Annotated in this window: 59 protein-coding genes and 4 pseudogenes (2 of these 63 running past the window's edge); 38 read left to right on the top strand and 25 right to left on the bottom strand. The window is 30.5% G+C overall.

Going from position 1 to position 57,671, the window contains the following annotated elements:
• From MOV50_RS12045 to dnaE, 9 genes and pseudogenes are all read right to left on the bottom strand, one after another.
• A protein-coding gene (locus MOV50_RS12045) for a DUF2249 domain-containing protein (RefSeq protein ID WP_321778145.1) crosses the window boundary here: on the bottom strand, positions 1-126 show its beginning. The gene continues 162 nt to the left of window position 1, outside the view; only the first 126 of its 288 coding nucleotides appear in the window; it begins with the start codon at positions 124-126; its stop codon lies off the left edge, out of view.
• Positions 107-463 carry a hypothetical protein gene (locus MOV50_RS12040; protein WP_321778144.1) on the bottom strand — a complete coding sequence of 119 codons (357 nt, stop codon included), beginning with the start codon at positions 461-463 and terminating at the stop codon, positions 107-109. The genes MOV50_RS12045 and MOV50_RS12040 overlap by 20 nt, the downstream gene beginning before the upstream one ends.
• A gap of 64 nt (positions 464-527) precedes the next feature.
• Positions 528-917: an ATP-binding protein gene (locus MOV50_RS12035; protein ID WP_321778143.1), complete on the bottom strand. Its 390-nt coding sequence runs from the start codon at positions 915-917 to the stop codon at positions 528-530.
• A complete protein-coding gene (locus MOV50_RS12030) occupies positions 848-1,516 on the bottom strand; it encodes a histidine kinase dimerization/phospho-acceptor domain-containing protein (protein ID WP_321778142.1) in 669 nt (222 codons plus the stop codon). The genes MOV50_RS12035 and MOV50_RS12030 overlap by 70 nt, the downstream gene beginning before the upstream one ends.
• Positions 1,517-1,522: 6 nt before the next feature.
• The gene (locus MOV50_RS12025; RefSeq protein ID WP_321779674.1) at positions 1,523-2,596 is read right to left on the bottom strand and encodes a M18 family aminopeptidase; all 1,074 of its coding nucleotides are present in this window, start codon (positions 2,594-2,596) and stop codon (positions 1,523-1,525) included.
• A 20-nt stretch (positions 2,597-2,616) separates the two neighbouring features.
• Positions 2,617-2,781 (bottom strand): hypothetical protein, encoded by a 165-nt coding sequence (locus MOV50_RS12020; protein WP_321778141.1) that lies wholly within the window; start codon positions 2,779-2,781, stop codon positions 2,617-2,619.
• Between the two features lie 86 nt (positions 2,782-2,867).
• A pseudogene (locus MOV50_RS12015) lies at positions 2,868-4,152 on the bottom strand (NCS2 family permease).
• A 2-nt stretch (positions 4,153-4,154) separates the two neighbouring features.
• Positions 4,155-5,783 carry an adenine deaminase gene (gene ade / locus MOV50_RS12010; RefSeq protein ID WP_321778140.1) on the bottom strand — a complete coding sequence of 543 codons (1,629 nt, stop codon included), beginning with the start codon at positions 5,781-5,783 and terminating at the stop codon, positions 4,155-4,157.
• Positions 5,784-5,839: 56 nt separating this feature from the next.
• Positions 5,840-9,445, bottom strand: coding sequence for a DNA polymerase III subunit alpha (gene dnaE, locus MOV50_RS12005; protein ID WP_321778139.1), 3,606 nt, complete (start codon positions 9,443-9,445; stop codon positions 5,840-5,842).
• Positions 9,446-10,138: 693 nt separating this feature from the next.
• On the opposite strand from dnaE, the gene MOV50_RS12000 reads away from it, so the two are divergent.
• From MOV50_RS12000 to MOV50_RS11950, 11 genes and pseudogenes are all read left to right on the top strand, one after another.
• Positions 10,139-10,309, top strand: a complete 171-nt coding sequence (locus MOV50_RS12000) for a symporter small accessory protein (RefSeq protein ID WP_321778138.1) — start codon at positions 10,139-10,141, stop codon at positions 10,307-10,309.
• The gene (locus MOV50_RS11995; protein ID WP_321778137.1) at positions 10,309-11,949 is read left to right on the top strand and encodes a sodium:solute symporter family protein; all 1,641 of its coding nucleotides are present in this window, start codon (positions 10,309-10,311) and stop codon (positions 11,947-11,949) included. The genes MOV50_RS12000 and MOV50_RS11995 overlap by 1 nt, the downstream gene beginning before the upstream one ends.
• A 14-nt stretch (positions 11,950-11,963) precedes the next feature.
• Entirely contained in the window at positions 11,964-13,361 is a 1,398-nt protein-coding gene (locus MOV50_RS11990) for an OprD family outer membrane porin (RefSeq protein ID WP_321778136.1), read from the top strand.
• A 120-nt stretch (positions 13,362-13,481) separates the two neighbouring features.
• On the top strand, positions 13,482-15,293 hold the full coding sequence (locus MOV50_RS11985; RefSeq protein WP_321778135.1) for a thiamine pyrophosphate-dependent enzyme: 1,812 nt from the start codon (positions 13,482-13,484) through the stop codon (positions 15,291-15,293).
• A gap of 15 nt (positions 15,294-15,308) precedes the next feature.
• Entirely contained in the window at positions 15,309-15,848 is a 540-nt protein-coding gene (locus tag MOV50_RS11980) for a 2-oxoacid:acceptor oxidoreductase family protein (protein WP_321778134.1), read from the top strand.
• Positions 15,848-17,143, top strand: a complete 1,296-nt coding sequence (locus MOV50_RS11975; RefSeq protein ID WP_321778133.1) for a phenylacetate--CoA ligase — start codon at positions 15,848-15,850, stop codon at positions 17,141-17,143. The genes MOV50_RS11980 and MOV50_RS11975 overlap by 1 nt, the downstream gene beginning before the upstream one ends.
• A 92-nt stretch (positions 17,144-17,235) precedes the next feature.
• A complete protein-coding gene (locus tag MOV50_RS11970) occupies positions 17,236-17,568 on the top strand; it encodes an amino acid-binding protein (RefSeq protein ID WP_321779673.1) in 333 nt (110 codons plus the stop codon).
• On the top strand, positions 17,568-17,966 hold the full coding sequence (locus MOV50_RS11965; RefSeq protein WP_321778132.1) for a PaaI family thioesterase: 399 nt from the start codon (positions 17,568-17,570) through the stop codon (positions 17,964-17,966). Before MOV50_RS11970 ends, MOV50_RS11965 begins: the two co-directional genes overlap by 1 nt.
• Positions 17,967-18,416 (top strand): hypothetical protein, encoded by a 450-nt coding sequence (locus tag MOV50_RS11960; RefSeq protein WP_321778131.1) that lies wholly within the window; start codon positions 17,967-17,969, stop codon positions 18,414-18,416.
• A gap of 54 nt (positions 18,417-18,470) precedes the next feature.
• Positions 18,471-19,365: pseudogene (gene dapA / locus MOV50_RS11955) on the top strand (4-hydroxy-tetrahydrodipicolinate synthase).
• Between the two features lie 2 nt (positions 19,366-19,367).
• Positions 19,368-20,154 (top strand): annotated as a pseudogene (locus MOV50_RS11950) (enoyl-ACP reductase).
• Between the two features lie 49 nt (positions 20,155-20,203).
• Here MOV50_RS11950 and MOV50_RS11945 read toward each other — a convergent pair.
• Positions 20,204-20,488: a c-type cytochrome gene (locus MOV50_RS11945; RefSeq protein WP_321778130.1), complete on the bottom strand. Its 285-nt coding sequence runs from the start codon at positions 20,486-20,488 to the stop codon at positions 20,204-20,206.
• A 308-nt stretch (positions 20,489-20,796) separates the two neighbouring features.
• On the opposite strand from MOV50_RS11945, the gene MOV50_RS11940 reads away from it, so the two are divergent.
• From MOV50_RS11940 to MOV50_RS11925, 4 genes are read left to right on the top strand one after another with little or no spacing between them, the layout of a single operon-like run.
• Positions 20,797-21,534 carry a hypothetical protein gene (locus tag MOV50_RS11940; protein ID WP_321778129.1) on the top strand — a complete coding sequence of 246 codons (738 nt, stop codon included), beginning with the start codon at positions 20,797-20,799 and terminating at the stop codon, positions 21,532-21,534.
• Position 21,535: 1 nt separating this feature from the next.
• A complete protein-coding gene (locus MOV50_RS11935; RefSeq protein ID WP_321778128.1) occupies positions 21,536-21,736 on the top strand; it encodes a hypothetical protein in 201 nt (66 codons plus the stop codon).
• Positions 21,737-21,883 (top strand): hypothetical protein, encoded by a 147-nt coding sequence (locus MOV50_RS11930; RefSeq protein WP_321778127.1) that lies wholly within the window; start codon positions 21,737-21,739, stop codon positions 21,881-21,883. It begins immediately after the preceding gene.
• Positions 21,884-22,024 carry a hypothetical protein gene (locus tag MOV50_RS11925; protein ID WP_321778126.1) on the top strand — a complete coding sequence of 47 codons (141 nt, stop codon included), beginning with the start codon at positions 21,884-21,886 and terminating at the stop codon, positions 22,022-22,024.
• A gap of 22 nt (positions 22,025-22,046) precedes the next feature.
• Here MOV50_RS11925 and MOV50_RS11920 read toward each other — a convergent pair whose 3' ends face one another.
• The gene (locus MOV50_RS11920; protein ID WP_321778125.1) at positions 22,047-22,880 is read right to left on the bottom strand and encodes a hypothetical protein; all 834 of its coding nucleotides are present in this window, start codon (positions 22,878-22,880) and stop codon (positions 22,047-22,049) included.
• A gap of 188 nt (positions 22,881-23,068) precedes the next feature.
• Here MOV50_RS11920 and MOV50_RS11915 point away from each other — a divergent pair, with 188 nt between their 5' ends.
• Positions 23,069-23,692, top strand: coding sequence for a recombinase family protein (locus MOV50_RS11915; RefSeq protein WP_321778124.1), 624 nt, complete (start codon positions 23,069-23,071; stop codon positions 23,690-23,692).
• Here the strand turns inward: MOV50_RS11915 and MOV50_RS11910 are convergent.
• The 4 genes from MOV50_RS11910 to MOV50_RS11895 all read right to left on the bottom strand — a co-directional run bounded on the left by MOV50_RS11910 (position 23,689) and on the right by MOV50_RS11895 (position 26,992).
• Positions 23,689-24,552 carry a hypothetical protein gene (locus MOV50_RS11910; RefSeq protein ID WP_321778123.1) on the bottom strand — a complete coding sequence of 288 codons (864 nt, stop codon included), beginning with the start codon at positions 24,550-24,552 and terminating at the stop codon, positions 23,689-23,691. The genes MOV50_RS11915 and MOV50_RS11910 overlap by 4 nt on opposite strands.
• A gap of 2 nt (positions 24,553-24,554) precedes the next feature.
• Positions 24,555-24,926, bottom strand: a complete 372-nt coding sequence (locus tag MOV50_RS11905) for a hypothetical protein (protein ID WP_321778122.1) — start codon at positions 24,924-24,926, stop codon at positions 24,555-24,557.
• Between the two features lie 596 nt (positions 24,927-25,522).
• Positions 25,523-26,419, bottom strand: coding sequence for a hypothetical protein (locus MOV50_RS11900; RefSeq protein WP_321778121.1), 897 nt, complete (start codon positions 26,417-26,419; stop codon positions 25,523-25,525).
• 15 nt (positions 26,420-26,434) lie between these two features.
• Positions 26,435-26,992: an outer membrane beta-barrel protein gene (locus MOV50_RS11895; protein WP_321778120.1), complete on the bottom strand. Its 558-nt coding sequence runs from the start codon at positions 26,990-26,992 to the stop codon at positions 26,435-26,437.
• 115 nt (positions 26,993-27,107) lie between these two features.
• Between MOV50_RS11895 and MOV50_RS11890 the strand changes: the two genes are divergently transcribed.
• Together MOV50_RS11890 and MOV50_RS11885 are read left to right on the top strand one after the other, a co-directional pair.
• Positions 27,108-27,368 carry an XRE family transcriptional regulator gene (locus tag MOV50_RS11890; RefSeq protein ID WP_321778119.1) on the top strand — a complete coding sequence of 87 codons (261 nt, stop codon included), beginning with the start codon at positions 27,108-27,110 and terminating at the stop codon, positions 27,366-27,368.
• A 42-nt stretch (positions 27,369-27,410) separates the two neighbouring features.
• Entirely contained in the window at positions 27,411-28,610 is a 1,200-nt protein-coding gene (locus MOV50_RS11885) for a hypothetical protein (protein ID WP_321778118.1), read from the top strand.
• A 4-nt stretch (positions 28,611-28,614) separates the two neighbouring features.
• Here the strand turns inward: MOV50_RS11885 and MOV50_RS11880 are convergent, their stop codons facing one another.
• Positions 28,615-30,321, bottom strand: a complete 1,707-nt coding sequence (locus MOV50_RS11880; RefSeq protein ID WP_321778117.1) for a hypothetical protein — start codon at positions 30,319-30,321, stop codon at positions 28,615-28,617.
• Positions 30,322-30,408: 87 nt separating this feature from the next.
• Here MOV50_RS11880 and MOV50_RS11875 point away from each other — a divergent pair, with 87 nt between their 5' ends.
• The 11 genes from MOV50_RS11875 to MOV50_RS11825 all read left to right on the top strand — a co-directional run bounded on the left by MOV50_RS11875 (position 30,409) and on the right by MOV50_RS11825 (position 41,241).
• Entirely contained in the window at positions 30,409-30,735 is a 327-nt protein-coding gene (locus MOV50_RS11875; RefSeq protein ID WP_321778116.1) for an MTH1187 family thiamine-binding protein, read from the top strand.
• 49 nt (positions 30,736-30,784) lie between these two features.
• Complete coding sequence (gene pgsA, locus MOV50_RS11870; RefSeq protein WP_321778115.1) at positions 30,785-31,339, top strand: CDP-diacylglycerol--glycerol-3-phosphate 3-phosphatidyltransferase; 555 nt, start codon at positions 30,785-30,787, stop codon at positions 31,337-31,339.
• Complete coding sequence (rseP, locus tag MOV50_RS11865) at positions 31,336-32,388, top strand: RIP metalloprotease RseP (protein ID WP_321778114.1); 1,053 nt, start codon at positions 31,336-31,338, stop codon at positions 32,386-32,388. Before pgsA ends, rseP begins: the two co-directional genes overlap by 4 nt.
• Positions 32,389-32,539: 151 nt before the next feature.
• Positions 32,540-34,924, top strand: coding sequence for a sensor histidine kinase (locus MOV50_RS11860; RefSeq protein WP_321778113.1), 2,385 nt, complete (start codon positions 32,540-32,542; stop codon positions 34,922-34,924).
• Positions 34,925-34,934: 10 nt separating this feature from the next.
• A complete protein-coding gene (locus MOV50_RS11855) occupies positions 34,935-35,603 on the top strand; it encodes a hypothetical protein (protein WP_321778112.1) in 669 nt (222 codons plus the stop codon).
• Positions 35,603-36,175, top strand: a complete 573-nt coding sequence (locus tag MOV50_RS11850; RefSeq protein WP_321778111.1) for an HNH endonuclease signature motif containing protein — start codon at positions 35,603-35,605, stop codon at positions 36,173-36,175. The genes MOV50_RS11855 and MOV50_RS11850 overlap by 1 nt, the downstream gene beginning before the upstream one ends.
• Positions 36,176-38,020 carry a class I SAM-dependent DNA methyltransferase gene (locus tag MOV50_RS11845; RefSeq protein WP_321778110.1) on the top strand — a complete coding sequence of 615 codons (1,845 nt, stop codon included), beginning with the start codon at positions 36,176-36,178 and terminating at the stop codon, positions 38,018-38,020.
• 104 nt (positions 38,021-38,124) lie between these two features.
• Positions 38,125-38,589, top strand: a complete 465-nt coding sequence (locus tag MOV50_RS11840; RefSeq protein ID WP_321778109.1) for a Spy/CpxP family protein refolding chaperone — start codon at positions 38,125-38,127, stop codon at positions 38,587-38,589.
• Positions 38,590-38,620: 31 nt separating this feature from the next.
• On the top strand, positions 38,621-39,295 hold the full coding sequence (locus tag MOV50_RS11835) for a response regulator transcription factor (protein ID WP_321778108.1): 675 nt from the start codon (positions 38,621-38,623) through the stop codon (positions 39,293-39,295).
• Positions 39,292-40,506 (top strand): ArsS family sensor histidine kinase, encoded by a 1,215-nt coding sequence (locus MOV50_RS11830; protein ID WP_321778107.1) that lies wholly within the window; start codon positions 39,292-39,294, stop codon positions 40,504-40,506. The genes MOV50_RS11835 and MOV50_RS11830 overlap by 4 nt, the downstream gene beginning before the upstream one ends.
• 60 nt (positions 40,507-40,566) lie before the next feature.
• On the top strand, positions 40,567-41,241 hold the full coding sequence (locus MOV50_RS11825; protein WP_321778106.1) for a YggS family pyridoxal phosphate-dependent enzyme: 675 nt from the start codon (positions 40,567-40,569) through the stop codon (positions 41,239-41,241).
• Positions 41,242-41,246: 5 nt separating this feature from the next.
• Here the strand turns inward: MOV50_RS11825 and MOV50_RS11820 are convergent, their stop codons facing one another.
• The 3 genes from MOV50_RS11820 to MOV50_RS11810 form a co-directional block, all read right to left on the bottom strand.
• The gene (locus MOV50_RS11820) at positions 41,247-41,630 is read right to left on the bottom strand and encodes a cytochrome C (RefSeq protein WP_321778105.1); all 384 of its coding nucleotides are present in this window, start codon (positions 41,628-41,630) and stop codon (positions 41,247-41,249) included.
• Positions 41,631-41,711: 81 nt separating this feature from the next.
• Positions 41,712-42,374, bottom strand: coding sequence for a tRNA-uridine aminocarboxypropyltransferase (locus MOV50_RS11815; RefSeq protein ID WP_321778104.1), 663 nt, complete (start codon positions 42,372-42,374; stop codon positions 41,712-41,714).
• On the bottom strand, positions 42,371-42,979 hold the full coding sequence (locus tag MOV50_RS11810) for a hypothetical protein (protein ID WP_321778103.1): 609 nt from the start codon (positions 42,977-42,979) through the stop codon (positions 42,371-42,373). Before MOV50_RS11810 ends, MOV50_RS11815 begins: the two co-directional genes overlap by 4 nt.
• A gap of 36 nt (positions 42,980-43,015) precedes the next feature.
• Here MOV50_RS11810 and MOV50_RS11805 point away from each other — a divergent pair, with 36 nt between their 5' ends.
• On the top strand, positions 43,016-44,254 hold the full coding sequence (locus MOV50_RS11805; RefSeq protein WP_321778102.1) for an NAD(P)/FAD-dependent oxidoreductase: 1,239 nt from the start codon (positions 43,016-43,018) through the stop codon (positions 44,252-44,254).
• Between the two features lie 268 nt (positions 44,255-44,522).
• On the opposite strand, the gene MOV50_RS11800 is transcribed toward MOV50_RS11805, so the two are convergent.
• Together MOV50_RS11800 and MOV50_RS11795 are read right to left on the bottom strand one after the other, a co-directional pair.
• Positions 44,523-45,074 carry a thiamine phosphate synthase gene (locus tag MOV50_RS11800; RefSeq protein WP_321778101.1) on the bottom strand — a complete coding sequence of 184 codons (552 nt, stop codon included), beginning with the start codon at positions 45,072-45,074 and terminating at the stop codon, positions 44,523-44,525.
• A gap of 1 nt (position 45,075) precedes the next feature.
• Complete coding sequence (locus MOV50_RS11795) at positions 45,076-45,522, bottom strand: hypothetical protein (protein WP_321778100.1); 447 nt, start codon at positions 45,520-45,522, stop codon at positions 45,076-45,078.
• A gap of 179 nt (positions 45,523-45,701) precedes the next feature.
• On the opposite strand from MOV50_RS11795, the pseudogene MOV50_RS11790 reads away from it, so the two are divergent.
• The 3 genes and pseudogenes from MOV50_RS11790 (at position 45,702) to MOV50_RS11780 (ending at position 48,622) form a co-directional block, all read left to right on the top strand.
• Positions 45,702-47,809 (top strand): annotated as a pseudogene (locus MOV50_RS11790) (ribonucleoside triphosphate reductase).
• On the top strand, positions 47,806-47,958 hold the full coding sequence (nrdD, locus tag MOV50_RS11785; RefSeq protein ID WP_321778099.1) for an anaerobic ribonucleoside-triphosphate reductase: 153 nt from the start codon (positions 47,806-47,808) through the stop codon (positions 47,956-47,958). The pseudogene MOV50_RS11790 and the gene nrdD overlap by 4 nt, the downstream one beginning before the upstream one ends.
• Positions 47,921-48,622, top strand: a complete 702-nt coding sequence (locus tag MOV50_RS11780) for an anaerobic ribonucleoside-triphosphate reductase activating protein (protein WP_321778098.1) — start codon at positions 47,921-47,923, stop codon at positions 48,620-48,622. Before nrdD ends, MOV50_RS11780 begins: the two co-directional genes overlap by 38 nt.
• A gap of 2 nt (positions 48,623-48,624) precedes the next feature.
• Here MOV50_RS11780 and MOV50_RS11775 read toward each other — a convergent pair whose 3' ends face one another.
• Complete coding sequence (locus MOV50_RS11775; protein WP_321778097.1) at positions 48,625-49,749, bottom strand: glycosyltransferase; 1,125 nt, start codon at positions 49,747-49,749, stop codon at positions 48,625-48,627.
• The gene (locus MOV50_RS11770; RefSeq protein WP_321778096.1) at positions 49,749-51,110 is read right to left on the bottom strand and encodes an FAD-dependent oxidoreductase; all 1,362 of its coding nucleotides are present in this window, start codon (positions 51,108-51,110) and stop codon (positions 49,749-49,751) included. The genes MOV50_RS11775 and MOV50_RS11770 overlap by 1 nt, the downstream gene beginning before the upstream one ends.
• A 159-nt stretch (positions 51,111-51,269) precedes the next feature.
• On the opposite strand from MOV50_RS11770, the gene MOV50_RS11765 reads away from it, so the two are divergent.
• A complete protein-coding gene (locus tag MOV50_RS11765; RefSeq protein WP_321778095.1) occupies positions 51,270-52,109 on the top strand; it encodes a hypothetical protein in 840 nt (279 codons plus the stop codon).
• Between the two features lie 115 nt (positions 52,110-52,224).
• Positions 52,225-52,983, top strand: a complete 759-nt coding sequence (locus MOV50_RS11760; RefSeq protein WP_321778094.1) for a hypothetical protein — start codon at positions 52,225-52,227, stop codon at positions 52,981-52,983.
• 20 nt (positions 52,984-53,003) lie between these two features.
• On the opposite strand, the gene adk is transcribed toward MOV50_RS11760, so the two are convergent.
• Entirely contained in the window at positions 53,004-53,651 is a 648-nt protein-coding gene (adk, locus tag MOV50_RS11755; protein ID WP_321778093.1) for an adenylate kinase, read from the bottom strand.
• A 395-nt stretch (positions 53,652-54,046) separates the two neighbouring features.
• Here adk and MOV50_RS11750 point away from each other — a divergent pair, with 395 nt between their 5' ends.
• The 3 genes from MOV50_RS11750 (at position 54,047) to MOV50_RS11740 (ending at position 57,194) form a co-directional block, all read left to right on the top strand.
• Complete coding sequence (locus MOV50_RS11750) at positions 54,047-54,292, top strand: AbrB/MazE/SpoVT family DNA-binding domain-containing protein (protein ID WP_321778092.1); 246 nt, start codon at positions 54,047-54,049, stop codon at positions 54,290-54,292.
• Entirely contained in the window at positions 54,286-54,585 is a 300-nt protein-coding gene (locus tag MOV50_RS11745; protein ID WP_321778091.1) for a type II toxin-antitoxin system PemK/MazF family toxin, read from the top strand. The genes MOV50_RS11750 and MOV50_RS11745 overlap by 7 nt, the downstream gene beginning before the upstream one ends.
• A gap of 242 nt (positions 54,586-54,827) precedes the next feature.
• On the top strand, positions 54,828-57,194 hold the full coding sequence (locus tag MOV50_RS11740) for an N-6 DNA methylase (protein WP_321778090.1): 2,367 nt from the start codon (positions 54,828-54,830) through the stop codon (positions 57,192-57,194).
• Between the two features lie 32 nt (positions 57,195-57,226).
• Here the strand turns inward: MOV50_RS11740 and MOV50_RS11735 are convergent, their stop codons facing one another.
• Positions 57,227-57,671: the 3' portion of a response regulator transcription factor gene (locus MOV50_RS11735; protein WP_321778089.1), read on the bottom strand. The gene runs 242 nt beyond the window's last position; only the last 445 of its 687 coding nucleotides appear in the window; its start codon lies off the right edge, out of view — the gene reads right to left on this strand; its stop codon occupies positions 57,227-57,229.

Below are 57,671 nucleotides of genomic sequence, written 5' to 3'. Positions count from 1 at the left end.
GGTATTTACCATAGGTTCTGGTGGCTGACACTCTCTTGCATCAAACTCATAAATAGTAAGTCCATCTTCTTCATAAGATTTAAAGGGCAATGTCACTCCTTCTACTTCAACTAACTTTTTGCTCATAACTTAACCCTTTTTTTGCTGTATATACATAACTATTGTAACTATGGCTCCATTCAAAATATTTTGAAATTTTTTCAAAAGCTTTTAGGACAATAGTATCATGACTATCATGATTATAAATGGTTATAGGAGTGTGATAGTACCTGTTATATGAGTCAATGGGATGCATTAAAACATCTTGCCAAGAGATTTCTATCTTTCCATCGTATGGCTCAAATGGAACAGTAGAAATAATAGTTTTATTTGTAACCTTGCATCTAAAGTGGCAAACGACATAGAACCTATCTATTTTTACAAACTCTAAAAGAGATGTTATATCTTTATGGTTTATTGACATTCATAAAACCCTTAAATAAATTATATTGAACAAAAGCAATTTTTATACCAACCTTAATCAAATATTATATAGAGATTTTTATCTCAAAACATTTTCTTTGGCTTTTTAAAATATTTACAGAGCCATTATGTGCCTCAGCAATCTGCCTACAAAGTGTCAAACCTAAACCATTGCCTTTTACTTTTGTACTTTTAAAAGCTTCAAATAAATCTTGTTCACTCTCTATATCGACGCCTGTGTCATAAATATGAAAAACATGATACTTCTTATCACATTTATAAATAATCTCAATAACACCATCTTCATTATCATCAAGTTCAATAGCATCTATGGCATTTGCGATAAAGTTAGAAAACAGCATCTCTAAAAGGTCTTTATCGGCACTTATTTTAAAATCATCTTGAGGAAAAATAAAAGAGATTTCTTTAGAATAGCCATAATAGCCAATGGACATATCAATAGAATTTTTAAATCACTCCACATAAATGATGACTTTGCAACTTCTACACCCTTACTAAACATAAGCGTTGCTTTTATAATTCTGTCTATGCGATAAACGGACTTTTGTATCTCTTCTACTATTGGGATATTTTCAGGAATAACACGCTTTTTAAGAGTTGAACTAAGCAAAGAAATAGAACCTATAGGATTTCTTATCTCATGGGAAAGATGCGCTGCCATCTGTCCCATTGTCGCAAGGTTTTCTTTTCGTTTTTGTTCAGTTATATCGATAACACTGAACATCATTTTTTCTTTATAATTTGAACTTTTTACAAGATAAGACAAGGAGTTAAACTTTATCTCATAATCATCATCTTTAAACTCTAAAAGTTTTAACAACTCCCACAAATCTCTAGCTTTTGAGTTTTGTAAAAATACAGTATTGTCATGATTTACAATCCAGATTGCATTTGGCAAGAACTCAACAACTTTTTCAACAGTATCTTGTAAATGAGCATAAGAAGCTTTTAGTTCATTAAACTCTTTTTCAACCTTGTAAGTTTGTTCTATTAAAAGGTTTAACTCTTGTGGTGTTACTGCTTGATTTGACATAATTGTCTATACTCCAAAATTAACTAAAATTTTATAAAGAGAATGAGCGTCATCGCTTCCCGCTAACTCTCTTATAGAATGCATCGCAAAAGTAGGAAGCCCAACATCAAGAGTATCAATACCGAGTCTAGTTGCAGTTATTGGACCTATGGTAGAACCACAACCCATATCACTACGAGTTACAAACTCTTGTAAAGGTTCGTCGATAGAGTTTGCCACTTTCATAAACTTTGAAATAGTTTTAGAGTTAGATGCGTATCTTTGATTTGCATTTACTTTTATAACTACACCTTTGTTAATTTTTGGAGCATGATTTGAGTCATGTTTAGATGCATAATTTGGGTGAATAGCATGGGCATTATCACACGAAATCATCAATGAAGTTCTTAACATTTTCATATATTCATCATAGTCGCCAAACATTCGCTTTAGAGTATTTTCTAAAAAACTACCCCCTGCTCCACTTGTAGATTCGCTGCCAACTTCTTCATGGTCACTTGCAATAAAAAGCATAGGTTCAGTTGCATCTACACTACAAATACTTAACATTCCAACATAACAACTAAGAAGATTATCTAATCTTGCACTAGCTATAAAATCATTGTTTAAACCCACATAAGAAGCTTTTTGAGTATCATAAAAACTAAGTTCATTTGCGTAAAGTTCTTTTACATCTAAAATATCCAACTTTGAGAGTTGCCATTTTAAAAACTCCTCAAACTCAAAATCATCATTTGTACTTAAGATAGGACAAATATCTGTTTGTTTATTTACAGTTCTTTCTTTGTTAGCTTTATCATCAAGATGAATCGCTAAAGACGGGATAATTGCGATAGCTTTTTTCACATCGATAAGTGCATCTTTTATTTCATCTTTTGAGTTCAAATATGAAACACGCCCTGCAATAGACAAATCTCTATCAAACCAAGGATTTAAAAGTAAACCTCCATAAGACTCCACTCCAAACTTCACAACTCCATGCTCTTTTATCACAGGATTTGGTTTTAGTTTTACATTCGGTGAATCCGTATGAGTTCCAACCATAGTATAATCACTGGCATCTGGATATGTAAAAGCAATAATACTAGAATCATTACGAGTTACAAAATACTTTTCACCTTTTTAAGTTCCCACTTTTTCTCTTCTAAAAGTTTTATAAACCCAGCATTTTCAAACATCTGTGACATGTTTTTCGTTGCATGAAAAGGAGTAGGAGATGCATCTAAAAATCCTAAAAGTCCTTCGTTAAAATCTTCTTTGTTCATTCTTATACCAATCCTAATTAATTTTCAAGTTGATTTTATCATAATTGGCGGTGCTTTTTTCTGATATAAAAATGCAACTATTGCATCTACAATACAAAAAATACAAAGATACCAACTATAGCCAATATACCCATAGCAGGAGAAATCTCTTTAATTTTACCCTCTATTATGGTTACAAAAGCATATACTAAAGCACCAAGTAGTAAACCATCTGTTATGGAGTATGTTAGTGGCATTCCCATAACTATGAAAAATGTACTATATTTTATGGCTTTATTTTTGTAGTCTATGTTTTTAAGTTCTTCAAACATCATAATACCGATAACAATCAAGATAGGATATATCGCATTTGATGGAATAGATTGAAAAAATGGAAGTAAAAACAAAGGCAGTATAAACAACAAACCTACAAACAATGGCACTAAGTCCAGTTCGTCCACCTTCTTCAACGCCTACAGCACTCTCTATAAATGAAGTTGTGCTAGTTACTCCAGCAAGACCACTAATCATTGTTGAAATTGCATCTGCTTCTATAGTTTTTTGTAGAGGAACTGATTTTTTACCCTCAAAAAGATTTGCTCTCATACCGACACCTACAAGTGTACCAAGAGTATCAAATAAATCAGATACTAAAAATATTAGGATTATTGGGACCATTGATAGTGTCAATGCAGACATGATATCTAACTCAAAAGCGATAGGTGCCATAGATGCTGGCATTGAGAATATCTCTTTTGGAAGTTCTTGTATGCCTAGCATCCAAGCAACAGCAGTTGTTAAAACGATAGAGAGCATAAAAGCACCCTTAAACTTTTTAACTGTAAAAAAGATAGCTAGGACTAAACCAAGTAGAGCAAGTAAAACTTGAGCATCGTAAAGATTTCCAAGTGTTACAAGCGTTGCTGTAGAATCTACAATAATTTTAGTTTGTTCAAGCCCAATAAAAGCAATAAAAGCACCAATACCAGCTATTACAGCCCTTTTTATATCCATAGGTATAGTCTCTATTAGCCACCTACGAATAGGTGTGACACTTATGATAATATATAAAATACCTGAGATAAAGACTACACCTAAAGCACTCTGCCATGGGATACCCATACCTTGTACAAGTCCAAAACTAAAGTAAGCATTCAAACCCATTCCCACACTCATCGCTATTGGTGTATTTGAGTAAAAACCATTTAATATAGACGCAAAGATAGTCATAAATATAGTTGCTGTTACGAGAGCATCATAAGGCATACCTGAAGCACTAAGTATAGAAGCATTTACTGGTATGATATATAACATTGCCATAAAAGTAGTTGTTCCTGCTGTTATCTCTGTTTTAATATCAGTATTATTCTCTTTTAGTTTAAATAGGTTCATAATTATGCTCCTTTTGAACAAGTTGGTATAAAGTGAAATTCTCTACCATCAAAAAGTCCTTTATCGCTTAGTTTAATTTCTGGAATAACTAAAAGTGCCATAAATGAAAGTGTCATAAATGGTGCAGATAGAGTTGAACCAAGAGAGTTTTTTACAAATGAATCAAGTTCTTCATACTTTTTAGCAACTTCAAATGCATCATGATTGCTCATAATTCCAGCTATTTCAAGTCCAAGATGCATACTTTCATCACCATTAACAATACTAATCCCACCCTTTGATGCCACAAGTAAATTAACTGCTTTAGACATCTCTTCCTCACTACACCCAACAACTATGATATTATGAGAATCATGGGCAACAGATGAAGCAATGGCACCTTTTTTAAAATCAAATCCATTCACAAAGCCAATAGCTGGTGTGCTCACTTCATAACGATTTATGACTGCTATCTTTAATATATCTTCATCAATATCTACATTAAAATTTCCATATTCATGCGTATGATACTTTTTCTCTTTTGTAAATAGTTCATGGTCTATAACTTGAATAACCTCTATCTCATCACACCCAGATTCAAATATGAAATCTGTAGCTTTAGATTTTTGTGCATGAAAATTATTTATAGGTTCGACTCTAATGGAATCTATAAGAGTTTTTGAGTTTTCATATACAACTTCACCATTAATATAAGTTCGCACAACTTCAAAACTCTCCAAATCCTTTACCTCTATAAAATCAGCATTTTTTCCAATTTCCAAGCCTCCAATATCTAGCTTATAATGTTCTTTTGGGTTAATACAAGCAATTTTTAAAACATCGAAGAGGTCATAACCATGTGCTATGCTTCGCACGACTAATGAGTTTATATGCCCATCTAAGAGATCATTTGGATGTTTATCATCTGAACAAAACATCAGTCTATTAGAGTAAGATTTTATAAGTGGAGATAAAGCCTCATAATTTTTTGCAGCAGAACCCTCTCGTATAAGTATTTTCATTCCAAGCGAGAGTTTTTCTTTAGCTTCATCATAACTACTAGCTTCATGATCTGTAGATATACCAGCATCTATATACTTTTTCAAATCATCACCACTTAAAAAAGGAGCATGACCATCTATAGGAATATTCAACTCTTTTGCTGCTTTGATTTTTGCCATTATCTCTGGCTCATTCTTTACAACACTTGGGAATGCCATAACCTCTGCTAAATGATTTAATTTTGGATTTTTAAGTAATTGCTTAACTGAAGTTATATCGAGTGTAGCACCACTAGTTTCAAAAAGAGTAGCAGGCACGCATGGAGATACACCAAAATTGAAGTGAAAGTTTACATTATTAGCATTTTGGAGCATAAACTCAACACCCTCAATACCCAATACATTTGCAATCTCATGTGGATCTGAGACAGTTCCAACAGTTCCATGTCTAACAGCAAGTCTTGCGAATTCAGATGGAATTAGCATTGAACTTTCTATATGAATATGAGCGTCAATAAATCCAGGGAGTATAAAAGTTGAAAAGGATTCTTTGACTTTAGTGACTGAAACAATTTTTGTATTTTCTATCTCAACACAAGCCGGAAAAATAATTCGACTATTTATATCTATATAATTAGCTTTTATTATCATTTTTGTTTTATCCTAATCATATGTAAAGTATTTTTATTAGCTTGCATCAACTATAGTTACCTTAAAATATCCACAGCCTCATTACCCTCTAAAGCCATTATAATATTAGTATCTACTCTTATGGCTGATTCTATTACAACATTTTGAAGTTTTGAGATTATTGTTAGTTTGAGAGGTCTTCTACCTGGATTTTGTCTTATGAGTCTATATAAATCATCTAAAACATTTGTATCACTGTCTAACTTTACAGCCAAGTTTATTGCTTCAGGAGGGGCTTCTCTTACCTCTGTTTTTACTTTTTTACACTCTTTTTTTGCATCTCTGAGTGTCATAATTTTAGTAACACCTATGCGTGTAAACATCTCGGTATGAGTGATTTTAACTTTAAAAGCAACAGGTTCATCAAGGTTCATCTCTCTTAGTTGTTCCAACTTATCGCTAAAAAGCATTATCTCTATGTTCCCATGAAAGTCCATCAGGTTTACTATGCCAAACTGATTTCCTTTTTTAGAAATCTTATTTTGAATATCTTCAACTTTCCCTATAAATATAGCAAAAGAGCCATCTTTAATGGTTTCTAGTTCTGAAGAAAGAGAGTAGTTTAGCTCATCAAGTTTTTCTCTATACTCATCAAGAGGATGTCCTGAAACATAAAATCCTAAAGTGTCTTTTTCAAACTCTAAAATTTCTTTTAACTCATACTCATCTGAGTTAACAAGAGAGAGTTTTACAGTAGTTATTTCCTCATCATCTCCAAACAAACTTCCAACTGCATTCTTTTTAGCAGTAGATGCGTCTTTAGCTGTATCTACTATGAGTTCTAATTGGTCAAGAAGTGCTTTTCTCGAAAATCCGAATCTATCAAAGCCACCTGATTTTATACTTGATTCTATAAAGCGCTTATTTACTTTTGATGGGTCTATTCTATTTACAAAGTTCTCCATTGAAGTGAACTCTCCATCTTCTTCTCGAGTTTGAATAATGGACTCAACAGCCGAACCACCGACTCCTTTAATCGCGCCCAAACCAAATAAAATAATCTCTTTATCATTTTTTGTAATAGCTGAAAACTCTAAATAAGAATCATTAACATCAGGAGGAGAAAGTTCTATGCCCATTCTCTTAACTTCATCAATATAGCGAACTACTTTGTCCATATTATCTTTATCAGATGTCAAAAGTGCTGCCATAAACTCATTTGGATAGTAAGTTTTTAACCATGCCGTTTGAAAAGTAACCATAGCATAAGCTGCTGAGTGAGATTTATTAAAACCATATCCTGCAAACTTTTCAATAAGGTCAAAAAGCTTAGATGCCTCATCGTAGGGGTGTCCTTGTTTTGCAGCACCTTCACTAAACTCTGCATTATATGTTGCCATATCTTTTTTCTTACCCATAGCACGACGGATAATATCTGAATATCCAAGGCTAAATCCACCAACATTTTGAACAATTTGCATAACTTGTTCTTGGTAAACAATGACCCCATAAGTATTTTTAAGAATGGGTTCCATAATATCAAAAGTATATTCAATTTTCTCACGACCATGTTTACGCTCAACAAAACTATCAAGCATCCCAGACTCCATAGGACCAGGTCTATAAAGTGCAAGTACGGCAATTAAATCCTCAAAACTATCAGGTTTAAGTCGTTTGTTCAAATCTTGCATACCAGAAGACTCTATTTGAAACATTCCTACTGTATCTCCACCACGAATAACTTCATATACTTTTTCATCATTTTCATCTATTTTATGCCAGTCTACCGTTTTGTCATATCTTCTTTTTATAAGTTTTTTTGCATTGTCTATTACATCAAGAGTTTTTAAACCAAGAAAGTCAAACTTGATTAAATCAACATCTTCAAGATAATTTAGTGAATACTGAGTAACAAAAGTATCTTCTCCTGAAGGTTTATAAATAGGTGTTTTTTTCCATAATTCTTCATTTGAAATAACAACACCAGCAGCATGAATTCCTGCATTTCTTTTTAAACCTTCAAGCTTTTTAGCAAACTCCCAAACTCTCGCGGCATTTGCATCTTCTTTTAAGAGTTCTTGTATCTTAGGCTCTTTTTGAAAAGCTCCATCTATAAACTCACCTTTTTTCATCTTTCCATTTAAAGTTATTCCAAGCTCATCAGGAATAAGTTTTGCCATTTTATCGGCTTGAGAAAGTGGCATATCTAAAACTCTTGCAACATCTCGTAAAACCCCTTTTGCTAAGAGTGAACCAAAGGTTATGATTTGAGCTACTTGATTTCTACCATATTTTTGTACAACATAATCTATTACTTCCCCTCGTCTAGCCTGCATAAAGTCCATGTCAATATCTGGCATCGATACTCGTTCAGGATTTAAAAAACGCTCAAAAAGTAAGTCATACTTCATAGGGTCTATATCAGTTATGTCTAATGAATATGCTACTAAACTACCAGCCGCTGAACCACGCCCTGGACCAACAGCGATGCCTTTTTCTTTTGCCACCTTTACAAAATCCCAAACAATAAGCATATAGCCAGGGAATTTCATAGAGTTTATAATCTCCATTTCAAACTCTAAGCGTTCTCTATACTCTTCGTGTTTTTCCTCTGCTACATGCTTTAGTCGTTCTTCTAACCCAACCTTGCATCTATAAGTAAAATACTCCGCGTCATTTTTATCTATGGCACTAAACCAAAGCTTTTTTTCTTCTTGTGAGGCATCTGGACTTAACGGTTCATCATCTGTGTGATTTATTTCTAAGCCATCCTTCGTAGCATACTCTGGAGTAAATTTAAAATTTGGAGGAATCGGGTCACCTAACTTTAGCTCTAAGTTACATTTTTCAACTATCTCCTGAGTGTTTGCTATGGCTTCAGGAATATCTGCAAAAATTCTAGCCATTTGCTCAGGTGATTTTAAGTAAAACTCATGAACAGAATGACGCATACGATTTGGGTCATCATATAGTTTATTCATACCTATACACATAAATGCTTCATGATACTGTGCATCGCCTGGAAAAGTGTAATGCGTATCATTTGTAGCTATTATTTTAATATTTGTTTCTTGTGCGATTTTCAAAATATTGTTATCAATAAAAAGTTGGTCACCAATACCATGACGCATAAGTTCAAGGTAAAAATCATCTCCAAAAATCTCTTTATATTCTAATGCAACAGCTTTTGCTCCATCATAACCTAAGGCTCCATTTCTTACATTTTTTTCATTTGCAAGGTTTAGATGCCAGTTTACCTCACCTTGAAGACAAGCAGAAGTACAAATCAAACCCTCACTGTGAAGTGCTAACTCTTTTTTATTTATACGAGGAAAGTAGTACATTCCTTCTATATAAGCCTTTGAAGAGAGATACATAAGGTTTTCATAACCCTTTTGATTTTTAGCAAAAAGACAAATATGAAAACGCTGTCTTGTACTTTTGTCGTTTAGAGTTTCCCCGTTATGTATGTAACCTTCCATGCCTATGATAGGCTTTATTCCAGCTGCTTTCATCTGCTGATAAAAGTCTATGGCACCAAACATATTTCCATGGTCAGTCATAGCAACAGAAGTCATTCCAAGCTCTTTTAGGCGTGGTACTAAGTTTGAAAGTTTGTTCGCTCCATCAAGAAGAGAATACTCTGTGTGTAGATGCAAATGTGTGAAAGGTTGTACGCTCATAATAAAAGCCTAATGTATGTGAATTATTAAAAAGATTATAGTGGATTTGTCTTAATATGGAATGAGTTTTAAAATTAGCTACAACTTACCTCTAAATGTTTGGTCTAAAATTGAGGCTTTTAAAGCTACTAAATTTTTCATCTTTTCTTTTTGAGATAGCATCTAGTTATGTTAGGCTTAATGAAAATACAGGGGTCTAAATAATCATTTTTTCTTACAACTGACTAGATAATCATCAACCATTTTCAACTTCAAACTTTTAGTAAATCCATTATGTATTTTAAGTAGCTTTTTCATCGGAGAAAATACTCTACCATCTATAGCATTTGTTGTAAGGTAAATTTGTTCTCAAACTTTTATAAGCTGATACAAGTTTTTGATGAGTAAATGATTCTTTTATAGCATACTTTCAAGTACTTTTTAGACCCCTGTATTTTTCATTAAGCCGTTTTTTTTTGTTAAGAGCTAATTTGCTTGGGTTTTTAGAGGTGCCCTCAAAAGTAGCAATTCATTACTTTAAGAACAGTTTAAAAAAAAATTATAACTTTTTATATTACTTTAATATTAATTTATGCTTAACTTTGTAATAATTGAAATAACTTAAATGTCAATATATATTTATTACAATAATTAGAATATTAATATTTAAAAATACATTATTTGTGAAATATCACCAATAGTTAAAGGTAAAGTATGGAATATTTTGATTTTGGAATCAATCTGGCTTTTTTACTTATAATAGTTAGTACTTTGGCAAGTGTTATCTATGGAGTAATAAATTGGAATAAAGATGGATATGTAAAACCACCTGCTCATGTTAAAGAGTGGAACAAGACTGAAAAAAACATAGAGGATGAACTGTAATGGGTGCTTTTGAAAATATAATTATCATTCTATACTTAGCAGTTTTGGGTTACTTAGGCTTTAAAGGTTATAAAGATACTAAAAATTCTACTGATTATCTTATAGCTGGACGAGATACACATCCTTTTATTATGGCTCTTAGTTATGGAGCTACTTTTATCTCAACGGCAGCTATTGTTGGTTTTGGTGGAGTTGCAGCTTGGCTTGGTAACTCACTACTTTGGCTTACTGTTTTTAATATCTTTGTAGGTATTTTTATCGCTTTTGTATTTTTAGGAAATCCTACTAGAAAAATGGGGTATCGTTTAAATGCACACACTTTTCCAGAGTTACTTGCAAAAAGATTTGACTCTAAATTTATCCAAATCTTTGGAGCCGTAATCATTTTACTTTTTATGCCTCTTTACGCAACAGCGGTTCTTATTGGTGGAACACAATTTATAGCACTTTATTTTGGAGCAGATTATCATCTATCTCTTTTAGTATTTTCTGTAATCATAACAGCTTATGTAATTGCAGGTGGTCTTAAAGGAGTTATGCTCACAGATGCTCTTCAAGGAACCATAATGTTTGTAGCGATGGTAATTTTAATGGTCGTTACTTTTGACTCACTTGGTGGAGTAACTGCTGCTTTTACAAAACTAGAGCATGTTTGGCAAGCAACAGTTATAGACCCTCTCGCACAAATTAGTATAAAAACTTTAAAACCTGGTTCACCTGATTTTATGATGAAATTATCCCTTCTTTGGGGATTTGAAGGTTGGAATTCTATGCCTGTGTTTATGAGTAAGGGTTGGTTATTTGTTATCACAACTATTACTATGGGTGTTGGTATTGGTGTTCTTGCTCAGCCACAACTTATTGTAAGATTTATGACTGTTAAGAGTAAACAAGAGCTAAATCGTGCAGTTCTTATTGGCTCGTTATTTATAGTTGCTATGACTGGAATTATTTTTATTGTTGGTGCGCTTTCAAATGCTTGGTATTATGAGTTTAACGAAGGTAAAAATGCACTTCAAAGTGCTGGTTCTATTGGTAAGGTTATACCTCACTTTATAAACACTGCGATGCCAAAATGGTTCGCTTTTATCTTTTTGTTTGCTCTTGTATCTGCAGCTATGAGTACACTTTCTTCTCAGTTTCACACCATGGGAACAGCAGTCGGTCGTGACCTTTTTGAACAACTAAGCTCTAAAAATCACAACTCCATAACTGTTACAAGATTAGGCGTAGTTGTGATGATTATCTTCTCGGTAAGTCTTGCTTATGCCTTTGATGATCAACCAGCAATTATTGCCCGTTCTACTGCTATATTTTTTGCTCTTTGTGCTAGTGTATTTTTACCTAGTTTTGTCGGTGGCTTATTTTGGAGAGGAATGACAAAAGCAGGAGCTATTAGCTCTATGTTAGTTGGTTTATCAGTTTCAAGTTTTTGGCTTCTGTTTGTTCACTTTAAAGAAGCAAAATCTCTAGGAGTTAGTAAAGCTATTTTTGGTAAAGATTCACTCTTAAGCGGAGATATTATCTTTGTAGATGCTTTAATAATTGCCTTACCTCTATCTATATTAACCGCAATTATAGTGTCATTAATGACTAAAAAATTAAATAAAGCACATCTAGAGAAGTGCTTTAACGACTAAAAAAAGGAAAATAGATGAAAAAAATTAGTTTGGTATTAGCAACTCTTTTAACTGCTAGTGTAAGTTTGTCAGCAGATACAATAAAAGAAGCTTTTGAAAATGGAAAAGCAAGTGGTGAGTTAAAAGCTTTTTATATAAACCGTTCGTATGATTGGGGAAGTGGTTTTGGTAAAAACCCTTCTCAATATACTAGAGATGGACTATCAGTTGGTGGGCATCTAGGCTACAAAACTGGTAAATATTATGGTTTTGATGCCGGTGCTACTTTTTATACTACAAACAAAGTAGATAAGAAGTCTGAAAATGCTTATGAAAATGACAATACTCTCTTTGGTCAAGATGGTGGAGGTTATAGTGTACTAGGTGAAGCTTACATCGGTTACACAGCAGGAAAAACTTCTGTAAAGTTTGGACAGTTAAGTATCAACACTCCCTTTGCTGCTCCAAATAACTTTAGAATGTTACCAAATACTTTTGAAGGTCTAGTTATCAAAAACAATGACATTAAATCTCTTGGTTTTGAGTTAGGTCACATAAATAAAATCCAAACAAATGGATTTGCTAATTCTGTTCCTGTTGCAAACGGTGTACTAAATCCGAATAGTTCACTTACAAGATTAAGCCTTATTTACGGTTTTGGTCCAGGGTACAAAGTAGGAGAATTTGCAAAAATTAGTGATGTTTATTTAGGAACTACTAGTACAAAAAGCACTATGGGTATGACTTATGCAAACATAAACTACACAGGTGTTAAAGGTTTAACTATCTCTATTTGGGATCAATATATTCATGATATTATGAATATAGTAATGGCAAAAGTTACTTATAAAACTAAACTTGGAAGTGTAAAAACTTTTGCATCTGCTTTTTACACAAAACAAAATAGCGCTGGAGACAACCTTTTAGGAAAATCTTTTGCTGTTGGTGGAGTTGATAAAGATGTAGATTCAACACAATACGGAGCGATGTTTAAAGCTGGTCTTTCAAATGGTTTAGGTATTGATTTAAGATATGTAAACACTCCTGCAAATGAAGGTAAAGTTTTAGATGGAGCAATCATAAATGCTCTAGGTGGGGCAAATCCTTTCATTATTTCTCAAGGGGCTTTACATGCCAACTTAGGAGATACAGCTTCTTATATGATAGGAGTTGATTATCAGCTAAAACAACTTACAGGTTTAGACTTATTAGCAATGGTAAAGTATTTTCAATATGACATCGGCAAATATAATGGTTATCAAAGTGGATATTCTTGGCAAACTAAAGAAGTAGATTTAGACTTTATATATAAAGTAACTAAAAACTTCAAACTAAGAGCAAGAGCAAACTTTCCAAAAAGTTGGGTAGATACAGGTGCATCAAAAACAATGAACTTTACTGAATATCGTTTAATTGCATATTACAGCTTCTAATATTAACATTTTACAATAATTGTATAAATTTACTTTAATTTAAGCATAATTTATACAATTATTATGTAAATTAACACAAATATATCTTTTATAGATAAATAATTATAAATGGGAAGATTTATGAAACAAACATTAATGGGAAATGATGCAATTGCTTGGGGAATTGTTCATGCAAATATTGATATGGTTAGTGGCTATCCAGGAACTCCATCTAGTGAGATTCTAACTGAAGTACAAAAAATCAAACACAAACTCAACTTAGACATATATGCAGAGTGGGGAACAAATGAAAAAGTTGGTTTTGAAGTAGCTTACGCAGGTGCAATAGCTGGAAAAAGAACCTGTGCCACAATGAAGCAAGTTGGGCTAAATGTAGCTAGTGATCCACTTATGAGTGCTTCATACATTGGAAATCTTGGTGGTTTTTTACTTATTGCTGCTGATGACCCAGGTTTTCACTCTTCACAAACAGAACAAGATTCTCGTGTATTTGCAAAATTTGCACGCATACCTGTTTTAGACCCAGCAACTCCGCAAGATGCTTATGACTTAACAAAATATGGTATTGAACTATCAGAAAAATTTCAAATTCCTGTTATGCTTCGCCCTGTTATGCGTGTATGTCATGCTCGTGAAATTATAGAAATGGATGATGAAACAAACTTTAAACCAAACAAGGGTGAATTTAAACGAAATATTCCTCGTTGGGGTGCGGTACCTAGAAAAGACAGATTTCCACAAGGTAAAGAACAATTAAATCGCATCGAAGTTATCAAAGAGTATAACTGGGACCATCTTTTAAAATCTGAATTTGATAAATGTGAAGATAAAAAAACTTTAATTATCACAAGTGGAACTGGTTACGGTTTTGTACTAGAAACACTAAGCGACCTTAATCTAGAAGCTGATGTTGTAAAAGTTCTTATGCCATATCCTCTTCCTGTTGAGCAAATGAGAGATAGATTTAAGTCTTATGATAAAGTTTTAGTTGTTGAAGAGCCTTATCCATGTGTTGAAGAACAAATTGCTTCACCTAATGTATATGGTAAAAATACAAACTCGATTCACCAAATAGATGAAATGACTAAAGAAGGAATTTTAAAAGCATTCCAAAATATTGGTTTTTATGATGGTGACAATATCTATGCTACTCCACCTTCACTAGATTTTGAAGTAGAAGCAAGACCTCCAGCACTGTGTCCCGGCTGTCCACATCGTGATGTTTACTATGCAATTACCAAAGTTTTTAAAAAGAAAAAGTCAATCTATCCATCTGATATAGGCTGTTATACACTAGCCCTTGCTCAAGGTGCAATAGATAGTATTCTTTGTATGGGTGCCAGTATTTCTATGGCAAGTGGTTTTTCTATTAGTGACCCAGAAAAAACTGTTGTTGCAACCATAGGAGATGGAACATTCTTTCATTCAGGAATACCTCCACTTATAAATGCTGTATATCAAAACCACAAATTTGTTCTTGTCATACTCGATAACTCAACCATCGCAATGACAGGTCGTCAAACTACACCAGCAAGAGCCAACAAAGAAATCGACATTAAAAAAATCGTTGAAGGTATGGGAATAGATTGTCTTGAACATCATTACTCTTATGAGATGAATGATAATATTGAGTTTTTTAGAAAAGTTAAAGAAGTTCATAAAGACGCTACTGGTCCTACTGTTGTAATAGTAAGAGAGTTCTGTGTATTAGATAGAGAAAGAGTTAATGATTTTATACCAAATATTTTTGCTAAAGTAGATGCTGACCTTTGTGTAGCATGTGACCAATGTACAACTGTATATAAATGTCCTCCTATGAAATACAATGATGATGGTGTTATAGAGATAGACCCTTTCCTGTGTGCAGGTTGTGGTGGTTGTTTGGATATCGTATGTCCAACAGATGCCTTTGTTCAAGATTTTGACTATTAAAAAGAGGTAACTAAGATGAAGTATCAAGTTGTAATAGCAGGTTTTGGTGGTCAAGGCGTTGTATTTTTAGTAAAAGTTTTAGCTATCTGTGCTAGTAATCGTGGAGAAGCATTTTTAGGAACTGAAAACCATGGAATGAGTCAAAGAGGCGGTGCTGTTTCTTGTGACATTAAAATAGGTGGTTTTACTAACCCTGTTATTGATAAAAATCAAGCTGATTTAATGATATCTTTAGAGAAAAATGAAGGTCTTAGAAATGTAGCATTTTTAAAACTAACTGGAACAATGGTTACAAATGCAAGAGTTAAAGATGAGTACCCTACTCTTCCTTTTGCTGGATTTGCAAAGGTAGATGCATTTGATAAGGCTGAAAAAGGAGAGTTCCCTATTCAAGGTTTAAATGTTTATATGCTAGGTATTGCACTAATGACAGATAAAACTTTCCCCTTTAGCATCCAAGAAGTAAAAGATGCTATAACTCAAATGAATGCTAAAGTAGCCGAGCAAAATATAAAAATATTAAATCAAGCGATGGAAGATGCAAAGGAGCTTTAATGCTATGGAATGAAATTGAAGGTGCTCCAAGAGAAAAAATTGAAGAAGTTCAACTTGCAAGACTTCAAGAAACTCTCAAAAGAGTTTATGAACTAACCTCTTTTTATAAAGAAAAATTTGATGAACTTGAACTTACACCTAGTGATATTACAAGCCTAAAAGATATAGAAAAATTACCATTTACAAAAAAACAAGATTTACGAAATCACTACCCATTTGGGCTTTTCACAGTTCCAATGAGTGAAGTAGTAAGAATTCATAGTTCAAGTGGAACAACAGGTAAACCAACTGTTGTAGGTTATACAAAACATGATATGGATGTTTGGAATGAAGTAATGGCAAGAGTTTTTACAATGGCTGGAGCAACTGCTGATGATGTTGTTCATAATGCTTATGGGTATGGACTCTTTACCGGTGGATTAGGTTTTCATAATGGTGCTGAAACTATCGGGGCTACAACTGTTCCTGTAAGTAGTGGTTTTACGGATAGACAAATTTTACTTATGAAAGATTTTAATGCGACTATATTAGCTGCAACTCCATCTTTTGCACTTCATATGTATGAAGCGGCTAAAAAAACAGGTAATGATTATCTTAAAGACTTCAAACTAAAAGCTGGAGTCTTTGGAGCTGAGCCTACAAGTGATGGACTTAAAGAAGAAGTGAGTCGCGTTTGGGGGATTGACTATCACGAAGTTTATGGACTAAGTGAGATAATCGGACCAGGGGTTAGTTCAAGCTGTAAACATTCTAAACTTTTACATATAAATGAAGACCATTTTTATCCTGAGATTGTTGATCATAAAACAGGCGAAGTTTTAGCCGATGGAGAAAGAGGTGAGTTAGTTATAACTTCTCTTACAAAACAAGCTCTTCCTATCATTAGATATCGTACTGGGGACATAACTTCTCTTCATCGCTCCCCATGTGAATGTGGAAGAACTTTGGTGCGTATGGAGTCTATCGTTGGTCGTGTAGATGATATGATAATTGTAAATGGTGTAAATGTTTACCCTTCTCAAGTTGAACATGTCATAGCAAATGCAGAAGGTGTAACTCTAAACTATCAAATCATTGCCGATAAAAAAGGGCATCTTGATAAGATAGATATTTTAGTAGAAGTTAGTGAGGATGTTATGAGTGACTCAATCCCTGAAATGGAAAAAATAAAAAAAGATATTCAACAATCACTTGCAAACAACTTATATATAAACGCAAATGTCAAACTTGTAGAGCCTCGAACTATCGAGAGAAGCATGGGTAAAGCCGTTAGAGTCATAGATAAAAGGGTATAAAATGTCAAACATCATAAAACAACTATCTATCTTTGTAGAAAATAAAAAAGGTGAGTTAAGTGATATAAACTACACTCTTAGCATCCAATAATATATCAATTCATTCGATTAACCTTTCAGATGCCAGTGATTTTGGTATACTTAGGCTAATCGTAGATGACAATGAAAAAGCAAAAACAGTTTTAGAAAAAGAAGGATTTTCTTCTCGATTTACTGATGTTTTTGCAGTTGAAATAAGTGACCATGTTGGTAGTTTCAATAGTGTTATAAAGGCACTTGCAAAAGAAAACATAAACATAGAATATACTTACACTTTGTCAAATGCCAAAATCGGTGCGTTTATCTTTAAAGTTATAGACAAAGAGCTAAAACACGCGATAAAAACACTTCAAAACAATGGTGTAAATCTACTTAGCGAGGTATAATGGATACTAAAGAAATTGATAAAGAAGAGATAGACTTTTTAAAGTATATTGGTGGTGAAGTCCTTGATTTAGGTGATGGTTACGCTCAACTTGGTTTTGATGTAAAACAACATCATAAACAGCACTTTGGTGTAGTTCATGGTGGTGCTATCGCTACTTTAGCTGACCACTGTGGTTGGTATGCTGCTGTTTCTGCTTTAGAAAAAGAACAAACGGCTGTTACTATTGAACTTAAAATAAACTACTTGAAACCTGCAAGAGAACAAGTTCTAACTGCTGAGGCAAGAGTTGTAAACAAGAGTAAGAGAACTGTTTTTACAACTATCGAACTCTTTGCTAAAGATACAATGGTAGCGTACTGTACTGCTACTTATCATATCTTAGTAAAGAAAGACTAGATGCTAAATAACAGAGAGATAAGCCAAAGGTTTGAAGTTCAAGTAAACACTCTTTATAATTGGCAAAAAAGTAAACCAGATCTTTACTCCTACCTAAAACATGCAGACTACAACAAAGAGAGAAACCAAGAGATAAACTTACTTCTTGATTATTATGCTAAAACTATGTCAAAAAATTTTAGTGTTGAAGAAATTCACTACATTATAAACTCAGACATTAACCCTCACACAATCAAAGAAATAGATGATTTTCATAAAATTTTCATAACTCTTGAATCAAAAAATTTATCTATAAAAAGTGACTTTTTACTTAGCATCTATGATAAATTTCATACGATGAATATTATAGAAAAATATATCTTTTATAAAAAAGTTTACCGCATTAGAGAAAAAGAGAGTTCTTACTCAAAAGATAAAATAGAACTCTATTTTGATAAATTTCTAGCATAAAATTAGCACTTTTTTGATATAATTGCGAATAAATAATCATAAGGAGCTAAACAGATGAATATAGTAACAGGTTCTTCAACGGCACTAATTACTCCGTTTAAAAATGGAAAACTAGATGAGCAGTCTTATGCTGCTTTAATTACAAGACAAATAAACAACGGTATGGATGCAGTATGTCCAGTTGGAACGACGGGTGAGAGTGCAACTCTTACAAGTGATGAAGATATCAGATGTATGGAAATTGCAGTTGAAGTTTGTAAAGGTACAAATACTAAAGTATTAGCAGGTGCTGGTAGTAACTCAACAGCAGAAGCAGTAACTATGGCAAAGCGTGCTCAAAAATGTGGTGTAGATGCTATATTTTCAGTGAGTCCTTACTATGTTAAACCATCTCAAGAAGGTCTTTACCAACACTATAAAACCATAGCAGATTCAGTTTCTGACTTACCTTTTATGCTTTATAATGTACCAGGAAGAACAAGTATAGATATATCAGCAGATACAACTATCCGTCTTTTTAATGATGTGAAAAATATCTATGGTGTAAAAGAAGCAACAGGTTCACTAGAGCGTACAGTTGAGCTTCTTTCTCGTTGTCCTGAGCTTAAAGTATTTTCTGGAGATGATGCTATTGACTTTCCTATTTTAGCAAATGGTGGAGCTGGAATCACTTCGGTAACATCAAATCTTATGCCTGATTTAAAAAGTGAGTTAGTAAGACTTGCACTGGCTGGAGATTTTGCAGGAGCAAAAGCGATTAACGATAAACTATATCCTCTTAACTCTGTAATGTTTTGTGAATCAAACCCTGTTCCTATAAAAGCAGCTATGTATATAGCAGGTCTAATAGATACACTAGAATACAGACTTCCTCTTGTACCTCCAAGTGTACAAAATATGAAAAAAAATAGAAGAAGTTATGAAAAATTATGACATCAAAGGACTTTAAGAATGGCTGAAAAAACAATGACTGGAAAAGTTTTATTTATTAGTGGTGGAACTCGTGGTATCGGTAAAGCTATGGTTTATGCCTTTGCAGCAAAAGGCTGTGATGTTGCGTTTACTTACGCTTCAAACGCAGAGATAGCAAGTGAAATAATTGAAGATATCCAGAGTAAATATGGCATAAAATCAAAAGCATATAAGCTAGATATTTTAGAACCTTTAACTTATAAAGATGTTTACAAAGAATTTGATGAAGATTTTGATAGATTAGACTTTTTCATTTCAAATGCTATTATTTCTGGTCGTTCTGTTGTTGGTGGTTTTGCTCCATTTATGCGTCTTAAACCAAAAGGTTTGACAAATATCTATACAGCAACTGTTAGTGCCTTTGTTGTTGGCGCACAAGAAGCTGCAAAAAGAATGGAGTTAACTGGTGGTGGTTCTATAATCTCTATGAGTTCAACTGGTAACCTTGTTTATACTCCAAACTATTCTGGTCATGCAACAAACAAAGCAGCCATAGAAACAATGATAAAATATGCTGCCACTGAACTTGGTGAAAAAGGAATTCGTGTAAATGCTGTAAGTGGTGGTCCAATCGATACAGATGCTCTAAAAGCATTTCCAAATTATGAAGAAGTAAAATCAGAAGTTGTAAAAACGCTCTCCACTTAGTCGTATGGGTAACCCAACGGACTTAACAGGTGCTTGTCTTTTTCTATGTAACAACGAAGCATCTTCTTGGTTAACAGGACAAATCATCGTCGTAGATGGTGGAACTTCTTTTAAATAAACTATAAATGATTTCCACCTTACTTGAGGTGGAAATTTTTCTTTACAAATTATTTTCCAATTTTCTCAGCAATTGCATTTATATCAGCTTCTGATAAATTTTTTGAATGTTCAACCATCATTGCTTTCATAGCTCCTCCATATGTACCATCTTGGTAACCTTTCATAGATGCAACGATATCTGCTTTAGTCATATCTTTAATTACCTTACTTTTACCACCAAGAGCTGCTCTCTCTCCAGCTTTACCATGACAAACTACACAGCCTTTATAAGCATCTGCCATAAGTACTGAACTTAAAGATAATGCCATTAAAAGTAAACTTAATTTTTTCATTTTTTTTCCTAGTATTAATTTATATATTTATTATACAAAAACAAAACTTTATTAATTAAATTTTTGTATAATCTCTAAAAAAAAGAGATAAAAATGAGTGTATTACTAGAATTTGCAATGTTTCTGAAATCTAATTTTTAAAACTTAACTACCTTGCAGTAGGACTTTACAAAGTGAATCCGTTGGAAACCTTGTATTGTTTTTGTGTATCAATAGTGTATCAAAATCTTTCTTAATTCATTTCTTTTTTAAAAACCATGACAATTTGACATATTTTTTTAAGCTTTTAATAAATTTTAGTATAATATATGAAAATCTTAGATTTAAAATTGGATAAAGAATTGGAAGATAAATTTATTAAACTTTTAGAAGCGAATATTAAATCAGAAGAACAATTTCGTGCAGAAGAACTGCATAAAGTTGTATTATCTGCCTTTATTGAAAATAATGCAGAACTTGACAAAAGGTTGTTAAGTCTATCTGTTGGAAGTATTGGATTTCTTTTAGCTTTTTTAATAAATGATTATTCCTTTAAAAATGATTTCTTCTATGGTTTTACATTTTTAGCTTTTTTATTAGCTGTAAGTGGATTTTCATATACAATATATCTTTTATTAGAAATATTGAAATTGAACACTGATTACTATAAATCAATTATTTCGTTCAATATAAAAGGTAATGTTGAACAAAATAAATTAGAATTAAAATTATCTTTGCTAGACACTAAAATGAAGAAATTTGATAAATGTGCGAAAAAGATATTTTTTATTTCAATTTTAATATCTGCATTTTTTATTGTTATGATTACAGCTAATAAAAATATTTTAGAGTATAAAAAAGATAGTGTAATCAACACTCCAAACAAGGAAAACAATATGTCAAATAAAAAAACAGAAGATACTATTAGCATAACTGATAATTTATCCTATGGTATTGAAAGTGCAAGTGGATTAGTTCCAGCTTCTAAAGTGACTAAAACTGTTACAGTCAATAAAGCCACTAAGAGTAAACAAGATTCTAATAATTCAAATAAAAAAGGAAGTTAAAATGTCAAATCAATCTAAAGGTAATACACAGAGTAATAGTCAGATTGCTGTTGCTCAAGATAGTGTCAGTGGCTTATTAAAGTCTTCTCAAACAGTAAGTAGTTCAAAGGGCAACAATGAAAGAAGTGCTTCGGGTTTATTTAGTAGTAGCCAATCTTCAAGCACAAATACTCAAACAAATACTAGTTCAAAAGGAAAATAAATGTCAGAGAAAACAACACTTATTCATACAAAGGTTCCAGGTAAACATATTGCTAACAGTGCAAGTGGTTTAGTAAGATCTTCACAAGGTAATCAAAAAACAAAAGCAGTAAGCTCAAATATAAAAAGTGACTCAAAAGGAAAATAAATGTCAAAAAAAATAACGACAATTCATGTCCCTGATAGCAAGCCTCAGAGTAGTTCAAGTGGTTTGTTTAAATCTTCAAATGGCAATCAAAAAACAAAAGGAACAAGTTCAAGTTCCAAAAGTGGTTCAAAAGGAAAATAAATAGTTTATTTCTAAGCTACCTTTAAGTAAACCCATAATTAGTATAAAAAGCCATGTAAAATGAGCTAAATGCACCTTTCTTATTACTCTTGTTATTATATTCTATCTTTTGTCGTATTTGTACATTTTCAGAGGGTAAGAATAGATAGAGTAAAACCTCTAGTATAGGCTTAATAGTCCATTGAATTTTAAAGCCTTTAGTGTTCTTACTTTTTTTCACATTCAAATAATTTTCATGATAAAAAAAGTCAGCCTTAGAGTAGTTGATATTTTTCTTGTGATACAGATACTTATAAACGGTATGAGGGAGTAAATTATGAGAGTGAGAGATAAATTGCATATTTCTATTTTCTTCAACTCTGAGCCTCTTTCTTGCCATGTCTAAGTCCATAAGTTCGTTATCGGATAACTGCATTCCAAACTCTTTTAAAATATATGAGAAGTATTTAATATGTGTTTTAGTTTTATCTGTTGTTGTAAATGCACATAGTTTTTCATGTAGATTAAATTTAACAAGTGTTTTAATATATGCTTTTTGAATTCTTTTTAAATCTTTGTCATTGTAAAACAGTTGTACATGTAAGTGAGGATTGTTCATACTTTGACCTAATTCGATTACTGCAAATTTATCTATATCTATTTTTAAATTGCTTAATAGCTTTGAAAAGTATCTCTTTATCTCTTGAATGTGTAATAGCTTGTAATAGGCTTCTTTTTTTGGAGTAGTGAATGTAATAAGTGCTTTTTCATTATCCTTGTTTCTATCGCACATAAACAAGTAATTAGACCATACTCTCTTATTTTTAATTCTAATCCGATTGATATATGATTTATACCATTGTGAGAGTTCAGCCATTTCAGAAACCTTAAATTTATTTTAATTTAAGAAAAGTTTAATATATAAAATGGAAAAAATCCTGTGAGCTAATTTAGACGACCGTCAAAGTCCGTCTATTCTGCAATAAGAAGACCTATGGAATAAATAACATTAAATGATTTAATTAAGATAAAATTAAGGTATTAAATTAAAACGAGGTAATTATCATGCAAAAAATCAAATATTATGGCTACTGTAGAGTAAGCACACAATCACAAGAAGTATCTAAACAAACACATTTTTTATTAGAATATGCTCACACTAATAAATTCCAATTTGAAGAAATTTACGAGGTTGTATCTTCAACTCGTAAAACTAAAAAAGAACGAGACATAGACAAACTTTTAGAAAAGTTAAATCATGGAGATTATTTATATATAAGCAAGTTGGATAGACTTGGAAGAAATACTAAAGAGGTTTTAGGAATTATCGAAACATTAAAAGAAAAATCTGTAACACTCAATATATTACGAGATAAGATTATAATTGACCCCAACAAATCAGACCCTCTCACGACTATGTATTTAACTCTGTTGAGTGCATTCGCACAAATGGAGAGAGATTTTATTTCTGAGAGAACAAAGGCAGGGTTAGAGAAAGCAAGAGCCGAGGGTAGATTACTTGGAAAGAAAAAAGGCTCAATAAGTAAGAATACTCAATTTGAGCCACACAAAGCTAAAATATATGAACTTTTAGAACTTGGATTAAGCTATCAAAAAATTGTGAATAATATCGGAGTAGGTTCTAAATCTGCACTTTATAGTTTTGTAAAGCTTAGAAAGAGTGCTTAGGCTCTCTTTAAGTAGAACTGGCTCATGCTAGGTCTAGAATGTCCGAGATTTTCTGTGATAGTCTTCATAAGTTGCTTATATGGTGTATTGTCTTTTACACCTTGTTTATAAGTATCTAAGGTGTGGGTAAACCTCAAACTATGGGGAGTGTACTCTCTATTTGTAACTTTTGAAATATGATTTCGATAGGTGTTTGCATGAGGAATATTTTGTACTGCTTCAATTTTGGCTACTAAGCTATTAGAAATTTCTTTAGGTGCATATAAGCGATTGGCTTTTCCTCTTAAATCTTCAACTAAATTATTCGTTATATATTTGTTTGGCTCTTGAATGATTTTATAAGCTTCTGCAACCCTTAGACCTAGTTTATATTGTACTTCGGCTAAGACTCCAGAGGTGTAATTTTTTTCATATAATTTCTCTATCACTGCATTTACATTTTTTATAGCTCTATTCGTTCTTATAGCAGGTGCAGGAACTAAAGATTTAATCTCTTGTACTTTTGTATCAAAGTAGCTTTTATCAACTCCTAGAGTGATATTCGCTTCACTGAGTCCTTGAACCATTGAAGACCAGCCTCTTACATAATTAATTTGAGATTTCAAGGAAAGACCCTCAATTCTTGAGTTTAAATAACTATTTATATTTTGAGGTGTCATAGTTTTATTGAGTTTATCTGTGAAGCCCATATTTTCAGCGAAAGACTTATACGAACTTAAAAACTCCTCTCTCTTTTTTGCTAAACCTCCACTATGTGTTTTATGGCTATCTTTACCATGCCGACCAACCCCGAAAGCCTCAATTTTTAAAAAGGCACTTTTAATTTGTTTGCTATAATTTCCACCTCGTAAATTAGCCATAATTAAGACCTCTTTATATTGTTACTAGAAATAAATATATCTAATGAAGACCTTGAGATTTTCACCCTATGAGTGATATATAAATAAGAGGATAGTTTAATCGTTCCCATGCCTTGCTTATAGAGTTCTATTATCTCGTCCATATATTTATGAATAATTAAGTTCTTACTCTTATAAGTCTTTTTATTTGCTTCTTCTGCCCACTTGTCAGTAGTAATTTCCTCTAATATGAAGAGACCATTTATAAGTACATTTTTTGTAATTTCTTCTTTTGAGAGAAGATAGTTTTTATATCTCTTCATAAAAGAGTTTAACTCTTCGACGGTTAGACCTAGCAAATTCGCATAAGTGATTAATTTTTGTTCCGTAAACATTGTAATACCTCTTTCATTTTTATTTGAAAATTAATCTAAAAGATTGAACACTTATAGTGTTACTAACACTTTTTATATTCCCGTCTCACATAAATAATCAACTTAGCAAAAATTAATTATTGTGTCCCGACTGAATTTTTAAAACTTACGATTTTTTTAAGATAATCGGCGAAAACTTTTAAGGCTAAGTAAATCTAGGAATTGGAGGAAGTCCACCAGTATATGCACTACAAAAAAGGTTAATAAATAATAAGTGGGTGTAGTTTGTGCATAGGAGTTCGTCAGACTCCAACGGGATTTTAAAAGTGTAGAAAAATAGTTAAATGATAATTGAACATACTCACACCGTAAAAAAACTTAGTTATGTTATATAAAGATAATTCAATTAAATAGTACTAAATGAAAATTTAAAGAGAAAAAATAAGCTTGTATTATTTTGAGAGTATTTTGAGGTGAAAATGATTTTTTTGGGGAGGAGGATAAAGTGCATAAAATAGGGAAATTTTTGTGAATTGTGTCGAAAAAATGTACTTATTCGTGTGACACGGTCTCTCTACATGTTGCACATGAGTAGAGAGACCGTGTCATATAGCTACTTAGTCATTAATGATTTTTGAAATCATAGTTTTCATTGCTTCAATATCTTGAGTATTCAAGCTAGAAGTGCCATTAGGATTTAAAAGGTAATTTACTCCTATTGTATATGTGACTTTTGAACCATTTTTATAAGGATATACTTTTACAGTTAGTGGGTATCTTTTATCTTTGTATTCTAAAGCAAATGCATTTTTCTTAACGATTGTAGAGTTCTCATTTTTATAGCCATTATTCCAAGTGTATTTATTTAGTTTTCTTTCAAAATTGGCATAAATTGAAGAGTCAGAATACTTTGTATTAATATCGCCGTTTACTTCCATATAGCTTGAAAATGTTAAAGGCTTAGATATTTTACTAAACATTTTTTTAGTATCAGCTAATAATGAGCTAGGAGAAGCTACGGGTTTTTGCTTTTTGATACCTAACATAGTTGCTTGTCTATATGTGTAATTTTTAGGAAAAGTAGCAACTAAATCGTAGTTGTTATTAGCTCCAGTTATTTTTATAGGTACTGTAAGTGTAAAATAAGTTACTATTCCATTTTCGTCTTTAAAGCCTTTCTCATATCTACAGCTTCGCCCACGATAATAATTAATTTCTATATTATTATTGATTATTTTCATATCCTTACCGTAGTAATCACTACAATCTGAGTTAAATCTTTTTTTAGTTAAATCTCTAAAAGAGCTACTGTCGTGCATATTTCTGTATATAGAAGAGATAATATCCTCTTTACTTATTTGTGTATCTTGTAAGTTGTCAACATAGTTATATTTCTGTTGAATTGACTGAGTATCATTCGTTTGTATAAGTTGTGGTTTTGGAGAAGCACCACACCCAGTTAAAGCAACAAGTGTTGCAACCATTATTGAACTTTTTAGTAATATGTTTTTCATTTTTTTCCTTTAAATTTAAAATGTATATCCAACACCAAACAGTGCTTTGTTATAATCAAAATTAGCACCACTATCGTGTGTCATATTTGTCGTTGTATATGAAGCACTTAATAACCAATCGTTGCTAAAACGATACTCTATAGCACCACCAAAGCCAATGCCTTGTGCAGAGCTTGTTTTATCCTTTAAGTGAGAGTCCAAACGGTTATACATGAGATATGAAAAATCAGTTAAGCCATATAAAGCTAAACCTCTTGCCATTTTTCCAAATGAGTAGCCAAGTTTGAATTTACCGTTGAGTTCAAAGATATTTTTATTATCTATCAAGCTATTAGGATTTTCTGTATAGCCTAAACCAAAAGTAGCACCTAGTAGAATTCCGTTATCGTAATAGTAATTTCCTCCAAAGTCTAAGCTATATAAAGGGTTTGTTTCACTCTCTATAGTTACTTGACCTACTGATAAAGAAACACTACCTACCTTTTTATCGGGCTTTAAAGCACCTATCCAATTTGCATGTGCTACTGTAAAAGATATACTTAGTATTGCAATAGATATTATTATTTTATACATATACATTCCTATTAATTGTGATTTACCTTTAGGAGCCGCACCTATAGGTGTTTCACTATGAGAGTGTATATTAAATATTATTAAACTTAAATAAAACCTATAGGTGGAACACCAAATGGCAAAATATTTTAGTAATATTACAGAAGAAGAGATAGAAGAGTTTCATGCAGTAATTGCAAAAAATGTAAAAAGATTACGACTAGCTAATAATCAGAGTCTTATGGATTTGAGTTTAGATTTAGGGTTTCGTTCAGGCTCTTTTTTAGGAAGTGCAGAAGCTTGTAAAAATAAAAAGCATTTTAGTATAGAACATTTATACAAGTTATCAAAAGTATTTAATGTCCCTATTGAAGAGTTTTGTAAAGTTGAAAAGTAAGAAAAAACTAAAATATAATTATTAATAAAGGTGCATGTAGACATGACTACAGAAGATTTAGAAAAGAAGTTAAATAGGTACCAAACTTTTAAAATAAGTCTCTCAATAGAAGAACTTAGACACATAGCCAAAGAGGATAATAATGAAGAATTATTATTAAAAAAGTTAAAAATAGATACAACAAATAATTACCATATTTTTTCTTATGTTAGAAATAAGAATAAAGAAATTATTCTAGTAGGAGAAGATAAAGTATTTTTTAATTTTAAACACAATCCAATTGACTATATAATAAAGAAGTTTTCAACCTATAATATCCTTGAAAGAATCAATAAACAACTGGTTCACTTCAATTTATATTATAACCATAACATAGATTTCTTTGTAATAGAAACAAAACATTATGCACTTAAGAACTCTACAGAAATATTTTTACTTATTCAATATAATTTAAACAAATCATTAGAAACTAATGTTGAAAATATTTTTACTAAAGGATTTTTTTCTAGAATTTTTGATTTAATTTATGACTCATATGCTTTTCTTAAAAATAATTTTTATAAAATCATTATATTTTTGGTTTTATATTTGGTTGTTTACTACACATTAGTATTAAGAACTATGGGTATTCCTCTTGATAGTATTTCTGAATATAACTTGCTTGTTTCAATTAAAAATTACACTACAGTAGGTGGAACAATATTAATTATTCCATTATTGGCAATATTAGCTTTAGTACCTTTAATGGCTCCAAAGCATTCATATAAAAATGACAATACCAAAGTATTAAAGGTGTATCTTTCATTAATTGGTTACGGTTTAATATTTACATTTTTATCTTCTTATAGTTTATTTAAATTGAATGCAAAAAGTATTCAATTTAACGACCCAGTTATTATAGACTATTTTCAAAGTACATTTTATCCAAGAGTAGTTACCACAGATAAAAATAATACAGTACTTGCTATAAATGAATCAAAAGGGGGATATTATTACTATTATTCTATAGATAATTTATATGATAAAATTGATAATACATATTGTAAGGAAGTAAATAAAGAGAAAATTAAATTAGAAGAGTTTATGATAGCTATATTGAAAAATGCAGATTATACAAGTGCTAAAAATATTACTAAAAACAGGTTAAACAACCATAGCTTTTATAATAAAGAAAAATCAAGAAATTATTTTATTACTAAAACTAGAGAAATTTGTAACTCTACCAAAAATACAAAGAACTGAGCTATTAATATAGTGTATTAATAGACTTTCTCAGTCCTGAAAAATCCAAATCATAAACTAAACACTCATTTATAGTATTTCTTAAAATCTCATTTGGCATAAACTCGTCTCCATAAACTGAAATATCTTTATTTCCATATCCGTCACTATGTCCAGTTATATCATTGATAATATAGATATGTACTAATTTATTCTTTAATGTTTGGTTGACTAGGTGTCTAAGTGAGTAAAATGTTTTATCTTTCTCTTTACTAACAAATTCTCTATTATATATAGTATAGTCATTTGTAAAGTTAGTTCCACCTCCTTTATACATTTTGATAGCTGGAAATAGTTGTTTGTGTTTGAGCTTTTTTTGGTATTTTACAAAGTTTAAAAAGCCTATATCTAAGAGGGTTTTAGAAAGGGGAGTAAATCTTAGGTTATAGTGATTTTTTACATGGTCGTTAAACTCTATCCCTATAACTCCCTCTTTAGTTTTTATATCAGATACTTGAAGCATTGCAAGTTCTGTAGGTTTTGCACCAGTGAAGAGACATAGGAGAGGGATAAAAACATGTTCGGGATTATTCTTTAAAGTCTTACTTATTTCTGTTGTGTACCATGGGCTTTGCTCAAAAAGTAGTTTTAGCTCTTCATTAGTATAGGGGATTTTAGCCGTTTTTTGTTTTTTGGCTTTTTTAGACTCTTTAAATGATAAATCTTTAGTTAGGTTTTTATTTATATAATCATTATTGTAAGCCCACTCAAAAACTTGGTGTATTCTTCTTAGGTGCTTGTTTATTGTGACTTTTCCTAAAGTTTCTAGTTGCTTATTCTTTACTATTAGAATAATCTCTTTTGTAGATTTACCTCTTAAAATCAATAAAGTTGAAGTGCTTGGTAAAAACCTTAAAACTTTTTCCCTAAATTGAACAAAATCTTCTCTGCTTAATTTTTTAATGTCTCTATCGTCAAAATAACTAGATAAATGACCTAGTACATAGATAATATCTCTTTTGTTTTTATCACTCCAATCATTAACATTATTTTTTTCACTAATATACTTGTCTACAAGTTCCGATATTCTAATTATATTAACTTCGTTTACTTGCTTCTCATAATTTTTTTGCATTTGTTGATATTGGAGTATCATACCTATATCTTGAGTGGGAAGAGGATTATCAGTTGTTTGTACAACCTCTTTTTGAGACTCATAAGATTGGTGCAATAAATCCCACTCAGCTTTAAATAACTCCCAGTGAAAAATAGTTTTATCTTTATCTGTTAATAACTTTTCTAAATCCTCTTGTAGATTACTTCTTTTTAAAATCTTATCTGTCTCTTGTTTGACAAGTTCGAGATTATTTTGTTCATGTATCGTTTTGTAACGATTGATAGCATAATCAAGTGCTTCACGAGTATGACCACCGTAAAACTTGTCATTAAGAGTTATGGATAGGTCTTTATCTCTCATATCTTCAAAATCGTTATACTCTTCTTCAATCATGTAAGTTTTGTATTTTGCTATTATCTGTCTAATTTCTAAAACTGTCATAGTGCTAAAGCTTCCTTTATATATAAGTTGATTAATTTTGTAATCAATGTATGAGTGCCGAAGTAGGGCTATATCATGGTTTTTAGTCTTTAGGGAAAAAACTATCTCGCCATGATTATTAATTTTTCGTCTGTACCAGTAAGTAGTATTTTTTCTTAGTAAGTATTTTACCATGATAAGATATAATCCTTGTATCATTTTTGTGTATCAAAAACAACAAAAGAAAAATAAATTGACTTTTAAAGTCCCAAGGATAGGCATATGTTAAGTGTTTTACTAGAGTTCAGTATGTTTCCAACTTCAGATGAATGTAGAGATGGTTCTTCTGTTTCTGCACAAGTTAGCAAAATAATAGATGCCATAGACAAATCAGGTGTATCTTACCAATTAACGCCTATGGGAACTGTTGTTGAGACTGACACAATGAAAGAAGCATTATCTATAATAGAGCTTGCTTATGAGCAACTAAGTGACTGCGAAAGAGTGTATTCTTCACTAAAGTTTGATATTCGTAAAAACACAAAAAATAGACTAAAAACTAAAATAGCATCTGTTGAAAAAGCTTTAAATAGAAAAATAAACCATTGATAAGCTAAAAAAAGATAAAATCACATAATTATAAATTTAAGGACTTTTTTTGCTAAACCTCCCAAACGCTCTAGCATCGCTTCGCATACTTTTAGCACCGTTGATGTTCTGGGTAATTTTAAATCCACAAATTTTTACAGATAATGGATTTCATATCTCATGGAACTACTACTTTGCAACTCTTTTGTTTGTTCTTGCATCTGCAACTGACTTTTTCGATGGTTTCATAGCACGAGAATGGAATCAAATGACAATGATGGGTGCAATACTTGACCCACTTGCAGACAAGATGCTAACTCTTGCAGCTTTTTTAGGTCTTATGATGACAGGTGCTGCCTCTGCTTGGGCAATATATATCATTATAGTTAGAGAATTATTTATAACAGGGATAAGAACAGTAGCAGTAAGCGAAGGTCTAGAAGTAAAAGCTTCATGGGCTGGAAAAGTTAAAACCGTTGCACAAATGATTGCCATAGGATTTTTACTAATGCATTGGCCATTTGCTAGTGAACTTCTTTGGTTTGCTGTATTTTTAACTCTTTATTCTGGATTTGAGTATCTTTGGGGATTTAAAAAAGCTATCTTAAAAGATGAGAACAAATGAGTATCTTAGTATCTATTTTAGTCCTTTCAGGACTTATATTTTTTCACGAATTAGGTCACTATGCAGCGGCAAAATTTATGGGTGTTACTGTTGAAGTTTTTAGTATAGGCTTTGGAAAAAGACTATTTACATTTAGAAAGTGGGATACAGAGTGGAGCATCTCTGCTGTTCCACTTGGTGGGTATGTTCGCATGAAAGGTCAAGATGATTCTGACCCAACCAAAAAAAGCCTAGATGCTGATAGTTACAATGTAAAAACACCTATGCAAAAAATATTTATACTTTTAGCGGGTCCTGCTGCTAACTTTGTTTTAGCATTTTTCTTATACTTCGGTATCGCTCTTGGTGGTCCAAATATTTTATCTCCTGTAATTGGTGAAGTTGTTAAAGACTCCCCTGCTTTTAAAGCTGGCTTGCAAACAGATGACATCATAAAGTCCATAGATGGAGTAAAAATTATTGCATGGAAAGAGATGGCAAAAATCATCAGTGATTCGGATGGAAGTTTAAACATAGAAATACAAAGAGGTGGCTATATAGAGTTTAAAACACTTACTCCTAGCATACGAGAAACTACAAATATGTTTAATGAAGTTATACAAAAGAAGATGATTGGCATCGCTAGTGCAGGAGTATTTCATAAGCTTGAACTATCTCCATCTGACACACTATCTTACGCAACAGAGCAAACTATTTTTGCATCTACTATGATATTTACAGGACTTAAAAAACTCATAGTTGGAGAAGTTCCAGCAAAAGAGTTAGGCGGTGTCATAAGCATAGTAAAACTTACCTCAGATGCTACTGCACAAGGATGGATGAGTGTTCTGTTTTTCGCAGCTTTAATATCTGTAAACTTAGGTGTATTAAACCTGCTACCTATCCCCGCACTAGATGGCGGGCACATAATGTTTAATCTTTATGAATTTATCTTTAGACGAGAAGCAAGTGAATCAGTCATCATAAAACTAACAATAGCAGGCTGGGTAATACTTTTTTCACTAATGGGCTTAGGTCTTTTTAATGATATTAATAGATTGATGGGTTAATATATTTACATTATTAAGACCAATTTTCACATATAATCAGCAAAACATACAAGTAATAATTGATAAATGATAAATGAATATTTTTAGTTACAAAAGTAAATTTATAAATTAAGTTAGATATAATCTAAATAATTAAAACAAAGAAGCATAGATGGCAAAAATACCTTTTAAAGTATCAGCAAGAACAGCACGACTAATAGGTCGTGAAAATATAGCATCATCTAAAGGTGCTATAATTGAACTTGTTAAAAATTCTTATGATGCTGATAGTCCTATCTCACTAATATACTTCAACAAAGAAAAAGATGAATTATTTATTATTGATTCTGGTGAAGGGATGACAGAACAAATAATAATAGACCATTGGATGACTATCGGTACAGATAATAAAGCAAATGATATATTTACAGAAACTGGTAGGGTAAAAGCTGGAGCAAAAGGTATAGGTCGCTTTGCACTAGATAAACTTGGTGATAAATGTGAAATGCTAACTAAGTTTAATCCTTCTGTTCATAAAGATATTTATGAAGATGGAAAAGTAAGTGAAAATATAGCTTATTTCTGGGAAGTTGATTGGAGAGATTTTGAAGGTGCTTTTAAAACAATAGGTGAAGTTGAAGCGAATCTTATTGGAGAAAAAGAAGTAGACCTAAAAAAATATATTCTAGATGAAATTGATAATAAAAGTGTTGAAAAAATACTAAATGAGTTTTCTTTTGAATATGGGACAGTATTAAAAATTTCAGGTCTTAGAGATAATTGGGATGATTTTTATGTGGAACAAGTTTTTAATGATTTAGAAGTTCTCATTCCACCAAAAGAGAATAGTACTTTTAGACTATTTTTGTTTAATGAAAGTGAAAAAAATAAATATGGTGAAATCATAGGTTCAATTTGTGATGATTACGACTATAAAATAGTTGCAAAAGCAGATAAAAATCAAAATGTAAATATTAAAATATATAGAAACGAATATGATATTGCTAGAATAAACCCAGATTTTTTTAATAGTATAAATTCAACTTTACCTCAATATGAAAAAGAAATTTTTGAAAAAGGGTATTGGGAGATAGAAAAAACTTACAGTCAACTTATTAAAGGTTTTGCTAAAAAAGACACAGATAATACTTTTTCTAAAATAGGCAGTTTTGAAGTTACTTTTTACTTCATGAAAAGAGGATATGAAAAAAAAGATGTTGAAACATTTTATTATAAAACATTTACTATTCATAACAGAAAATATTGGTTAAATAAATTTGGTGGAATTAAACTTTTTAGAGATGACTTTAGAGTTCGACCTTATGGTGAAATTAATGATAGTTCTTTTGATTGGCTTGGTTTAGGAAATAGACAAGCCAAAAGTCCTGCACCAGTTGCACATACAAGTGGTAGCTGGAAAGTAAAAGCAAATAATATTGCAGGAGCAATTAGCATTACAAGACTAGGTAATGTAGATTTTCAAGATAAATCAAGTAGAGAAGGATTGCAGGATAATAAGACTTTTCAAGTTTTTCAAAAAATAATTTTAAAAATATTATCTATATTTGAAGAGGATAGAGCTTATATTGCTAAAGAGATGAGATCATTTCATGAACGAACAAATACTAATGAAAAAGAAAAAAAATATGCTGATGAATTAGCAAAAAAAATTCTAGAAGAAAATAGAAAAAATAAACAATATAATAAAGCCCTTTTAAATGAGGGAAATATTGGAGATTCTGATAAGGTTGTTTTGTCGAAAAGACTAGAAGACAAAGAAGAAGAAATTGAGAACTTAAAAGATGAGCAAAAGCTTTTACGCGGTATGGCAAGTAGTGGTATAGTTATAGCCTCTTTTAGTCATGATTTGAGTAAAATATCACAAAATTTAAATTCGAGAATAGATAAGTTAAAAAAATTGATAAGTGAAAAAATCCAAGAAGAAGATTATAAGAATATAGAAAATAGAAAAAACCCTTACTATTTATTAGAAAGAATGAAAAAGCAAGATTTGAAACTTCAAAACTGGTTACATTTCTCATTAGGAGTTGCTAGAAAAGATAAAAGAAAAATGAAGCAACTTAAATTTAAAAGCTACTTTAATATTTTTAAAGAGGAATGGCAAACAGTACTCAATAATAGGGCAATTAATTTAAAAATTGATAATATTGAACAAGCATCAATGAAAATATTTGAAATTGATGTAGATAGTATTTTTAATAATCTTTTGGTTAACTCTATTGATGCCTTTAATAATTCAACAATTGATAGAAATAGAGAAATCCAAATTGATATTAAAGACTCACCAAAAGAAATAGTAATTGAATACTATGATAATGGAACAGGTTTATCGAAAGATATTACAAATCATGATGAAATCTTTGAACCAATGTTTACTACAAATGTCAATAAACATACAGGTGATGAAGAAGGTACAGGACTTGGTATGTGGTTAATTCAATCAATTGTAAAAGACAATAATGGAACAGTAAATTTGTTATACCCAACAAATGGTGGTTTTGGAATTAGACTATCATTCAAAAAAAATAATTCATAAGGAGAATGTAATGTATAAAATACTTTATATTGATGAGCATCAAGAAGATATTGAAGATTTTTTAGATTATTTTGAAGAAAAAGATAATAGTGGTCAATTTAAAATTAAATATTTATTACCTGAAAAAACACTAGAAGAGATGTATATAAAAATATTTGAAGAAAATCCAGATGCTATTATTTCAGATTACATGCTAAATGAATATAAAAATGATATAGATTATAATGTTCCATATACTGGTGTTGATTTAACAGAAATGATTTTAGAAAATAAAGATAAATTTCCTTGTTTTGTTTTAACATCATATGATGATGATGCTATAAAAACAAGTCAAGATGTTAACATTATTTATATTAAGGATATATTACATGGTAGTGAAGAAAAAACTAATGCAAAAGCTAATTTTTTAGATACAGTAGAACATCAAATTATACATTACAAGAAAAGAATTGAAAATTCACAAGCAGAACTTTTAGAACTTATAGAGAAATCAAATAAAGAACCTTTAAATGCCCCAGAAGAGGCAAGACTATTAGAATTAGATAGCTTTATAGAAAAATCTACAAGTCAAAAGTCTGCAATACCTGAACATTTAAAAGGTACAAAAAATTTAGATGAACTTCATAAAATGATTGATAGTACAGATAAGCTGCTTGAAGAACTTCAAAAGTTAAATTAATGAATATTCAACAACAAAAACCAAATAGAACTTGTGATAAAACATATGCTAGTTATACATCTTTTAAGCCATACATTAGAGAAGACTTTAATAGAAGATGTGGCTATTGTGATGATTTAGATTTTTTTCATGGTGGAGTTAGAGGTTATCAGATTGACCATTTTAAACCACATTCAATAAAAAAATTTAATACTTTAAAAGAAGAATATTCAAATTTAGTGTATTCCTGCCCATTTTGCAATAGAGCAAAATCTAATAAGTGGAAAGATACACAAGGATTTCTAGACCCTTGTGAAAGTGAATTTGACAATCATTTAGCTCGTAATACTAAGGGTCAACTAATATCTAAAACGGAGCAAGGAAAATATATTCATACAAATTTGAATTTTCATTTAAAACGACATGAACTATTATGGATGATAGAGAAGTTACAAAAACAAAGTATTGAAATTGATAGTGAAATAGTTAGATTAGGTGAAGGACATGAAAAAGAATTAATCATCTTACGAGAATTTAAAAAGATACAAAAGAAGATTAATAAATATACTAATCTTTTTCATACAGAAATATAATTGAATAAAAATATTTTAAATTTTTTAAATAAGAGTATAGACATTAAAATTGTCAATAGGCTTTTAGTAACTTCATTTTTAAAACACAAGAATATTTCCATAGTTATTAATGAAAAAATAAATAATTTAATTATCTTTAAAAATACTCATGAGTATAAGTTATTAAAAGATTTTAATGAGATTTTACAAAATGAGAATCAAAAATTATGTTTTGAAGAACTACTAGAACTTTTTGAGTTCGTCATCTCTCCATCAGAAAAATTAGTAAATGGAGCAATATACACACCTCAAAATATTAGAAAATATATTACTGAACAATCATTTAGTGAATTAAAAAGAAATAAAATAGAAAAAATTAAAATAGCTGATATTGCTTGTGGTTGTGGTGGATTTTTAATTGATGCATCATTAGAAGTGAAAAAAAGAACAAATAAATCTTTTAAAAATATATATAAAGAAAATATTTTTGGAATTGACATTCAAAAATATAGTGTAGAGAGAACAAAAATATTACTTACTTTATTAGCAATTACTCAGGGTGAGGATGAAAAAGAGTTTAAGTTTAATTTATATACAGCAGATACATTAGAATTCGACTGGCTAAAAGAAGATAAACAGATTAATAGGAATAATGGTTTTGACTTGATATTAGGAAATCCACCGTATGTATGTTCAAGAAACATGGATGATAGAACTAAAGAACTTATGCAAAAATGGAGTACATGTAAAACTGGTCACCCTGATTTGTATATTCCATTTTTTCAGATTGGATATAAGTTACTCACAGATAATGGAATTTTAGGGTTTATAACTGTAAACACATTTATGCATAGCGTGAATGGTAGAGCTATAAGAGAATATTTTACAGAAAAGAAAGTACTACTAAAAATAATAGATTTTAAAGATGAACAAATTTTTAAATCCAGAATGACTTATACATGCATTTGTTTCCTTGAAAAGAGAGAATCAGATTTTGTGTCTTATACTCACTCGAAAGAAGCAACTTTAATAGATATTGATTTGATAAAATTTAATAAAGATGCTTATTCAACATTAGATGCACATAAAGGATGGAGTTTAAAAAATACTAAATTTATAAATACTATAGAATCAATTGGTACAGCATTTGGAGAGCTATATAATACAAAGAGTGGTATAGCTACATTAAAGAATCATGTGTATATATTTAAATCAATTGACGAAGATGAAAAATATTTTTATATGAAAGATTGTACACCCATTGAACAAGAAATATGTAAAGAAGTGATTAATTCTAATCAATTTAATACACAAACAGATATTAAAAACTTGAAAGAAAAAGTAATTTTTCCATACACTCATGATGAAAATAATCAAGCTACTATAATTAATGAAGACAATTTAAAAAAACAATTTCCTAAAGCTTATGAATATTTACTTACAAAAAGAGAACTATTGTCTACTAGAGATAAAGGGAATGGAAAATATCCAGTTTGGTATGCATTTGGTAGAACACAATCCCTCGAGAAAGTAAAACATAAACTGTTCTTTCCACAGCTAGTAAAAGAAGGATTTAAAGCTGTTTTAAATAGTGATGAAAATTTATATTTTTATAATGGAATGGCAGCTTATTCGAAGAAGAATGAAGATTTAAAAATTTTACAAAAGTTGTTAATGTCAAATATAGCTTGGAAATATATTGAAAATAAAAGTAAACACTATGCTTCTGGTTATTTTGGCTTAGGAAAAAATTATCTGAAAGATTTTGGAGTTTATAATTTTAACGAAGAAGATATAAAAATTTTATTAAGTACAAAAAATGAAGAAAAAATTAATACATTTATTACAAAAAAATATAACTTTTAAACATTACTATATATCCACAACCGTTAATATTCCATTAAACTTAAATTAACACTTCATTAAATCTAGTAGCTTATACTTTTATTATCAAACATAAGGAGTTCATTATGAACAAAACAATAATTATAGGTTTAGGTACTTCAGTACTTTTAGCGTCATCACTTTTAGCATTTTCTCCACAATCAAATATGAAACAAGGAAATGGCTATACTTGTAAACAACATAAGATGATGAAGCAAGGTATGCGTCATAACAGAGGACATGGTTTAGTCAAGATGTTTATGAAACTTGACTTGAGTGATAAACAAAGAACTCAAATAAGAAGCATCATAAAAGATAACATGAAAAGTATGCCAAACCCTAAAACAGCATTTAGTGATACTAGTTTTAACAAAGAAAAATTTATAAAACTTGCAAATCAAAAACGAAACAATAAGGTTGAACGCAGAGCAGATACAATAGAAAAAGTGTACAATGTTCTAAATAGTTCTCAGAAAAAAGACTTTAAAACGATGTTAGATATGCGAGATATAATGAAAAAAAATTATATAATGCAAAAATCTAGAAACTAAGTATAGATAAAAATAATTAAAAGGGAAAGTAGTGATAAATATTTTAATGATTGAAGATGATGCAGAGTTTGCTCAAATACTAATTCAATATCTTAGTCAATTTAATATTTCTATCACAAACTATGAAGATCCTTTTTTAGCTCTGAGTGCCATTAACTTAAGCACATACGACTTAGTTATTTTGGACTTAACATTACCTGGTATGGATGGTTTAGAGGTCTGTAAAGAGTTAGTTGAAAAACATGATATTCCCATCATCATATCAAGTGCAAGAAGTGATATTACCGATAAGGTTATTGCTTTAGAACTTGGTGCTGATGACTACCTACCAAAACCTTATGACCCTAGAGAGTTAGAAGTACGCATAAAAACTATACTTAGACGCTTCAACAAAAGTTTAGAATCTACAAATAAACTAAATACAGAAATTTTTCATTTGAACAAAGAGAAAAAGGAGATTACTAAAAATACAATTCCTCTAGAGTTAACCTTTGCCGAATATCAGATTTTTTCTCTTCTTTGTGAAAATAAAGCCTCTATAATCTCAAGATATGATATTTTAGAGAGCATGGAAGCTGACTCTGATGGAACGGGAGGAAGTATAGCAGTTCTCATAAATAGAATCAGATCCAAAATAGAAGAAAATCCAAAAAAACCTCACTATCTTCTCACGGTCAGAGGAATGGGTTACAAGTTAGTAGAATGAATAAAAGTTCAATATTTTTCTCAATTACCATTACTTTTATCGCTCTTTTTGTCTTCATTATTATCAGCTTTGGTATTTTATATAAAGGAAGTCAAAAAAGAGAAGAACGATTTAATAAAAAAAGAGCTTTTGATATCGTACATAATATAAAAAATGAGATGCGAAGAGAAGGAATTATTACAAAAGATTTAAAAGAATATCTTAAACTTAGAGATTTTAAAATTGTAAAAAATAAATATAAAATCTTAGAAAATAATAACAAGTACATAAAATGGAAGAAAAAGAGAAGAAACAATCAACTAAGCAGTTTTGAACTTAATTCTAAAAACTATCTTTATATGAAGAATTATAGAACTGATATTTTACTTTTAGATAGTTATAAACCTGATAACTTCAAAACAATTATAATTTTTTTATTTATATCTATACTTTTTGCTTTTAGCCTTTTATATTTTAACACTATACGAAAATTAAAGCCACTAAAAAGATTAAAAGAAAGTGTGAAAAACATAGGTGATGAAGATTTTGACATACGATGTTCAACTACAAAAAAAGATGAGATTTCACAACTAGCAAATGAATTTTATAAATCAGCAAAAAAATTAAAAGCTCTTAAAGAATCTAGGAATGTATTTATCCGTAATATTATGCATGAACTTAAAACACCCATTGCTAAAGGACAGTTTTTGACACAGCTTCCAAGTACAGATGAAAATCAAGAGAGTATGCAAAAAGTTTTTTATAGACTAGAATCCTTGATAAATGAGTTTGCTTCAATAGAAGAGCTTATATCTACAAAAGAAAAAATAGAAAAAAAAGAGTATCTTTTATCTGACATTATTGACAATGCAAGCGATTTACTTATGAGCAATGAAGAAAATATAAACAAAGAGTTTCAAGAGATAACTCTAAAAGTTGATTTTAAACTCTTTAGTATCGCGGTTAAAAATCTGATGGATAATGGTATAAAATATTCAAGCAACAAGCAAGTAACTATAAAAACAGAAAACTCTTCCATAGTTTTTGAAAACAAAGGAAAGCAACTGACTTATCCTTTAGATGAGTATTTTGAAGCATTTTTTAAAGCAGACAACATAAGTTCAAACCAGAGCTTTGGACTGGGACTGTATATAGTAAAACATATCTTAGATGCTAATGAACTCACACTTAAGTATGAATATATAAATGGTGTTAATAGATTTATTATTTAATTTTATTATTATTCTGATAAAATCATGCCCATAAATTAAAATCCATATAAAGACCTTAAAATGAATAATGAACAATATAAAATATATATAGATAAAGTTATAAGACGCGTTGAGGCTGCTAGGCTGAAAGTTAGTGATTATCATATAGTTAAAATAGTAGCTATTAGCAAATACTCTAACTCACAAGATATCCAAAAACTTTATCAAATCGGACAGAGAGCTTTTGGAGAAAATAAAGTTCAAGATTTAAAATTAAAAATTAAAGACTTAGATGAGTTACCACTAGAGTGGCATTTTGTTGGTAATCTGCAAAAAAATAAAATAAATAATTTACTAGATATTAATCCTTCCCTTTTTCATGCGCTAGACTCTTTAGAACTTGCAAACGAACTTCAAAAAAAACTTCTTGCAAAAGATAAAACTCTAGATGCCCTACTTCAAATAAATTCTGCAAAAGAAGAATCTAAATATGGAGTAATGCCAGAAGATGCAAAAAATATTTATGAACAGATTGTTACAAATTGTCCAAATATAAATTTAAAAGGTGTTATGAGTATAGGTGCGCATAGCGATAATAAAGAAGTTATTAAAAAAAGTTTTGATACAACTTACGAAATATATAAGTCATTAGATGGTGCAAGTATTTGTTCTATGGGTATGAGTGGAGATTTTGAGTTAGCGATAGAGTGTGGGTCTAACATGGTTAGACTTGGCTCTATAATTTTTAATAAGTAAGGAGCTTACCAGCCTCTTATTATTTTATGACAAGCAATACAATTTGCTAAAACTTTTCCATATTGTTTTGTAGCATCTGTATAATTTTCAGATTTTACAGCTTTTTTAAATGCTTTTAAGTCTGCAGTTAAGTGCTTGTTAATATTTTTAGTAACTTGTATCTTAGAATTATTTTTAATAAAAGTAGATACATCAACTTTTGTAAAAATAGAATTTGCACTTTCTATTGTTTTAATTCCCTCAGCGATTGTTTTTTTATCGCTATATAAAAATCCATTTTGCACTTGATTCATACCTTGTGTCATTAAACTCATCGTTGCGTTAACAGTAGTTTCACTTGCAAAAGCAAATACGGAACTCACAGCCAGTGCTAAAATAATTTTTTTCATTCATTTCTCCATGTCTTTTATGTATATTGTATATTACACTTTTATTTATTAAAAATCTATAAATTAATTTTATTTTTTTTGTTATCTTTCAGATATTGATTTATTTACCCTATATCTTAGTGAATTTTTTAGAGAATCTTGAGCAATTTCTTGTTGATAGGCTACCATTTTATGAAATGGGTCTAAAAAATTTGCCAAATCTTCTTCTTTTGTACCTTCTAGATGCCACTTATTTAGCATCTCTAAAATACTAAGTGTTGACTCAATAGTTGAGAGGCAATACTCAGCAGGTTGTTCTTTGATTTTAAACTGCGATAATTTTGTACTATCAAAACTAATATGCTTTAAGTTATTTAAATTCTTAGAATCTCTAAACATTTTTACAGAACAAGACCAAGTAGAGTCTATTATAAAAATTGCCATCTCTTTTTTAACATTTAAGCCCTCTTTAGATAAGTTTATAGCCTCTTTTGAAGGATAAAGGATAAAGCTATCGTAATCTTTTATAATCTCATTTACGCGTCTGTGATGAGTAAAGTCAATTCCAATAAATAACTCTGAGTTTTGTAATGAAAGATGTGTCAGATGCCCCGTACCATTTTTAACTTTTTTAAATTCTTTTGGATGCATAAGAATGACAAATTTTGTTTTTGTTTTTATACTTTGCACAAATTCACACATACAAGAGCTTTGTGGTCTATAACACTTATAACATTTTTTCCTAGTTCTAAAAGATGTTTTCAACGCCCATAAACACCACGAAGAGGAGTGATTAAAGGAGTAAAAAAGACTAGCGTATCATTCCAATTACTAAGTGCTTCTGACTCATTTGTAAAAACAACACCCTCTCGTTCTAGCTTTAAAAGTTTATCATCTTCTTTAACTTTGATTTTCTTGGCTATTTTCATAAATTCTTCATTTGAAAAACCATAAGTAAATGAATAGTTCTGTGTATCACTCGCTTGAATCATAATATTTAGATAACTCTTATCTTTTAGTCTAAGTTGCACAAGTCTTAAGTTATTTCTTCCATACACTTCTTCATATTTAACTCTATTATCAAAAATATACATAACAGTATATAAACCACCATATTGAAACTCAAAATTTGTTTCTGTTTGAGCTTCTTCATAAAAAAGAATTCGATTTTGTTCGTTTTGAAGTTTATATATAGTTACAAAAAGGTCTTTAAAATTTAAGAACTTACTTTGGATTACTTTATTTGTTAAAATAATATCAGAAGAGCTGTATTTTAAAATGAGTTTTTCATCTTTACCTAATTTCAAAGAACTTGTTACACATCCACTAAACATAAGCATAGTAAATAAAATCATTATCATATTTTTCATAATCTAATTATACTAAAATCGAGATATAATACACCTATGAAAAAAAATGAGTATGACCTTATAGTTATCGGTGCTGGAGCTGCTGGGATGGTAGCATCTATAAAAGCAGCCAGAGATAAAAAAAGTGTTCTTTTACTTGAAAAACTCTCTGGAATCGGTGCAAAACTAAAAGCTACTGGTGGAGGTAGATGCAACCTTACAAATACTCTAGCAAATGAAGATTTTATGAGTCGTTTTGGTAGAGATGGACGCTTTATGCAAGATGCCTTAAAAGATTTCAATCACAATGATTTAGTAAATTTTTTTAAAGAGATTGGTGTTGATACTCATGCTCCTGATGGATTTCGTATTTTCCCAACTTCTCATAGTTCTGCTACAATTATTTCAGCTTTAAAAGAAGAAATGCTAAAACTAAATATTGAAGTTTTAACTTCACAAAGAGTTGAGAAAATTATTCATAATGACAAAAATATCCAAGGTGTAAAAACTTCAACTCATACTTTTTTAGCACCAAATGTCATCATATCTACGGGTGGTTTAGGTTACCCCACTTTAGGGGCCGAGGGAGATGGTTACTCTTTAGCGTCTAGACTTAAACACACAATAACTGAGCTTCACCCCGCAATGATGCCACTAAAAACTAAAGAAGATTGGGTAAAAAATTGCCGTGCTGATACTATTGCAAAAGTAGAACTTAGAGTTGATATGAAAAAGCATAAAAAACTACGAGCAAAAGGTGATCTGATTTTTACAAAGACAGGCATACGCGGTCCTGTCGTTTTAGACTTTGCAAGAGAGATTACACCTCTTCTTAGCAAGTATAAAGAAGTACCTATACTGTTAAATCTAACAAAAGGTAAGAATGAAGAACAGATAAATCAACATTTAAAAGAAGAATCCTTAAAACGAGTAGATGCAACAGTTGTCCAACTTATCTCTACCCTACTTCCAAACGCTCTTGCACAAGAGTTATGTTTATTATGTGATATAGATGCAAATTCTACTCTAAAAGCAGTTGTTGGAAAATCAAAAGCAAAACTTATAAATTATTTGGCTTGGATGCCGTTGACAATTACAGGACATGATGGTTTTAAAATGGCAATGATTACAAGAGGTGGAATAACTCTAAAAGAGATAAATCCTAAAACAATGCAAAGTAAACTTATAAATGGTTTATACTTTTGTGGTGAAGTTATGAATTTAGATGGACCATGTGGAGGCTATAACCTCCAATGGTCATTTTCTAGCGGTTTCCTTGCAGGTAAACTACTTTGAAGATTTTTTAGCTTCTTTTCTTGTCGCTTTTTTCTTTTTAGAAATTTTCTTTGCTTTTTGCTTTTTAGCTAATTTTTTTTCAACTTTCTTTTTCTCCGCTTTTTTTGCTGCTTTTTTCTTTTTAGCTTTTTTAGCCTCTTTCTTTTTAAGTAACTTTTTCTCTGCTTTTTTTACTGAGATTTTTTTTCTTTATCTTTTGCCATTTTCTATATCCTTTTTTATTTTGGTTACTTCTATTATATACCTTTTAAACTTAAAAAAATCATCTTTAATAAAAATATCGTATAGATGCAAAACCATAAGCTTTTGCATCTTGGACTTCTTTGATTTGTTCTGATGAAACTATACCACCAAGAGCAAAAATCTTTATATTGCACCTAGCTATTAATACTTTTAAGTCATCTATTCCTTTTGGCTCACCTTTGTTTGGAGAACTGAAAATCGGGCTATATGTAACAGCATCTGCACCTAAATCTTTTGCTTTTATAACTTCTTCGTGAGTATGTGTACTAATGATGACTTCTAAACCTAACTCTTTTGCAGATTTGATTTTATCAAACTGCGAAGAGGTTAGATGCACACCTGAAGCATTTAACTCTTTAGCTAGATCTATATTTTGATGTATAAAACTTTTTATATTTTCAAACTGCATACAAACTTCTACAAAGTGAGCCGCTTGAATATCATAGTTTGGATTTGATTTATCTCTGTAAAGAGCGTAATTAGGTAGATGCTCTCTAAATTGTTCATGTAAAATATTACGAAAAATTGCTGGAGTATCTGTGTAAAATTCTCTTGAAGTTATAAGGTACTTTTTCATATTATCTCAAAAGAGGATTTGATGAGCGAGGTTTAGGTGCCTCAAATGCTACTTTTTCTGATTCTATTTTACTTTTATATCTTTGATTTACACCATCAACATGATATTTTAAACGCTTGAGTAGGTAAAGTTCATCATCGCTGTATTTTTGCATAACTTCATCTAAAAAATTTAATAAAAAGTCTAATCTTTCTCTTTCATCTTTTAACTCTATACTTTTGATTTGTAAGAGAACATCATCATATTCATCGCCACACTCTGATAAAAAATCATACGACAAGTCAATAGTCTTCATCGTATCAAGAGATGCTGTAAATGCAAAGTGATTGTAAAGTAAACAACCTACAAAATACTCAATATCTGAACTTTCAAACTCAGAGTATTGCTTTTCTTCATCACTAAAATGTTCATGCCATGTTTTTAATATTTTATCTATTTTTTTATTCATCCGATATTATACACTTTATTTATCGCTAAATCTATACTGAAAAGTCAATCCAAAAGTAGAAAAAATATATAATTTGATTAAATATATACTTATAAATGACACATAAGTGACAAAACTTATTATCACTCTTTAACTCATCTTTTTATAAACTTCTCCTAATAATTTAAAGAGGAATATCAATGGTTGAAAATATTTTAAAAAGAGATGGAACACATAAAGAATTTTTGTCTTTTAAAATTGAAGACGCAATAAAGAAAGCTTTTAAAAGTGAACGAACAACCTATGATAGTGTTATATTTTTTAATGTTTTAGATAGACTTAAAAATAAGCGTGTTGTGGCAGTAGAAGATATTCAAGATGCTATTGAAAAAGAACTATATAAAGGGCGTTACTTTGATGTTATGCGTTCTTTTATACTATACAGACATATGCATAAAATGCAAAGAGATAACCTTCTTGATGAAGATACAACCTACATAAACTCAACTCAAACCATAGAAGAGTATATAAATGGAACTGACTGGAGAATCAAAGCAAACTCAAACACAGGTTACTCAAATGCTGGACTTGTAAACAACACAGCAGGAAAAGTTATAGCAAACTATTGGTTAGATAAAATTTACTCAAAAGAAGAAGGTCACGCTCATAGAGATGGCGATTATCATATCCATGATTTAGACTGTTTAACAGGTTACTGCGCTGGGTGGAGTTTAAGAGTTCTTTTAGATGAAGGCTTTAACGGGGTTAGAGGTAGAGTTGAAAGTGACTCACCTAGACATTTTCGTGAGGCATTAGGACAGATGGCAAACTTTTTGGGCATACTACAAAGCGAATGGGCAGGTGCTCAAGCATTTTCATCGTTTGACACATATTTAGCTCCTTATGTTTTTAAAGATAAGCTTCCATTTTTAGAAGTAAAAAAAGCAATTCGTAGTTTTGTGTATAACCTAAATGTTCCTGCTAGATGGGGACAATCTCCTTTCACAAACATAACTATCGACTGGAGTGTTCCTGATGATTTAAAAGACCAAATCCCGACATCAAAGACTCTGCATCTATTTAAAAACCTACTTGATAGTGAGCTTGAGAGTGAAGCAAAACAAAGAGGTTGTGACTCTTTGGGAGATATGACATACAAATACTTTCAAAAAGAGATGAACCTAATAAATAAAGCTTACTATGAAGTTATGACAGAGGGTGACAAAACAGGTCAGCCATTTACCTTTCCTATCCCTACGGTAAATATCACAGAGGATTTTGACTGGTATGGAGAAAACACAGACTTACTTTTTGAAAATACAGCAAAAGTTGGTTCTTCTTACTTTCAAAACTTCATCGGTTCTCAATACAAAAAGATGAAAATGGAAAATTGGTAGAGAATGAAGAAGCATATAAACCTGGGCATGTTAGAAGTATGTGTTGTCGTTTGCAACTTGATTTAAGAGAGTTACTAAAACGCGGTGGTGGACTTTTTGGAAGTGCTGAGATGACAGGAAGTATAGGCGTTGTTACTCTAAATATGGCAAGACTTGGATTTTTATATAAAGGCGATAAAGAAGCTCTTATGATTAGAATTGATCAACTTATGAATCATGCTAAAAATACTTTAGAGAAAAAACGCGTTTTTATTCAAGAGATGTATGACAGAGGTTTATTTCCTTACACTCAAAGATATTTACCTGGATTTAACAACCATTTCTCAACTATTGGAGTAAATGGAATGAATGAGATGATAAGAAACTTTACCTCAGATGCTTACGATATTTCTTCACAAAAAGGTATAAAGTTTGCAACAGAGATTTTAAACCATATGAGGGATAGAATGGTTGAGTTTCAAGAAGCATCTGGAAATCTTTATAACCTTGAAGCAACACCAGCCGAAGGAACAACTTACAGGTTCGCAAAAGAAGATAAGAAAAGATATGGTGACAGCATCCTTCAAGCAGGAATGGATGAAAATATCTACTATACAAACTCATCACAAATTCCAGTAGATTTAACTTCTGACCCCTTTGAAGCACTAGACCTTCAAGATGATTTACAAACAAAATATACAGGAGGAACAGTCTTGCATCTATACATGCAAGAAAAAGTAAGCTCAACTGAGGCATGTAGAAAGTTAGTTAAAAATGTTATATCTAACTTTAGACTACCATATATCACTGTGACACCTCTGTTTTCAGTATGTCCAAAACATGGTTATATATCTGGGGAACATGAGTTTTGTCCAAAGTGTGATGATGAAATCATAAATAAATTTAACAAAGAGGAAGAAAAAGTATCATGAGTAAAAATGAAATATTAGTAAACTTAAAAGATAAAAGACAAAAATGTATAGTTTATACGAGAGTTATGGGTTACCACAGACCTGTTGAGAGTTTCAATATAGGAAAAACAGGTGAGCATAGACAAAGAAAACAATTTACTCAATGCTAGAGTAATTTACGACTTAACAAAATTCACGCATCTAGACTATGAAAATCATCTATCATGCATAGTTTGGTTTAGTTCTTGTAATATGAGGTGTGATTATTGTTATAACAAAGAGATAGTTTTTAGTAAACATGGAGATTATAGTTACAATGATATTTTAAAGTTTTTAAAAACACGAGTAGGTCTATTAGATGCGGTTGTTTTATCTGGTGGGGAAGCAACTTCACACGATTTAGTAGAGTTTTGTAAAGAGATAAAAAGACTTGGTTTTAAAATTAAGCTAGATACTAATGGTACTAATTTTGTAGAAGTAAAAAAACTTATAGAACTAAAACTATTAAATTTTATAGCACTTGACTATAAAGCTCCAGAAAAAAAATTTACTAAAATCACTCATTCAAATAAATATAATGACTTTTCAAAAACACTTAATTACCTCATAGAGGCATCTATGGATTTTGAAACTAGAACAACTCTACATAGTGACTTGTTAAATGAAAAAGATATAAATGAAATTATAGATGATTTAATAGATAGAGAGTATAAAGGAAAGTATTATATTCAAAGTTTTTTAGAAACTGAAATAAATATTGGAAATCTAGGTGTAGCATCTATGGAGTTTGATAAATCACTTCTATCAAATAAAATAGAAGTGATTTGGAGATAATACTAAAGTGACTCTAACTCTTCAAAAAGTTCTTTTGCCATTATCTCATAGTTACGCTTATGCTTAAGAAGTTTAGCTTGACCTGAGTGTCCCATATCAGAAATTTCTTCTTCAGTCATAGTAATACTTTTTTCTATTGTAGCAGTAATTGCATCTACTTCAAAAGGACAAAATAATGCATCTTCATCAGATAATATTGTACGGTTTTTAGGGTTATCTGTTAATATAGTAGGAATAGCACAAGTATAATAATCCATAACTTTTGCAGGTATAACAGTATTATAAACCGAAATATCTGGAAGTAAAGCAATACCAATATCACAATCATCAACTTGAACTAAAAGCTCATCTAAATTACCAGCTTCTCTAACGGTAACCTTGCCAACTAAACTTGGGTAGTTATTTAAAACTGTTTGTGCAAATTTTGGGTTGAATGTTGATATATTCAGATGCCATTCTTGAGATTTAACTTTTGAGAATGCAACTAAAACTTGTTGAAAGTTTCTTAACCCATCAAGTGTTCCTACATAGATAAAGTTACGGTCTGCTCCATCAGAAATACGGTGAGAAGTAATTCTATTTGGACAAAGTCCAGCTGGAAGGGGATAACTTCTTACACCACTATCAGAATAAAAAACTTCTTCCATATCTTTAGATGTTGGCATGAAAAGGTCACATTCTGATAAAAGACGCTGTTTGTTAAATTTTTCAAAATAACCACCAACCGTTTTTAAAAGACTTGTCTTATTCTTCTCTTTATTTGCAGCGAGTGCTTCTTCTGTTTTAGGAAAAGATGCTCTATATCCAAGTTTAAAACCAAACTTAGAACGATTCTTAAGAGTGTCACTTAAAACATCAAGCATATTTCTAACAAATACATAACTAAAAGAGTTCAAATCAACATCTTTAGACTCTAAATAATCACAAATATTTTTTGTATATTGTTGAGGCACGATATAATCAGTACCTTTTTTTTGAAAACTATTTTTATATTTTGTTAAATATACAACATGCACATCAAGATACTCTTTTAAGTAACCATTAAACAAAGCACTTATTGAGCCATGATCAGTATATTCATGCTGATCTGTTATGTATAAAAGCTTCTTCTTAGTTTCGTTTGACATTATTTATCTCCTTTAGTAGGTTCTTTCTCTACTAATTCATCTTCAAATTGTTTTTTATCGAATTTTAAATTTAAATGATCACAAATCACTTCAACATCACGAACTGCATTTCCAAGACAAGATGTAGCACCAGGAGATGGAGTCATGTTAAAGATAATTCCTTCTCCTGTATTTATAGATGCTTCACCAAGCATAATTTTTTGATTCTTTTTGTCAAGAATCTGAGGTCTAACCCCACCAAAACCTTTAGCATAAGAAATATCATCTTCAGTAAGTGAAGGAACAATTTTTCTAGCATCTTGAACAAATAGTTTTTTATTAATAAAAGGAACTTCAAACATAAAGTTCTTAAAAACATAGTTTCTAATATCAGAATCTTTAAGTAGGTCCCAAAAGATTTTAATAACATTATGGTCAAATCTTAATGTTTTTATGAAGTCAAGATAAGTACCAGGTCTAAAACGCTCTAATTTTGGAAGCATTAGCGCAGTCGGTCCAAATCTAGTAAAGCCATTTACAAGAATATCTGGGTCACCATGAAGTGCAGCAAACGGAAGCTTAGGGTTTTGAACCATATAAACTTTTCCGTTTAATATTTTACGGTCAGCAAGGTAAAAACTACCTGCCATTGGAAGACAACCAAAATCATGACCATGCCCCATCTTGTGTGCTAAGAAAAGACTGTGAGCACCTGCATTTACAACAACAAAGTCAGCAGTAAAGTGACTCATTGTAGTTTGAATATGGTAAGTACTTCCTATTTTTTGAATATTTTTTACTTCATTGTTAAAGAAAATATCTGTTACTTTATCTTCAATTTTAATAGTTTCATCTATAAAAGAATCACTTAAACCTTTAAAGTCACAAGTAGTATATTCGCCTTTTGCACCCATTCCGACGATATCTTCAGGACGCTCTTGTCCATTTTTGTCATAAATAATAGCAGGTTCCATTTCAGCTAATTGTTCTTTATTGTATAGTTCTAAGTATGGATAAAGGCTTTTAAATTCCTTATAACGATTTTTAATATAAGCAACTTCTTCAAAGCCTACACCTATCGCAAGTTTTTGATGAGCAAACATTACTTTATCTTCAAGCTTATACTGAAGACAGTATTTTTCAACCATTTTAGCAGTTTTCTTAACAGCAGCTGCTTTTTCAAGTGTATAGTTTGTTTCAATATCTCCACAATGAATGGTCTGTGAGTTTGCAGAACCATTTGAGTTTAACGCAGCAAGCGAGCCATATTTTTCAAGTAAACAGATTTTCTTAGCATCTGTATATCTACCTAATTCATAAAATAGAGCAGCGCCGGAAACACCGCCTCCTACAACAATTACATTATAATGGTGTTGTGTCATTTATTCCTCTTATTCTTTGTTGGATTTTGTATTAGAGAAAATTATACATCAATAATTATTAAACCTATATATAATTTATTATAAATCTTTATCAAATTTTCATCAAATATTATGTAATTGTTTGCTAAAATGTGCTTAATAAATAACGGAGCCTAACTAATGCAAAATGAAGATTTAAATTCTAAACTAAACAAAAGAGAAAGGTATAAGGCACGACTTAGACCTTATGACTACTTTAGTGAATTTGAAGACCTTGACTTTGAAAACCTTGGTGAAGGAGATAGATTTTTTCTTCAAGATTTTGGAATATTTACAACTGATTTTTTAGAAGATGAGTTTACCATGCGTATCCGTATCCCTGCTGGTCGCATTAGTCCTGAGGAGTTTTCATATATTGCTGATGTAGTTGATGAGTATGACTTAACCATTATTATTACTGCTAGAGCTGGTTTACAGCTTCATGATTTAGATGAAAGTAATGTTTTAGAAATCTGGAAAAAACTAAATTCACATGGGCTGACAACTTGGCAAAGTTTTGGCGATAATATCCGAAATATTGTCACAAATGTTTATGATGGGCGTGGAAGATACTGTGAGATAGAAACTTATCCTATCATTATGCAGATGCAAGACTATATAGTTGAAAACCCTCGTTATGTTGGTATGTTACCTCGTCGTGTTAGCATCGGTGTTTCTGGAAATCGTGCAAGTGTTACATCATTTTTTGCAAATGATTTATACTTTGCCTTAGCTCTTAAAGATGGCATCTATGGTTTTAATGTTTACATGGGTGGTAAAAATACAGAAATAGCTAAAGATGCAGATATTTTTTTACTAAGAGAAGAAGTTTTTGACTTTTTTAAAGCATTTGTTGAAGCATTTTACTTACATGGTTCTCGTTTTTCTCGCTCAAAAACTCGTCTTTTTTATATGATAGAAAATATCGGTTTTAGATACTTTAAAGAAACATATAGAAAAAGAATACGGCAAAACCTTTGAAAGTGCTGGTAAGATACAACTTGAAAAAGTTGCATTTTCTCAACATGAAAAACTTCGAGATGGGACTTATGCATACTGTTACCAAACAGACTTTGCACGCCTAGATGCTAAAGAAATGAAACAAATCTCAACATTTGCACTAGATAACAAAGTAGATATCAGACTGGGGATAGACCAAAATATATATCTTTTAGGTTTAAGTGATACAAGTACACCTTTTGCTTCACCTGCTCAAAGTGCGACTATCATCACTTGTGCAGGAAGTTTATGTCCTTACTCTTTTTGGAGCATAAAAAACGAAACGAAGTACTTACCACTTGATAAAATTTCAAAACATGGGATAACTGTTGGTTTTTCTGGATGTATAAAAGGATGTGGAAGACATAGACATACCGACATAGGTTTAGTTGGACTAAAAACAAATAACTTTGGTAATACAGATGGCGGGGCAAGAGTATTTGTTGGTGCTGTTCATACAGATGGTTTAAGTATTAGTAGAATGCTTTTTTCTATGGTACCACTTGTGCATCTACATAAAACGATAGATTTAATTATAAAGTTATATGAACTAAGTGGATATAGTAATTTTGAAGAGTTCTCAGATGCTATCTTAAATAAATTCTCAGAGGAGTTTTTAGCTCTATGGGTTTTAGCAAACCTTCAAACAAATCAAGCTATAAAACTAGAGCCAACAAGTAGTGGTTTTGAGTATGAAAAAAATCTTTTAAAAGAAACTTTTAGTGAGGTTGACTTTATAGAACCCTTAGAAGAAAAATTTGCTCCATCTGTAAGTGCTTTATCTAAAAAGCTATGGACAGTTGCGGGTGCTGACCCAGTGTATAAACCAAAACTAAACAGAGTTAACTTTCGTTAATTCTGTTTTAGCTTAAAACTCTAAGCTAGTTGAGAAACGATAGACGCTTCAACATCAGAAATATCTGCTGTTCCATCTACCGTTATGTAGGTTAAAGAGGTCTTAGCTTTTGCTTGAGTTTTGTAGTAGTTGACAAGTGGTTGCGTAAGTTCATGGTAAACTTTAATACGGTCAAGAACAACTGCTTCTTTATCATCATCTCTTTGTACTAAATCTTCACCAGTAACATCATCTTTACCTTCAACTTTTGGTGGGTTAAATGTAACATGATAAGTTCTTCCAGATGCTAAGTGTGCACGACGACCTGACATACGATTTACAATCTCAGAATCAGGAACATTAATCTCAATAACAGCATCTATCTCAATACCAGCGGCAGTAACAGCATCTGCTTGAGGAAGTGTACGAGGAAAACCGTCTAAAAGAAATCCATTTTTACAATCATCTTCTACAATACGGTCTTTAACAAGCCCAATAATAATCTCATCAGTTACAAGTTGTCCAGCATCCATAGCTTTTTTAGCCATTTTACCCATATCTGTTCCAGCTTTGATAGCTGCTCTTAACATATCACCAGTAGAAATTTGAGGTATTCCATACTTCTTAGTTAAAAATTGTGCCTGTGTACCTTTACCAGCACCTGGAGCACCTAATAAAATAATTCTCATATCACATCCTATAATTTAATTTATGCAAGTATAGAATAATTTTCTTTAAAATATTTTATATCCTATACCTTTTAGATTAATTATAAGTTTTTTTGATGTTTTTACCCGTAGTCTTAAACTATTCAAAGTTCTAAGCATCGCGAACAATATCTAAACTTTGTTAAAGAGCAACAAGCATTTATAGCAACTACACTTACTTTCAGTTATGCACTTGTATTCAAAGCACAACAAGGCGATATATTAGAATATATAACTTTTAGTATTCTGATCGGGTACACATTCTTTTTGCAAATTAAAAGTATGTTTAAAAAAATTTATATATTGATAGATTTTTTTTATCTTGACATACAAAATCTCATATGATATACTTCGGATATACAATTGAAGGATATATCATGACAGCTACAATTTCAACATGGGGTAACTCACAGGGTTTAAGATTTCCAAAAGATATAATGAAAGAGTTACATTTATCTATTGGTGATAAAATGAAAATTTTAATTGAAAATAAAAAAATTGTATTAGAGCCAATAAGAGAAGAAAGAATAAAATATAATATTAATGATTTAGTTAAACAATTACCAAGTAACTACAAAACTTATGAAGAATTTGATAATAAAACTGGATTAGAAGAATGGTAAAATATATTCCTGAACAAGGAGATATTGTAGCTTTAAATTTTGACCCACAAAGTGGACATGAACAAAAAGGCAGAAGACCTGCAATAATTATAAGTAATAAAATATTTAACCAACATTTAGGTTTAGCATTTGCTTGTCCAATCACAAATACAAAAAGAGACTTTCCTTTTCATATCGAAGTAAAAAGTGAAAATATCACAGGTTTTATTATGGGAGAACAAATGAAATCAATAGATTATAATTCAAGAAATATAAAATTTATTGAAAAAGCAAATCAAAAAAACTATAAATAAAATATTAGGTATAATTGATAGTATCATACAATGATTCGTACAACAAAGCAGAGGAAAGAACAAGATTATAATGGCGAAAATATCTTCTTATCCAATTAATATTAAATTTTAGATAAAATGTGAATATATCAATTTCTTAATTGGTAATGATTAGTCTATATAAAAACATTACAAAATGACATGCTTTTAAATAAAATTTAATTTTTATGTTAAAATCAACAAAATAAGAATAGGATATTAAAATGGCGAATGAGAGAATTACAGAAGATATAGTAAGAGAACATTTTAAGAATGATATTTTAAATATAGAAAATGAAATATTCATAGAAGAACAAAAATCAAAACATAGATCTAACTTATTTGATAATGCATCAAAAAAAGGAACAAGTAATAAAGGATATCCAGAATTTATAATTTCATTTAAAAAATATCTTAATTTTATTATAATAATTGAATGTAAAGCAGATACAGATAAACATGAAAGTGATAATAGAAATTTGCCAGTAGAGTATTCGGTTGATGGTATTTTACATTATATGAAATGCGTAAGAAAAAAAAATAAAGATATTGATATACTAGGAATAGCTGTTTCAGGATTAAATCAAAATGAATTAAAGGTATCCAACTTTCTATTTAAGCATAATTCTAATATTGAAGAATTACAAGACAAACACTTATTATCATTTAATTCTTATTTTAAACTATATGATATGCACGACTTTTCAATAAATTTACAAAATTTAAAAATTATTGAAAAAGCTGTAGAATATAATGGAAAATTAGAAAACTACTCAATTCCCACTACGGAAAGAGCAACATTAATAAGTGGTATATTACTAGCACTACAAAACAAACGATTTAGAGATAGCTATCAACAAAGTAGTGATGTCGTAGATTTAGTTAATTTTATATTAACATCTTGTGAAATTATTTTAAAATCAAATAAAATTGAAGAAGAACGAAGAGAAAGTATATTAAGAGTATATTCAACAATAAAAAATCATAAAATTACAACTGCTAAAACAATAAAAGATAAAAAAACAAAAAAGAATATTCCTAATACATTGATTAGTGATTTAGTATATGAAATAAAACAAGATATTTATCCTTTAGTAAATTACGATAATTCTGGGTTTGATGTACTAGGAAAATTTTATACAGAATTTATTAAATACTCAGGTTCTGATGGTAAAACTGGTTTAGTTCTTACTCCCGCACATATAACCGATTTATTTTGTGATTTGATTGATTTAAATGTGGATGATGTTGTATATGATTGCTGTTGTGGTACAGGTGGTTTTTTAGTTGCCTCAATGAAAAGAATGATTAGTTTAGCAGGAAATGATGCTGAAAAAATAATTTATATTAGAGAAAATCAATTAATTGGGACAGAAGAAAGAGCTGATATGTTTACATTTGCTTGTTCTAACATGATGATGAGAGGTGATGGGAGATCGCATATTTATAATGAAGATTGCTACAATGATAAACATAAACAAAGAATTAAGAAATTAAAACCTACCGTTGTTATGTTAAACCCTCCATACTCTGTTGGAGCAGATGGTCAATTAGATTTTATTTTAAATGCTATGGAAAGTTTACCAAAAGGAGGGAGATGTATAGCAATTGTTCAAATGAGTTGCGCATTAGATACTCCAGCTGTTTTAAAAAAACATAGACAATTATTAGAATTACATACCTTAGAATCTGTAATAACAACACCTATAGATTTATTTTATCCATCGGCAAGCGTCCCAACTTGTATAATGGTATTTAAGGCATATGAAAGACACAATAATAATAAACCATCTTGGTTTGGAGCATTTAATGATGATGGTTTTATAAAAAGAAAAAAACAGGGTAGAATTAATATTGGAGGTTACAAGGAAAAACATAATCATTTACTATCTAAATATAGATATTATGAAGAAGCAAATTTTTCTGTTTTAAAAAATGTTTCAGATAAACAAGAGTGGTGTGCAGAAAGCTACATGAATATTGATTATGATAATAATAATGAAGATGAATTTATAAATACAATCAAAGAATATCTAAGTTCACTATTTCTTTTTAGTAAGATTAATTCAATTAGCGAGAAAAGTTTATCTAACAGTAAAACTAATACAACAAACAAAAAATACTTACCATTTTTATTAACAGATTTATTCAATATTGAAAAAGGCGAACGATTAAATAAAGAAGAAAGAGTTTTGGGAGAAATTCCTCTATTAACATCTACTTCAATGCAAAATGGTGTTTCAAATTTTATTAGCTATGATGAATTTAAAGATAGTAAAAAAATATTTAAAGATAAAATAACTATTGATATGCTTTGTAATGTATTTTATCATAATTATGAATATTTCAGTGATGACAATATACATACATTAATATTTGCAGACAAATATAAAAATAATGATAATATTTATACTTGTATTTTTATTGCAACATTATTAAAAAAATTAATTATAAAATTTGCTTATGGAAGACAAGTAAGATTAAAAAGATTAGATGGTGAGAAAATATTACTGCCAGTAACTAATAATAATATAGATTGGGAATATATGAAAAATTATATAAAATCATTGTCATATTCAAGTAATTTATAAAACAGATAACAAATCGTAAAAATCGAACAAGGCTATACTGAGTTTTTCTCTCTGTAACTTATCTTATAACCTACACCTTTTAGATTGATTATAAGTTTTTTTGATGTTTTTACCCGTAATCTTTTAATAAAAGTTCTAAGTCTATCATCACTTACCTCTTCATTCCATATATCTTTTTTTATTGCTGTATCATCTAGTATATTGTCTTTAGTGTTTAAAATAAGTGTAAAAAATTTAACTTCATTTTTTGAAAGTGCTATAAATTTGGAATTTTTATAAAGTGATTTACTTGTTTTGTTAAAACTAAACCCTTCACTAAGTTCAACAAGTTTATCTTCTAGTTCACTTGATATTAAACTAATATAATCAAGTATCTCATCAGGGTCATAAGGTTTTAAAAAATACTTTATAACTCCAACATCTATTGCCTCAAATAGTTTCTCTTTTTCACTAAAAGCACTAAGTATGATAATAGGA

Source organism: Sulfurimonas sp., from assembly GCF_029027585.1.
In the GTDB taxonomy this organism is placed as follows: Bacteria; Campylobacterota; Campylobacteria; order Campylobacterales; family Sulfurimonadaceae; genus Sulfurimonas.
The sequence above is the reverse complement of the archived record's forward strand: the minus strand, read 5'-3'. Positions and strand labels throughout refer to the sequence as shown.

Coding starts and splice junctions, on each gene's coding strand:
- MOV50_RS11810 (WP_321778103.1), bottom strand. CDS start 42,979: ATGAAAAATATGATAATGATTTTATTTACTATGCTTATGTTTAGTGGA.
- MOV50_RS11925 (WP_321778126.1), top strand. CDS start 21,884: ATGTCAAAAAAAATAACGACAATTCATGTCCCTGATAGCAAGCCTCAG.
- MOV50_RS11905 (WP_321778122.1), bottom strand. CDS start 24,926: ATGTTTACGGAACAAAAATTAATCACTTATGCGAATTTGCTAGGTCTA.
- MOV50_RS11795 (WP_321778100.1), bottom strand. CDS start 45,522: ATGAATAAAAAAATAGATAAAATATTAAAAACATGGCATGAACATTTT.
- MOV50_RS12030 (WP_321778142.1), bottom strand. CDS start 1,516: ATGTCAAATCAAGCAGTAACACCACAAGAGTTAAACCTTTTAATAGAA.
- MOV50_RS11985 (WP_321778135.1), top strand. CDS start 13,482: ATGAAACAAACATTAATGGGAAATGATGCAATTGCTTGGGGAATTGTT.
- MOV50_RS11920 (WP_321778125.1), bottom strand. CDS start 22,880: ATGGCTGAACTCTCACAATGGTATAAATCATATATCAATCGGATTAGA.
- MOV50_RS12020 (WP_321778141.1), bottom strand. CDS start 2,781: ATGAACAAAGAAGATTTTAACGAAGGACTTTTAGGATTTTTAGATGCA.
- MOV50_RS11930 (WP_321778127.1), top strand. CDS start 21,737: ATGTCAGAGAAAACAACACTTATTCATACAAAGGTTCCAGGTAAACAT.
- MOV50_RS11995 (WP_321778137.1), top strand. CDS start 10,309: ATGGGTGCTTTTGAAAATATAATTATCATTCTATACTTAGCAGTTTTG.
- MOV50_RS11760 (WP_321778094.1), top strand. CDS start 52,225: ATGAAACAAATCTCAACATTTGCACTAGATAACAAAGTAGATATCAGA.
- MOV50_RS11825 (WP_321778106.1), top strand. CDS start 40,567: ATGAATAATGAACAATATAAAATATATATAGATAAAGTTATAAGACGC.
- MOV50_RS11990 (WP_321778136.1), top strand. CDS start 11,964: ATGAAAAAAATTAGTTTGGTATTAGCAACTCTTTTAACTGCTAGTGTA.
- MOV50_RS11830 (WP_321778107.1), top strand. CDS start 39,292: ATGAATAAAAGTTCAATATTTTTCTCAATTACCATTACTTTTATCGCT.
- MOV50_RS11805 (WP_321778102.1), top strand. CDS start 43,016: ATGAAAAAAAATGAGTATGACCTTATAGTTATCGGTGCTGGAGCTGCT.
- MOV50_RS11965 (WP_321778132.1), top strand. CDS start 17,568: ATGGATACTAAAGAAATTGATAAAGAAGAGATAGACTTTTTAAAGTAT.
- MOV50_RS12035 (WP_321778143.1), bottom strand. CDS start 917: ATGTCCATTGGCTATTATGGCTATTCTAAAGAAATCTCTTTTATTTTT.
- MOV50_RS11885 (WP_321778118.1), top strand. CDS start 27,411: ATGACTACAGAAGATTTAGAAAAGAAGTTAAATAGGTACCAAACTTTT.
- MOV50_RS11880 (WP_321778117.1), bottom strand. CDS start 30,321: ATGGTAAAATACTTACTAAGAAAAAATACTACTTACTGGTACAGACGA.
- MOV50_RS11940 (WP_321778129.1), top strand. CDS start 20,797: ATGAAAATCTTAGATTTAAAATTGGATAAAGAATTGGAAGATAAATTT.
- MOV50_RS11840 (WP_321778109.1), top strand. CDS start 38,125: ATGAACAAAACAATAATTATAGGTTTAGGTACTTCAGTACTTTTAGCG.
- MOV50_RS11855 (WP_321778112.1), top strand. CDS start 34,935: ATGTATAAAATACTTTATATTGATGAGCATCAAGAAGATATTGAAGAT.
- MOV50_RS12040 (WP_321778144.1), bottom strand. CDS start 463: ATGTCAATAAACCATAAAGATATAACATCTCTTTTAGAGTTTGTAAAA.
- MOV50_RS11750 (WP_321778092.1), top strand. CDS start 54,047: ATGACAGCTACAATTTCAACATGGGGTAACTCACAGGGTTTAAGATTT.
- adk (WP_321778093.1), bottom strand. CDS start 53,651: ATGAGAATTATTTTATTAGGTGCTCCAGGTGCTGGTAAAGGTACACAG.
- MOV50_RS11960 (WP_321778131.1), top strand. CDS start 17,967: ATGCTAAATAACAGAGAGATAAGCCAAAGGTTTGAAGTTCAAGTAAAC.
- MOV50_RS11770 (WP_321778096.1), bottom strand. CDS start 51,110: ATGACACAACACCATTATAATGTAATTGTTGTAGGAGGCGGTGTTTCC.
- dnaE (WP_321778139.1), bottom strand. CDS start 9,445: ATGAGCGTACAACCTTTCACACATTTGCATCTACACACAGAGTATTCT.
- MOV50_RS11935 (WP_321778128.1), top strand. CDS start 21,536: ATGTCAAATCAATCTAAAGGTAATACACAGAGTAATAGTCAGATTGCT.
- MOV50_RS11980 (WP_321778134.1), top strand. CDS start 15,309: ATGAAGTATCAAGTTGTAATAGCAGGTTTTGGTGGTCAAGGCGTTGTA.
- MOV50_RS11915 (WP_321778124.1), top strand. CDS start 23,069: ATGCAAAAAATCAAATATTATGGCTACTGTAGAGTAAGCACACAATCA.
- MOV50_RS11765 (WP_321778095.1), top strand. CDS start 51,270: ATGCAAAATGAAGATTTAAATTCTAAACTAAACAAAAGAGAAAGGTAT.
- MOV50_RS11895 (WP_321778120.1), bottom strand. CDS start 26,992: ATGTATAAAATAATAATATCTATTGCAATACTAAGTATATCTTTTACA.
- MOV50_RS11775 (WP_321778097.1), bottom strand. CDS start 49,749: ATGTCAAACGAAACTAAGAAGAAGCTTTTATACATAACAGATCAGCAT.
- MOV50_RS11900 (WP_321778121.1), bottom strand. CDS start 26,419: ATGAAAAACATATTACTAAAAAGTTCAATAATGGTTGCAACACTTGTT.
- MOV50_RS11800 (WP_321778101.1), bottom strand. CDS start 45,074: ATGAAAAAGTACCTTATAACTTCAAGAGAATTTTACACAGATACTCCA.
- ade (WP_321778140.1), bottom strand. CDS start 5,783: ATGATAATAAAAGCTAATTATATAGATATAAATAGTCGAATTATTTTT.
- MOV50_RS11820 (WP_321778105.1), bottom strand. CDS start 41,630: ATGAAAAAAATTATTTTAGCACTGGCTGTGAGTTCCGTATTTGCTTTT.
- MOV50_RS11875 (WP_321778116.1), top strand. CDS start 30,409: ATGTTAAGTGTTTTACTAGAGTTCAGTATGTTTCCAACTTCAGATGAA.
- MOV50_RS11910 (WP_321778123.1), bottom strand. CDS start 24,552: ATGGCTAATTTACGAGGTGGAAATTATAGCAAACAAATTAAAAGTGCC.
- MOV50_RS12000 (WP_321778138.1), top strand. CDS start 10,139: ATGGAATATTTTGATTTTGGAATCAATCTGGCTTTTTTACTTATAATA.
- rseP (WP_321778114.1), top strand. CDS start 31,336: ATGAGTATCTTAGTATCTATTTTAGTCCTTTCAGGACTTATATTTTTT.
- MOV50_RS11975 (WP_321778133.1), top strand. CDS start 15,848: ATGCTATGGAATGAAATTGAAGGTGCTCCAAGAGAAAAAATTGAAGAA.
- MOV50_RS11945 (WP_321778130.1), bottom strand. CDS start 20,488: ATGAAAAAATTAAGTTTACTTTTAATGGCATTATCTTTAAGTTCAGTA.
- MOV50_RS11860 (WP_321778113.1), top strand. CDS start 32,540: ATGGCAAAAATACCTTTTAAAGTATCAGCAAGAACAGCACGACTAATA.
- MOV50_RS11850 (WP_321778111.1), top strand. CDS start 35,603: ATGAATATTCAACAACAAAAACCAAATAGAACTTGTGATAAAACATAT.
- MOV50_RS11745 (WP_321778091.1), top strand. CDS start 54,286: ATGGTAAAATATATTCCTGAACAAGGAGATATTGTAGCTTTAAATTTT.
- MOV50_RS11890 (WP_321778119.1), top strand. CDS start 27,108: ATGGCAAAATATTTTAGTAATATTACAGAAGAAGAGATAGAAGAGTTT.
- MOV50_RS11740 (WP_321778090.1), top strand. CDS start 54,828: ATGGCGAATGAGAGAATTACAGAAGATATAGTAAGAGAACATTTTAAG.
- nrdD (WP_321778099.1), top strand. CDS start 47,806: ATGAGTAAAAATGAAATATTAGTAAACTTAAAAGATAAAAGACAAAAA.